A 56017-nucleotide genomic window follows, 5' to 3' on the forward strand; every position below is an offset into this window, starting at 1 on the left:
CCATGTACATATCCGGAGCATGAAGAAGGTTTCCTTTATCTGCGATTGCGATAACTGCCATTGCATTTGCAAGGCCTTTCGCAACGATGTTTGTACCTTCTAATGGGTCAACGGCGATATCTACTTCTGGACCGTTACCTGTTCCTAGTTCTTCACCAATATACAACATCGGTGCTTCATCAAGTTCTCCTTCACCAATTACAACTGTACCTGCCATGTTTACTGAATCGAACATATCACGCATAGCTGTAGTTGCTGCATCATCTGCTTCGTTTTTCTTTCCGCGGCCCATCCACTGTGCGGATGCTAAGGCTGCTGCTTCTGTTACACGGACAATTTCTAGTGCGAGTTCACGTTCCAAGGTTGCATTCCTCCAATTTCAAAAATCATACAAATATAACTATAACAAATAACGAGGAAAAGGTGAATTCGAAAAATTGTCGATTTTTTCAGAAGAAAGCGTTACAATTAAAATGTAAATGCTTTAATTTCCAGGTAGGTGACATTCATGTACTTCGTAGACAGAAAGAAAATAGAACAAATGCTAGTATGTTTAGAACGAGCAACAAATACATTTCAAGAGAAAAAGACATATGAAACCGAGTTTGAATTTTACGCATTAGAGCGCATGGCGCATCTTATTATCGATTGTATATTAGATGTAGGGAATGCGATGATTGATGGATTTATTATGCGCGATCCAGGAAGTTACGAAGATATTATTGATATTTTAATGGACGAGAGAGTTATAAGTGGAGAAGAGGGAGCGCATATTAAAGAAATTATTCTTCTTCGAAAAATGCTTACGCAAGATTATATTCAAATGAATCATGATGAATTATATAAGACGATTCAAAAACATATCGCCGTGGTAGAGAAATACCCAGCGAATATTCACAGTTATTTAGAAAAGGAATTAGGACCTGTATCTGCATTTGTACCAGAATAATTGTGCTTATAAGATCCCCGGGAATTCCTTTGGGGATCTTATATTGTATAGGAGAAAGAAAAGGGAGAAGGGTGAGCTATGGGGGAAGCACGTACTACGAGAGAAGAGATTGTACAATTACTGAAGATAAAAGGAGAGCATACTGTAGCAGAATTAGCCGAAGCTTTAGAAATTACAGAGATGGCGATTCGTCGACATTTAAGTAAACTAGAAAATGATGAGCTAATTTATTCAAAGATGGTAAGACAGCATGTCGGACGACCAACATATTTGTATGGATTAAGTCAAAAGGGAGAAGATACATTCCCGAAAGAATATAAGCAATTTGCTATTGATATGCTAGAAGATTTGGCTCGAATGGGCGATGAAAAAATGCTGCGTCACGTCTTGCAAGCGAGAACGAAACGAATGGAAGAACAGTTGCAAAAGAGGATAAGTAATCAAAGTAATTTAGCGTATAAAGTTCAAGAAGTAGCTGCTATGCAAGAGAGAAACGGTTATATGGTTCAAATAAAGCGAGATGGGGAGCATTCTTTCATATTTGAAAAGCAAAACTGTCCGTTAAAGGAAGTTGCAGAGAGATTCCCGCAAGTGTGTGAAGATGAAAAAGATATGTATAAGCGGTTATTTGCAGATGCAAATGTGAAGACGTTAGCAAACATGTGCGTGGGCGATTGTAATTGTTCGTACCAAATAAAAGAGAAAAAATGAACGTTATGGGACGCTTTAAGGTAAAGCGTTTTTTTCTTTTGAAAAAGGGGTTAATATAAGAGTGGTATGATAGATGAGAACGTTAGCATAGAAGGAGAGACAAACAGATGTATAAAGGCTATTTAATTGACTTAGACGGTACAATGTATCGCGGTGAAGAGCAAATTGAAGAAGCAAGCGACTTCGTAAAAGCGTTAGGAGAGCGCGGTATTCCATATTTATTCGTTACAAATAACTCAACTCGTAAACCAGAACAAGTTGCAGAAAAGCTTGTTCGTTTCGATATTCCAGCGAAAGCGGAGCAAGTATTCACAACGAGTATGGCTACAGCGAACTTTATTTATGAGCGCAAACAAGATGCAACTGTATATATGATTGGTGAAGAGGGCTTACATGCTGCTCTTGTGGAAAAAGGATTTGAAATTGTGGATGAAAATCCTGATTTCGTCGTTGTTGGATTAGATCGTGATATCACATATGAAAAATTAGCAAAAGCTTGCCTTGCTGTGCGTAACGGTGCAACGTTTATTTCAACAAATGGGGATATCGCAATTCCAACTGAGCGCGGATTATTACCAGGTAACGGTTCATTAACATCAGTTGTTGCAGTATCAACAGGTGTGGATCCAATCTTTATTGGTAAACCAGAATCAATCATTATGGAACAAGCGTTAAAAGTGCTTGGCATAGGAAAGGAAGAAGCTTTAATGGTTGGGGATAACTACGATACAGATATTTTAGCGGGGATAAATGCTAGTATGCATACCCTTCTTGTCCACACTGGAGTAACAACTGTGGACAAGTTAACAGAATATGAAGTACAACCGACGCAAGTTGTGCACAACTTGACGGAGTGGATTGAGAAGATGTAATGAAAGGCAGGTAACCGGAAGAGGTTGCCTGTTTTTTTATGCATAATTGCATATGTACTGTAGTTATATAAAATGTAGAATTTATATGTATTGATATAAAAAGGGAGGGAATAAGAGTGTACTGGATGTCATGCATTATGTTTGTTTTTACATTATGTGTTTTGTTCTTTGTTCTATGGAAGATATATATAATAAATGCAATGAAAAAAAGCGCGGGAAAACTTATTGCAACATATCCTCGGGTGAAACGGCGTTGGATTGCATTACTTGGACCGGCGTATTTCATCGGGCAATGTATGTATATATATGCTCAATACGTAAGTGGCGATATTGATACAGTTGAACAGTTTCTCGTTCAGTCAGGTAGTTATGCTGTAGCAAGTTGTTTTATGACTTTAATAGCTATCCATCTTATTAAAAGTGTACAAATATATGAAAAAGGTGTAATAGACGGATTGAACTTTTATTCATACGAAGAATTAAAAGGCTATAAAACATCAACATGGGAAAATCCAAAAGAAAATATATTTTTATATCGCGGGCGAGAAAAAATGAATGATAATGTGAATTTACTTATTAGACAGGAAGATATGAATGAATTAGAAAGCATTCTTCAAAGATATATTCCGAAATTGATGATGAAATAAAAACTCCGGTTGTTATAACCGGAGTTTTTTTATTAAAACGCACGATTCACAACGTCTTTAACTTCTTCAAGATATTGTTTACGCACACTGTCATCCACAGAAGGAACACTCGTATAGAATGTATGCTCAAGTGTTTCAATGCCTGTAAATTCAAAAATACCAGCATCAGTTGTTTTTTTCATTGCATCAAACATACCGCCTGCTGTGTATACTTCTTTCGAATTTCCCATCGTAGATAATAACAATCCTTTTTTACTGCTTAATAACTTTTCAATACCATTCTCACCGTAAGCATAAGCGAAGCCGTGGCTAAATACACGGTCAACGTATCCTTTTAAAATAGCAGGAAGACCCGCCCACCAAACTGGGTAAATGAATGTAATACTATCAGCCCAAGAGATATGCTTTTGTTCTTCTTTAATATCTTCTGGTGTGTTTCCTTGGGAAAATGAGATGAAATCGGAAGCACCTAATACTGGATTGAAGTTTAATTCGTATAAATCACGAACGCGTACTTCATGACCTTTTCCTTCTAATTCACTTTTTACAGTTTCTAAAATTGCATGGTTGAAGCTTTCTGTATTCGGGTGTGCATAAACGATCACATGTTTCATTGTTCTTCCTCCTAATTGTGGATATGTGAATAGTTTTTATATATTCGTGTAATTATTATGGTTACTTCCGTTGCGAGAGTCAACTTTTCTGACGTGAGAAATAAAGTGAAATTTTAATAGGTGGGGGGTGTCCATCCCGCACTGATTATTTGCTCACACTAATCGGGCACTTACTGCCGGTTAATATAAATGTTAGCATGTGACAAAAAAATACAAAATAGTAGGTATTTTGCATTTTCGAATAGAATATATAGATTGGTAAATAGAGAGAAAAGGGGATATCGGGATGAATATTATTGAAATTGAAGGGTTAGAAAAATCGTTTGATATTGGGGATAGTAAAGTAAAGATCTTAAAAGATATTAATGTTCAAATTCAAAAAGGTGACTTTGTTTGTATTATGGGGGCAAGTGGATCGGGTAAAACGACTTTACTTCAGCTGTTAGGTGGATTAGATATTCCATCGGTAGGTAGTATTCGAGTTGATGGTACGGAGATTTCAACATTAAAAGAAAAAGAGCTCGCTTTATTTAGAAGGCATAAAATCGGTTTTATTTTTCAGCAGTTTAATTTAATTTCAGTGTTTAATGCGGAGGAAAATGTAGGGTTGCCTTTACTATTAGATAATGTTTCGCAAAAGAAGGCAACGGTGACAGCAAATCGTTTATTAGAGCTCGTTGGATTGAAAGGAAAAGAAAAGCATTTACCAGCACAGTTATCAGGTGGGCAACAGCAAAGGGTTGCGATAGCAAGAGCTTTTGCAAATGAGCCGGCTATTATATTAGCAGATGAGCCAACAGGGGCGTTAGATTCAGAAAACAGCAAAAATATTATCGCGGCACTTCGCAATGCATGTGATGAATTAGGGCAAACAGCTGTCATTGTAACGCACGATCCGTTCGTAGCGGCCCATGCTGATAAAGTCGTTTTCTTATTAGATGGTGAGGTGATTCATGAGCATACTGAAAGTAAAGGGTGGAAATTTCGAAATATCCCGCAACAAGTTACTCACATTCAAGAGATTATGAATCGTCACTTTAAAGTAGGAGGTAAAGGTGATGCGATGGGTAATTAAGTATGCGATAAAATCGATGAAACAAAATTGGTTGCGGAATATGTTGATTGCCCTCGGTGCAGCTTTAGGTGTTATGTTAGCGACGATGTTATTACTAGGTAATCAATCAGTAGAGCAAAGTGTGAAGGAACAAGTAGTAAGTCGGTATGGAGATTATAATTTACAATTTGGCTATATAAAAAATGACATGTATTTAAATAATGAAAGTTTAAAAGGAATAGATGGCTTAGAAAATGCTGAAAAAATATCAAAAGCACTTATACCGTATCCTTTTCCACATTATAAAGAACTATCGGGAAAGCCATCTTATTGGGGTGTTGAGCAAGATTCTCCAGAAATGCATTCTTATAAAATATTAGAAGGACGATATCCGAAAGAAGGTGCTGAAGTAGCACTGACAAAAGGGTATACAGATCGTGAAAATATACGGGTAGGAGATACGATTAAACTGCCATTCCCGCAGCATGGTGAAAAGGCTGTGAAAGTTGTCGGTATTTTAAATCCACCGTTAATGGCGTCAATGGGGCATAGTGCTTATTTTCCAATCCATTGGCTTCAAAAAGAATTAAATTTACCAAATCAATTCAATCTTGTTCAAGTGAAAGTACAAGATGTAAATGTGAAAAAAGCAATTGCTTTTGATGTACATAAAAAGATTGAAAATATAAAGGTGGACCAACGTACTTATGTAGATAAGGCATTTGAACGCCTAAATGTAATGAAGCCATTAATTTTTAGTTTAGGTGGTATTGCCTTATTTGTTGTAGCCCTTTTAATAATGGGAAGTTTCTTCTTATCTGTCAGAAGTCGATTTAAGCAATGGGCATTATTACGTGCACTTGGTAGTAATCCAAATCAAATTATATTAGTCGTTTTATTAGAGGCTTTATGCATCGGAGCAATCGGATCACTAGCAGGAGTTATTCTTGGAGCAGGTACGCAAACAATTGCAGCATCATTCATCAACAAATGGGTGAATATTGAGGATGCAGGGAAAGAATCATTCTCGATTTCAGGCGAGATTTTACTCATTACGTTTTTACTAGGGATTGTTATGTCTATCATAGGGGCTATTATACCAGCCTTTATGGTTAGAAAGATTCCACCAGTTCAAGCGCTTAGGCCAGGTCTTCCTAGTAATGAGAAAAAAGAAAAAAGGTGGAGTGCTTTTAGCCTTAGCATTTTAATCATTGGTACTGTTATTGGACTAGCAGGTAACGTATTAGAGCAGTATATCGGTTTTAATCCAAGTGCGATAGGTGCGCTGTTATTTGCGGTCGGATTGTTATTTGCGATTCCGTTATTTATTCGGATGATAGCACCAGTGATTGCAAAACCACTTCAAATGATATTACGAATTGAAACGACGATTAGTAGTCGAAATGTAATTCGTTATCGAAATAAGGCAGCTGTATCGGTTGCTATATTAGCATTTGGTTTTATGTTAGCCCTTGTTGGAACGATGTATGTAAATTCTATGTATGAAGGTACGAAGAAAGGATTACAAAAACATTTACCAGCGGACTTAGTAATAAGAATTCCGGTAGAGTCGCAAGGAATAGAAACATTACCGTTTAGTTGGATGGAGAAGGTTAGAAAAATTGATGGTGTGGAATCAAGTGTTGGGAATGCTACTGACTTTACAGCAAAGCTTGTGAATTATGACTTTAAACAAGCGAATCAAGAATGGTATGAATTTGCGAAAAAAAACAATTTGAACTACGATTCAATGGAAGTTGTCGGTAACGATATTGTAGCGTACCAGAAAGTAACAAAGGCGAAAGTGATTGCAGGGCAAACTTTAAGTAAGCCGTTACAAGATGGTGAGGGAGTCATTACGAAGGAAGTGGCTGGAAATTTAGGACTTCAGTTGCATGATACGATTGAAGTACAAGGAAAAGGGAAAGAAAAACAAACGATTAAAGTCGTTTCGATTATTGAGCAAGGATTAAGGTTAAGAGGGTTAGATATTTTTGTAAATGAACAATGGGCTCGCGATAAGTTTCACGTACAAGGATATGAAGCGATTCAAATTATGACAAATTCTAAACAATCATTTGAAGCGATTAAGAAGCAAGTAAAAGAAATTACAAATAATAAAGAGAATGTAGAAGTTATAAACAGTTATGATTTATTGAAAGAACAAGAACAGTTATTATCGCAAATGATGATGTTAATTCGCTTGTTAGTTGTAATTGTTTTCATTATTTCTGGTATAGGGTTAATGAATGCGATTGTCTCAAGTTTACATGAAAGACGTGCTGAAATTAGTATGATTCGTGCGGTAGGAGCTATTCCGAAGCAAATGAGACGGATTGTTTTATTAGAGGGTACTTTACTTGGAGCGATAGCTGGTTGTATTGGGGTTTTAGGTGGAATTGTATTTAGTTATATTGTGTTATCAAGCTTAGAGTTAACGGTTATTATCATTCCGTATAATCAAGTTTTAATATTGGCACTAGCTAGCATTATACTCGGAGCAGGAGCAGCAATGATTGCTTCATTACAATTAAGAAAGTTTAAATTGAGTGATACTTTAAAGGAGTTATCAGCATAAAAGATTACTATATCCCGCTCATACAAAGTACAAAGAAGACGAATAAAATGATAACAATACCAATGCCAAAGTTAAATACAAGAGTACTATCCATATATGTAACCTCCTTGTTTGAAAGTAAAAAGCACTCTGGCTGGAGTGCTTTTTATTATCCGAATATGTCGCAACGAACGCCGCAACATATAGAAAGGGAATAATGCGTTTAAAGAGTTATATTAATTTATGCATTAATTTTGTAAATGAGCAGGTCCTGCTCAGGTATAGAAAAAAGACACTCTTTCGAGTGTCTTTCATGATGACAAAACGTGCCAATTGCTTGGGTTTGATAAGACGTTAATTTTCCGGTTAACAGTCTTTCTTAATCAAGAAGTGTAACAACAGCGATTCAAATAAATTGTAGCATTTTTTAAAGGGGTGTGCGTATGTAACTATGCATATTACGATTAGAGGAGAATCAAGTTTGGAAAATGAATGAGTAAATACATATAGATTAGTAGAGTATTTGATAAGGAGCGAGATGAATGGATATACATAAGTTAACAGAAGAAGAAGCGAAAGAAATAAATACGTGGAAGTATGAAAATCCCTATACGTTATATAGCTTTTCGGGAGATGCTGAAGTAATAGAAGAGTTGCTAGATGGGACGTATTACGGTTGTTGCGGAGGGAATGGAGAATTCATCGGCTATTTTTGTTTTGGAGAAAATGCACAAGTGCCAGGGGGAAGAGATGCTAATTTATATAGGGGAGAAGATGTAGTAGATATTGGGCTTGGAATGAAGCCGGAGTTAACAGGAAAAGGGATGGGGGAAATATTTTTTCAAGCGGGAATAGCATTTGCTACTGAGGAATTGAATTCGAAAATGTTTCGACTGAGTGTAGCGACATTCAATAAGAGAGCGATTAGGCTGTATAAAAACATTGGATTTCAAGTAGGACCTCTTTTTTTGAGCCGTGGAAGAGAGTTCATGCTTATGGAATATGAAAGGCCGTCAGTGTGAAACTGACGGCCTAGATACGTTACTCTGAATGCTCAGCACGGTGTGCTAAACGGCTTGAAGCAGCGGCAGCGATTCCGCCAACGATATCATCAAGGAATGTATGAACTTTTCCAGTTGATTTATCATTTAAGTATTCTAAAATACCTGGTTTTAATTTATCGATATATCCAAAGTTCGTGAAGCCAATTGACCCGTACACGTTAACGATTGAAAGTGCGATGACTTCATCAATTCCATATAGTCCTTCATCGCGTTTTACGATATCTTGTAACGGCTGACTTAACATTCCTTTTTCAGCAAGGACATCAAGTTCAATGCCTGTAATAAGAGCGTTTTGTACTTCTCGTTTTGATAGTACACGCTCAACGTTATAGCGACATTCTGACATCTCTAAATTTGCATGGTATTTCTTTTGAAGAAAATGAACAAGATCAGCAATATCGTCAATTGTTACACCGCGCTCTTGTAATAGTTGTAATGCTCTTTCTTGTAGTTGATTTGAGTCTTTCATGTTTATCACCTTTTTTTCTTTTTAGTATTTGTATACGTTTCATTGCTTTATCATGTGCATAGGAATGAAAGGCGAGCACAAGCTCATATATATAAAGAAAAACCATAGGTGGCGACTGCGATGATTCAGCATATTTATGAGCATTATCACATGCATGTTAAAGAATTAATCCCCCTTGGCCCCTATAAAAGCTTTTGGATTCGCAACAGAATTTATGTACTTGTTCCAATTGGAGAAATGGAGGAAGAAGTACTTGTAGAGATGAAAAAGCTCAGTGATTATATGAACCAGCAAGGGGATATAACTGTTTCGACTTTCGTTCCGACTATACACGGCTACTATGTAAGTGAGATAGAAGAAAAAAATTACTGCTTATTAAAAGGTATGCGTATGTTAGAGCGACATGCTACATCATTAGGAAGTGAGCTTTCTATATTCCATAAACGTGGCGCATTCTTTCCAGAAGAAGTTGAGCAATTAAGCCGCATTGGTGAATGGAAAGCATTATGGGAAAAAAGGCTCGACCAATTAGAAAGGTTTTGGCAATCGCAAGTGATGAACCATCCTTCAGACGTATTCGATCAATTGTTTATTGAATCCTTCCCATATTACTTAGGAGTTGCAGAAAATGCAATTCAATATGTTGTCGATACAGAAATGGACGATACACCACAAATAACTGACGCAGCAACAATTTGCCAAGAACGATTTACACCTTTATTATGGCAGCAAACGAAGCGTTTAAAACTTCCTTTTGATTGGGTATATGATCACCCAAGTAGAGATATAGCAGAATGTATTCGCTATATGATGATAGAAAAAAAGAAAGATTGGGAGCAAACGGTAGTTCAATTCATTACAGATTATGAACGTAATTATTCGCTCTCTTCATTTGGTTGGCGCTTATTATTCGCAAGGCTTCTGTTCCCGCTTCACTACTTTGAAACGATTGAACGATATTATCAAACAGGAAACGAAGAACAAAAAGGCATATATAGAGCCCGTTTAGAAATCATTTTACATGATGTGAAGCGCACTGAGCAATTTATGAATCATTTTTACGAGTCATTTCGTTTACCTGTTGAGAAGTTAGGCATTAGGAAATTAGATTGGCTGTCTTAAAATGAAAAAAGAGACCGGGTGAGGTCTCTTTTTTATATATCACAATTGTATGTAATACATTATGCCCCTACCTGTTGATCTGCACATATATTTAAAATGAATTGATGTCTTTCGATTTTTTCATTTACTTTACTCAATAATTCTTGCTGGATTTCTTTAAATAAAAATTGATAACTTGCATTCCATGTTGGTATAACGGATGAAAGGTCTAATAAATACTCTTTTTTCTTTTCTAGTTCTTGAATTGTTAAGAAAGTGTTCCCCATTCTTGGCATGTGTCGTCCCCCTATGTTTTTTTCTGTATATGTGTGAACGATTCTATAGTATTAATTATCGCACTTTTTGAGAAGGATTTCCAATTTTGTTTTATGATGTTAAAGGGGAAGTGTTATTTGAATAAAAAAAGAAACCCATTTGGGTCTCTTTCTAGGAAGCGATTCTGAACGAGCCACCGCCGCTTTTAGATAATGTCTAGCTCCAGCGGCTAGAACAGTCGGCCATTTCGCGCCTTCCTGTGAGGCAAAAAGCGCCTCTATGTCAGAAGCTCCATCCTCCTCACATTTTGGACGAGCCGCTTCCGCTTTTAGATGTTATCTAGCTCTGGTGGCTAGCTCTTCGTGTCTAAGAACCTTCCGCATAAGAAGGCAAAAAGCGCCTTCTATGCGAAAGAACCTTAGCCAGTCAGAGCTGAACGAGCCACCGCCGCTTTTAAATTAAAATACTTGTTCTACTTCAATAACGCCTGGTACTTCTTCAAGTAATGCGCGTTCGATACCAGCTTTTAGTGTGATTGTAGAACTTGGGCAGCTTCCGCATGCACCCATAAGGCGTAATTTTACGATACCTTCTTCAATGTCTACTAATTCAACGTCTCCGCCATCGCGAAGTAAGAATGGACGTAATTTATCTAATACCTCTAGTACTTGTTCTTGCATATGTGGGTTTTCCATTTTTATCGACTCCTTTCATCAGTTTTATTATAATCAAGATAGAGGGGAAAATCTATTTTTTCTCTTCTTGTTTTATTGTCAAAATATTATATCGTGTGTACAACGTGTTTTTTCAGTATAGGGGTATGGAATAAGTTTGTAAAATGATGTGCTTGTGTACTAAGGTATCTGAATATACTGTTAGGGCAAGAAGTGGGGGAGAAGAAATGGTTAATGTGCAAGTGTATGGGACGAAAGTGATTTGTGCGAGTTGCGTCGGAATGCCATCTTCAACAGAAACGTTTGAGTGGTTACAAGCGGCGATTGGTCGTAAATATGAAGGACAAGAAAATAAATTTAATTTCGAGTATATTGATTTTCAAGAAGAACAAGAAGATGAAGATAAAAAAGCATTCGCAGAGCGCGTAGTAGAAGAAGATTTATTTTATCCAGTCGTTCTTGTGAATGGAGAGATTGTTGGAGAAGGAAATCCTCGTTTGAAGGATGTTTACGAAGAAATCGAGAAATATTTATAAAGCAGGGAGTCTTTGCGAATTTGCAAAGGCTTTTTTTAATGGAGGGATAGATGTGGAGAATGGAATAAAACAAGTTTTACCAGAAGAAGTAAAGCAATTAATGGAGCAGTACATAGTAGAATTAAAAGGAATTTTTTCGGATGAAAAAATAGTCGGGGTATATATTTACGGATCAATCGCGTTAGGAGCATTTCATATAGAAACGAGCGATGTTGATTTTGTTACGGTAATAAGTGATTCCGTGAATGGAGCTGAAAAACAACAAATTATAGAACTGCATAAAAAAATTAGTAAAAGTACGTTAGGTAAAAGAATGGATGGTATGTATATTCCGCTTGCTGACTTAGGGAAATACAATCATGAAATGAATGAGTACGTATATTGTGCAGATGGTAAGGCTGATATTGGTCATTGGGATATTAACGCGGTAACATGGTGGACATTGAAAAATCAAGGTATTACAGTTACCGGGAAAGAAGCAGAAGACCTTCCTCTCCAAATACAATGGGACCATGTAGTAAATACAATGAAATACAACGTAGAACAGTACTGGAGTGAAAAAGCGAAGAGACCCTATTTATTTTTTATAGAAGAATGGGTGGAATCAGCAGTCGTTACGATGGGACGCATTTTATATACGTTAGATCATAAAACAATCGTTTCAAAAGATAGAGGATTGCAATATTTATTAGAACGTTCAGCGAAAGAATGGGAGCCTTTATTGAAAGAGGTAGAGCGAATGCGGCATAATCCAGAAGAAAAGAAAAAGTTCTCTCGTTGGAGACGGGCTGATATGACGAAGCAGTATTTGCTGCATTTAATTGAAGCATGTAGAGAGAAATGGTAGGGGAAAAAACAGACGATACAGTAAATTGTATCGTCTGTTTTTGCATTAAAATTGGTATATAATGGTTTAAAAGGTTTAATTATACTGGAGGAGATAGGATGAACACAGAATTAGCTACATATGAAGAAAAGAATATACAAATGAGTATGCTCGAAGTAATTAGCATTATAATAATTACTTTTGGGGTAATGCATGGAATGGGTTTTTTGAACTTTTTATATGACTCCTCATTATATCCATGGTATGTAGACCATCTTATCCCACCCTTTACGTTTTGTACGATTATTGTAATGTATGCACCAGCAAGAAAGTATTGTTCACAGCTAGTAAAATCACTACAGTTCAATAATTTTAAACATTATGTAACAATAGTAATGACGATGATCATACTGCTTATATATCTTGCGGTATTAAATTTAGTTTTACCACAGGGGCTTAGTGTGGATGAGTCAAATATAGTAATAGAGCCTACTATAAGTGAAATCATTTTATACGTAGTTGTACTCACCATTTTTGCACCGATTTGGGAAGAACTTTTATTTCGGGGGATATTTTTCACGAAATTATCTCAGCGCTTCTCTACACTTACTAGTATTGTTATAAGTGCTTTTATATTTACTTTAGGTCATCCCCTTACTTTAGGTAGTATGTTATATATTTTTGGTATAGGTGTATGTTTAGCCTACACATATAAGAAAACAAATAATTTACTCGTTCCATGGGGAATTCATTTATTAAATAATTCATTTTTTATATTAGTAAATTTTCAAATGTAAAAAGACGCCTTTTTGAAAAGGGCGTCTTTCCTATTTTGCAGTAGGTAGAAAAGGCTTTACAAGTATTATGTAGAGGAAAGATAATAGAAAAAATATGTGTATGGGGGAAGACGATGAGTAAATATAAATTACATATAGACAAAGAACAATTATGGAGAGGTTGCATCTTAAAGTCGATTGCAGATGCAATTTTTGTAGCACATGCTCCTGATTTCTCACATGAAAGTTCATGGGATGGATTTAACTATAGTATGCAAGATAGTCAAGGCGGAAGAGGGACAATTACTTTTGATTCGAAGTACACAATCGTATGTCTTCAAGATGTGAATAGTGAGAGAATTGATGAGTGGATTGATGCGGAAAATTATTTTGAAGGGGCACCTTCGGAAGTGATAGAAATTGCTAAAGAAGAAGCACTTCAATACGTATTAGAAGAAGTGGAGGGCGAAACAGTGCCGTTCATTACAGCGGCGTTTTGGATTGAGGAGAGCGGTGCGTATTCAATTGATTCATTTGAAGAGATGGAAGAGCATGGCGGATTCTTATTAGAAATCCCACTACTTGATCTGCAATCAGCAATAGAAAGATTAGAAGAAGAATATGAGCTGACAGAAGAGCAAATAGAGCTTTTACAACTCGTGTATGAGAGAAAAATCAAAAATCCAAACGAGGAAATGATGTTGTCTAAAGAAGAAGTGGCGATGATCGGAACGGATGATAGTGAAGGATTGGAAGTGAGTAAGGAGTCGTTTGAAGAAATGAATATTACTTGGGCGTTGTAGGAGGGGATATAATGTTTCCAATTGGTGAGCAGCCGAGGATTATAAAGGACTTGGAAAATGTTACTGTTAGTTTAGAAGAATTAGCGATTGAGGGGAAAACAAAAAATATAGAACGATTAGCATCTTTACAAGTTAAGAAGTTATGGGTTTTCGCAGTAAATCAAAAGCAATTTGAGCATATTCTTACGTACGCTCGTCCAAATATATTGTACGTTTACGAAATGAGGATCGAGGATTTAAGTAGCCTTCAAAAATTATCTGATTTACAACAGTTGTATATGTGCTGGAATACAAAAGCGAAGACGTTATGGGATATTGCGTATAATAAAAAACTCAAATCCTTACTAATTGATGATTTTTCTAAGCTAGAAGATTTAACTGCTTTAAGTAAGTGTCCGCAACTCAATACCTTTTACATGGGCGGTGGGATAAATACAGCAATGAAAGTACAAACTTTACAACCATTCGTTGCATTACAGCATTTAAAAAAACTTACTCTTATGAACTTAAAGGTTAAAGATGATTCGTTAGAACCTTTGATCCAATTGAAAAATTTACGAGAGTTAAGTTTATCTAATCAATTTAAGGTGGAAGAGTATGCAAAATTATCTGTAGCATTGCCATATACGAAATGTGAATTTTTCAGACCTTACGTATATATGAACGATGCAATAGAGGGAAAGAATATAATGGTGATTGGGAGAAGAAGACCAATCCTTAATTCGAAAACAGATACGGTAAAGATGCAAAAGTATGAAGATCAATTTAAAAAGTTACAAGAGGAATATAAAGAACTAGTAGAAGGTACAATGTGAAGTTACATTGCACTTTCTACTAGTTTTTTCATATACATATCAACTTCATGAAAGAAGACTGGCTCTTTCTCCTCGGTATTAAGATGAACAGCACAATGCAAATATTGCTGTAAGTAGCGATTAGCTTGTTCGTACTGTTTTAATTTGTAGAAAGAGAAACAGGTAAGAAGCAGAAACGCTTTTTCTTGTAATATTGGAACGACAGCTAGTACAGGAGTTATGGAATGTATAGTTGTTTTTATTAAATTTTTATATGAAGCCCACGTTTGAAACCAGTCGAAAATAGTAGAAAGGTAATTCGGAATGTCGATAGTTTCATGTGAAACATTATGTAATAACTGGTTCTGTTTCATATGTATAGGCTCTATCCTTGTTCGTAGAATGCAATCGAATATTGAGATGTTTTCTTTTACTTGTAATTGGTCCGTAATAAGTTGCGGGAGACCAATTGGATGAACACCTATATTTATATAGAAATCATCTCCAAACTGGCTTTTTTGTATATGAATGATCTTATAAAATCCGTTATCAGCTTTGGAAAATGTATGTCTTTTCTTCTTAAATCCAAGTGGTTTTAAAGCAGCGTGTAAATTTATCCCGCATTAACGGGCAGTAAGACTCTCACTTCAAAATTCGGCGAATGCGAGGGAGTTAGACGGGAGATCAACTGCCCGTAAAACCCCCACTGATTATTAGCCTTCACTTTATAATGAAATCTTGCACCAGTGTGTACTCCTTTAGAGATAGGTTTATTCTTCATCATAATTGTATGTAGTTAAGTTTTGTAAGAAGCTTTCAAAATTAGGTGCTAATTCAATAATTTCCTCAAACTCATTATCGATAAATATAACTGGAGGATTTTCAGCTACGTTTCGATAGTCTAGTGCAATCCACGTATGTCCGTCACCAGATAAAAGCACGATATTCTCAGGCATGTCCCATTCCTGAATTAAATAATGGCTCTCTAAAATACTAGACTCATTTTCATCAAAAGAAATGCCATATAATCCAGAAACATTAACGTGATCGTCTGCCCAAGAATTTGGCTCTGAAGTAGGGTGAGCATCTAATCGAAGAGTTCCTCCGTTTTGTTCTTTTAGAAGATTTATGTACGATTCTGGGAGCTTTACGTTTAGTACTTCTTCTGCTTTTTTTATTAGTTCGTCGTTAATAGGTGCTAATTTTAAATAGTCATCTTCTGCCCAAAGTGTAGTCTTCATATTTGGTCACCTCAAATAATAGTTTTATAAACTTTATTTTGTATATTATAGTTAATTAAAAAATTGCGCAATAGAGGGAGGAAATCTTATGATTAACCACAATAAAATTAAACAACTGTTAGCACATGTAGATCGCGCTGAGGATAATGAAATTGAGTTAGAGTGTGAATTTGAACCAATGACAATAGAATTATTTAATAGTGAAGAAATAGAAGAAGGGCAACTTGGTTATAGCTTTGATGATGAAGGGCAAAGCTTAGTTGGAAATGAAGAGGGAGATTGGAAAGACGGGTGGATTGTAATTGGGATAGATTCGTATCTCGGAGACCCGATCTTTGTAGATAGTAATAATGAGAATTGTCCGGTTTATACAGCTATGCATGGTGAGGGAGATTGGGAGCCAGAATGTATAGCTAAACGTATAGAAGATGTTATTGAGAAAGTGAAGGGTAATGTGGGATAGTTGTGTAAGTGGAAATATGTTTGAAATAGTAGAGAGCTAATTTGTGAAGTCTCTTAAGTCGAGATTTTAGGCTAGGTTATATTACAATAGTAGTTTAATAGGAGAAGGGTGTGTCAAAATGATTTTGATACATCCTTTTTTGCGAATATATAAGATGTTTAACATAGTGTATTAAATGTCTTATATATGAGTATTCTAATATATTTAATAGTAAAATGGAATATAGAATGGATAATTGTCGGAATGTATTCGATTTTTGTTCATTTTTATGAAATATAACTATTTTTTGTTAGATTCCTTCTTTTTATAGATATACAATAAAGTTATATAGAAATAAGAGAAGGATGATGTACGTGAAGGACACTGTTTTACAAGAAACAATTTCTCCGCAAGAATTACATAAAGTTGTTCAAAAGAATACAGCTTATTATGACTTTAAATGGGGCAAAGTAGAAAACCCAGCGCAAGGGAATACGTGGAATTGGGTAGCCTTTTTCTTTCCAACTTTTTGGTTAGCTTATCGTAAAATGTATAAGTTGTTTATTATACTTACATTATTATCGGTACCTAGTGTACTTGTAGCCCCTTTTATAGACATTCCGGATGGGATTTTTTTATCAATTAGTTTAGCTTTTCAATTAGTAATGATGATATTTACTGGATGGCAAGGAAACCGTTTATATTATAAGCACGCTGTTCGTATTTTACATAAAGCAGAAGATACGCTTGATCATGAGAAGGCGTATTACTTACAATCAAAGGGTGGCGCTAGTTTTGCTGGTATGATTGGTTTACAAGTTATAGTAGGGATAGTATTTGGTGTAGCCACGTTCGGACTCTCCTTGTTACCAACTGAGCCGAATATAAAAAATGTTGTTCGTTCAAGTGATGAAGGATTTGCTTTAGAGGTTATGAATGATAATCCAACTTGGAAGTTTGTAAAGAAAGAAAAGGATTATGACGTAGTAGAGTTTACTGGTTATGATTATGAAGAGAAGAAAAATATAAAAATTAAATTTGCTGTTTATTTTAGTGAAGACTATTTTGAATGGCAAGAAGTATATGAGAATAATAAGAAGTTAAGTGAAGAAGAGTTAGAAGAATATCAATTTTACATTGAAGAGAATAGTTGGAGTTTCTAGAGAGAGCTCGTTCATTTTGAAAAGAAGAATCTTGTGAGGGTTCTTCTTTTTATATATTAGAAAAGTAAATAATATTAGGAGGAAAAGAGAGTATGATGGATGTACATTTTTATGATTGGGCTAAGAAACGTCCTAAAAAACATTATAATCGATTACATGAAATGAGAATTTTTGAATTGATTTTTTCAAAGGAATTAAGTAAGTGGGATCTTGGATTAGAAAATGTAGAAAATATTGATATCTACTGTCTAGCAAATCCTAATAAAGATATTTCTTATGAACTACATGAGGTCCTAGGGGAGATTTGTATATCCGTGCCTTATGATTATATGCAATTTTTAAATTTGGAATCAGTTGAGGAGAAGTATAAGCATTTTTGTGAGTTGGTTTACCTCTATGTCGTGCCAGCTATTGAAAAGTATTCAAAAATATCATTAGAAATGATTAAAGAGTATGTGAATGAAGCGCTTCAAGAAATAGAGAAAGAGAATTACGAGATTGTGTTTTTAGTGGATAAAACACCGAAGAAGAGCCCAAGTCGAAAGAAAACGGCTATATTAAAAGGAATTCATCGTTCGGAAGGATTTCAGCTAATGTGTGAAGTGTATAACGATAAAGGGCTAAGAGTAGTAAATAAATTACTCGTAGAAGAAGTAGGGAATGCAGTAGTCTATTCTAGATTTTTAGGCAAACTAAAATGGGAAAATGAGCACTTAATAGTAGTGAAATCCAAGACAAGCAGCTGGATGGAAGAAGTACATGTCGAATAAGCTAATTAACGAAAAATGTGAACACAAAACACCATACTAATTGAAATTTTGTAAAATACAATAAAAAATGAGAATTCCAGGTAGGCTTGTCAATAACGTAAGACTATGGCACTATAAAGAAATGCTGTACAAATTTTATTTATCGAGATGTAAACATCAATTTTGATTTTTACGTATAAATAATGAACGGAGGAAATGAATTTATGGCTACTTTACCAAATTGTCCAAAATGTAATTCAGAATATACGTATGAGGATGGCGCTCTTTTCGTATGTCCAGAATGTGCCCATGAGTGGGGTCAAGAAGCGGAAGCTGAAAGTAATGCTGGTGCAAAAGTTGTAAAAGATGCGAACGGAAACGTTCTTCAAGATGGCGATGCTGTTACTGTAATTAAAGATTTAAAAGTAAAAGGAACTTCTTCAGTTGTAAAGATTGGTACGAAAGTAAAGAGTATCCGTCTAGTTGAGGGAGATCACGATATTGATTGCAAAATCGACGGTTTCGGAGCTATGAAGTTAAAATCACAGTTCGTTAAGAAAGCGTAAGATTAGCAAAGAAAAAAGACGCTCTGTAAGTAACTTGCAGAGCGTCTTTTTTATGATTGTACTTCAACTTCTTTCAACTGGCACCGCTTATTAAAGAACGTTTTATACCCAAGCTGTAAGAAGATAATAACAGAGAAAGCTGTACTTCCAGAAATGCCAAGTATAATCGCAATTTGATATTGGATAGCTGTAAATGGTGATACACCGGATAAAATTTGTCCTGTCATCATGCCTGGAAGACTTATAATTCCCATTCCGACCATAGAATTGATCGTTGGTAAAATAGCAGAGTCAAAAGCGTCGCGTATGAGCGGCGCAGCGGCTTCTTTCGGTGTTGCGCCAAGCATAAGTGCGCCTTCAATATGGTCTCTTTGTGATTTCATACTGTTTAAAAAGGTGTTTGCCCCGAGGCAAATACCTGTCATAGCGTTACCGATTAGCATGCCGGCAATAGGAACGATATATTGCGGAGCATACCAAGGATCGTGTCCGATAATGACAAAGATAAATAGTAGAAGCGGGCCAAGTGATCCAGCAATCATGGAGAGGGCGGCTACTCGTTTTAATTCTTTTGACATTGGAATATTAACTCGTTTATAAATATTGAAAATCGCAAATGTAGTAATAGAAGTAATGAGAGCTATTGTATAAAACGGATTACTATTTTCAAATATGTATGTAAGAACATATGCAACTAGTACAAGCTGAATTGTCATACGTAATGTAGCAATTGTAATTTGTTTCTCACGCGGTATTCCTTTTAATTTCACAAGCCCGATCAAAATAAGGATGAAAATATATGCAGCTGCAAGTTGCCAAATTTGTAGTTCAATAACGCCCTTCAATTGATAGCACTTCCTTTCTAGTTGCACCGTTTGTTTTACTAATTTCAATAATATCGTCTGCGATTTCTTCTGGAAGTTGTTGCGAGTGCGTGATGAAGATAACTGTTTTTTTCTTTTCTCTTGCTAGCATAGTAAATTGTTTCATAACGCGGCGTTCTGTGTCACCATCTAGTGCCGAAGTTGGTTCATCTAATAAATAGACGGGCGGATCCATTAGTATAATACGAGCGAAAGCAAGTCTTTGTTTTTCGCCACCTGATAAAGAAGAGGTGTTATCTTCTAATTTTTTATCTAGGCTAACAGTCGTTAATGCGCCTTGCAGTGCGTCGTCATTTGGAAATGGCTTTTCAGAAAATCGAAGTCCCATTAATAAATTATCTTTAATTGTTCCATCAAAAATAGGCGGAGTTTGTCCGAGCATGACAACTTCACGGCGTAATTGAATGGGAGGATAATCTAAAATAGATTTTCCGTTATACTCAATTGTGCCAGATGTTGGTGATTGTAAATCGTTTAACATGCGAAGGAATGTGCTTTTACCACTACCACTTTCACCTATAATACAAGTTGTTTTTTCTTTTTGAATCTGTAAATAAGGAATGTGTAGAATATCTTTATATGTGATGTCTTTTAATATAAACATAAATTGCTCCTTTCTGATTCTAGTTATATCGTATCAAAAAGAGAGAAAAATAGAAAAATAAAGACTCTTTAGAAGGAACATCTTTTTTCTTTGTTTTAAAACTTTGCGCGTGGCAGGAAAAGTCACTGACCGATCCTATACATAGCCAGTCCCTCTCGACCATTTAAAAAAATGCTTTTCTGTCGGTTTTTCATAGAGTGACTGAGTAGTTACAAAAAATGAATAGAAAAAGGCTGTCTACTATGTAGGCAGCCTTTAAAGTATTAACCGTTATGATATTTGTACATCCAAAGAAGACCGGATTTTAATAATCTCGGTACACGTCCCATTAATGGTTGGTTTGCTAGTAAACCAAATCCGTGTTTTTTGCCGAGAGAACCGAGAACACCTTTTAATTTAATAACAGGCAGTTCATCAGGAAGGGGTTCATTATTCCAACGTTTTAATAATATTTGGACAATTTGTTCTCCTTGACCTTCAGCAAGTTGAGCAGATGGTGCGTGTGGAAGTGCTGCACAATCTCCTACGACATAAATGTGCTCATTATTTGGAATATTGTGATATTTAGTTAAAACAACCCGTCCACTACCATCTTGTTCTACTGGAAGGTTTCGAACAACTTCATTTGCTTGAATACCAGCTGTCCAGACGATTGCATCACATTCAAGTGGTTCATCATGGTTGTATACAATGTTTGGTTCCACTTTTGTAATGTTAGAGTTTCGTATAATGGTAACTTTATGTTTTACAAACCATTCTTCTACGTATCTACTTAATTTCTCTGGATATGGGAATAAAATTCTATCTTTTCGATCAAATAAATAGATTTTTAAATCTGAACGGCTTTCGCGAAGTTCACTTGCCACTTCAACGCCGCTTAAACCAGCCCCAACGACAGCTACTGTTGCATTTGGTTCTAAGCTATTTAATTGTTCATATGTCTTACGTGTTTGTTCAATTGATTGTAGGCTATGTGTATATTCCTTTGCCCCAGGAACGTTATGATATTTATCTTCACAGCCAAGCCCGATAATTAAATCATCATATTGAATCGTTTCACCGCCATCGAGATGAATGGCTTTCGTTTCGAGGTCAATATTTGTTACTGTTCCGTATTGAATATTGAGACGTGGGTGCTCAGGAAACGGTATGCGAATATGCGTTTCTGAAATTGTACCCGCAACTAATGCATAATATTCAGTTTTAAAGCAATGATATGGTACTTTGTCGATTAATGTCACTTGTACATCATCTGGAAGTTGGTTGCTTGGAAGTAGCCGCTGTAGAATTCTCATTCCACCGTAGCCACCACCTAGTAGTACGAGGTGTTTCATGATGGATTACCCCTTTTCTGTTGAAATATCCCCTAATCATACAATTTTATATTAATAAAATATTTTGACTTTACACAATCAAATTATATCGAATTTGTGAACAAATAACAATGCATGAATGAATACTCTGTTGTACAATAAGAAGAAAAGTAAAGTAAGTGGTTTTCATTTTCTAGTTACTATTTACTATTTCATTATGAGTAGTATGTTATATAAAGAAGACCATCTATTATGAAGTGAAATAGTGAAGTAACTAAATAGTTTAGAATATATAACGAAAACAACAAGAAACAGCTTAGTTTTCTTCTTATAAATAAAGTGGAATGGTAACAAGTAGAGAGGGTTACTTATCCGTTTCGCAAATTAGGTATGCACATACCATATAAAGTAAATGGTAATTTGTTTAGAGATACAGGGGGGAGAGAGTTTTGATTAAACCATTAATCGAATTTTGTGTAGGTAACCTTGCAAGCGGTTCGCAAGCAGCTTTAGAAAAATTAGAAAAAGATCCTAATTTAGACGTAATGGAATATGGTTGTTTAGGATATTGTGGCATCTGTTTTGAAGGTCCATTTGCACTTGTAAATGGTGAAGTGGTACAAGGTGCAACAGTAGAAGAACTTGTAAATAATGTATATGATTATATGGATGAAAATCCAATGTTTTAAAGCGTTGCAAACAGGCAACGTTTTTCTTTTTTCATTTATCCCGCTATTTGCGGGCAGTAAGACTCCCACCTCAAAATTCAGCTGAAGCAAAGAAGTTAGGTTGAAGCCCTGTTGCCCGTCCCCAGACTGATTAAAGTTTCACTTTATTAGGAGTGTTTATTTCGAAAAAAAAGCCCTTTTAGAAGGGCTTTTTTCTTACACGATTTGTGTAAGAACGGCTTATTGCCAAAACACTGTCAAATATGAGAAACGGGGGACATTCATATTGTGTTCTAAAAGCATGCATTTTATACTTGAAATAATAAATTACTTTTGGAGTGAATAAAAATGAGCCAATTTTCTTTTACAAAAATGCATGGTCTTGGAAATAGTTATATATATGTAAATATGTTTGAGGAACAAATTAGAGAAGAAGATTTAGCAATTGTAGCGGAAAAGGTTTCAAATATTAATACTGGTATTGGTGCAGATGGAATGATTTTAATTTGTCCTTCTGACGTGGCACCAGTAAAAATGCGCATGTTTAATAACGATGGCTCAGAAGGAAAGAGCTGTGGAAATGGTTTACGCTGCGTAGCGAAATATGCGTATGAGCATAAACTAGTAGAAGGTAAAGTTTTCACAATTGAAACGTTAGCTGGTATTGTTACGGCAGAAGTAACGGTAGAAGATGACAAAGTTACATTAGCGAAAATCGATATGGGAGCACCTCGTTTAACACGTGAAGAGATACCGATGCTTGGTGAAGGAGAAACACCATTTATTCGTGAAAACTTCTTATACAATAATCACCGTTATGCATTTACAGCTGTTTCAATGGGGAATCCACATGCGGTTATTTTTGTTGATGATGTAGAAAAAGCGCCTCTTACAACGTTAGGACCGGTTCTTGAGACGCATGAAATGTTCCCAGAGCGAGTGAATGTTGAATTCATCGAGATTTTGAATGATGAAGAGATGAATTTCCGCGTTTGGGAACGAGGATCTGGTGTAACACAAGCTTGCGGGACAGGAGCATGCGCAGCTGTCGTTGCGGCAATTTTAAATGGGAAAATGGAACACGGTAAAGAAATTACGGTTCACTTAGCAGGCGGCGACTTAATGATCGCATGGACAGAAGAAGGAAATGTATTAATGAAAGGACCTGCGGAAATAATTTGCCGCGGAGTGTATGAGTACAAGATAGAAGCGTAAAGATGTATAATAGAATGAGAACAGAAAGGATGGTGTATTTCATGATTGAAGTAACAGAACAAGCAGCTTTTCAAATTAAAGATATGTTAAAAGATGCTGAAGATGGAGAGAAGTACGTGCGCCTTGCTGTACATGGCGGCGGATGTAGTGGTCTTTCTTACGGCTTAGGATTTGAAGTAGAACCAAAAGAAGACGACACAGTTCTTGAGTTTTTCGGTGTTGAATTTGTTATCGATAAAGAAAGTGCTCCGATTGTAAAGGGAGTGAAAGTTGACTATAAGCAATCTATGCTTGGCGGCGGATTCACAATCGACAATCCAAACGCGATCGCATCATGTGGATGCGGATCATCTTTCCGTACAGCGTCGAATGCTGGTAAGCCAGAAGATTGCTAAGTTTTTTCATCCCTTTATTCTAAGTGGAAATTGAATGGGTAGGTTGCATATAAAGACCTTCTTAGCGATGAAACCAAATCGTTAGGAAGGTCTTTTCTTTTGCGCTAAAAAGAAAAAGAGCATGACAAAGATAACGAATATATGCAAGAAGAAGGGGATGCAAGATCGACGATATTTTTGAATTCGTAGGAAGATATGTGATTAAACCTATAACTAGATTTGTAAGTTACATTGTAATAGATATCATAATAGAGTGCGTAATAGAAGGTGTAATAAGCGGTATAAGGAAATTACGTGATAAGATTCGTGACAAGTGGAAAAATTGGCGTGGAAGACGTTATTGGCGTTAATAGATTGTCATGACTAGGCTAGATGAGTGTCAATAACGTTTTCAATGAAAAAACACTGATTAAAGTTTTAATTTACTATCTTACAAAAGTGTAATGTTTATGTCATGTTTTTGAATTTCTTCTTTAAAGCGAAGGCCTTAAGATAACAATATAAGAAAAACATATGAGGTGAAGGAATTGAAAAGATATATTGCACTTTTTAGTATTTTAGTCGTATTTGCAAGCCTATTAGTTGGCTGTGATTTAAACCGTATGGGTAAAGATGAGTATTACGTTCAAATTACAGTAGATGGAAAAGAATATCATAGTAAAGCTGATAATGGTGAGACGTTTAAAGATTACGAATATAAACTAACTGGTTTTGATAAAGACGGTAAAGAGAAAGAATTAGAATTCATAGCGCAAAAAAATCTTCGTAAAGAAGCATTCCTACGTGTATATCATTCAGATAAAAAGGGTGTATCTGCTTGGGAAGAAGTGAAGAAAGACGAGCTTCCTGCGAAAGTGAAAGAAAAATTAGGTGTGAAATAAGACAGAAAAAAGGAATTGACGAACAGGGTCAATTCCTTTTTTCGTTCTCAAAATCCTCTTCTGAAATTACTTTAAATCCATGCCTTTTGAATAAAGCAGTTGTCACTCCGTAACCAGTTTGTTTATTGCCGTTAAATTCCCCTGTGTAAATAGTAGAACTACCACAAGATGGACTGCGTTCTTTTAAAATTATATATTCTGGGTTTAAAGCTTTTATTTGTTCTAATGCTTTATAAGCACCACGCACGAAAGCTTCCGTGACATCTTGTCCTTTTTTCGTCATTACTTTTGCTTTTCCATCTAAAACATCATCGCCATTACCGCCGATAATTTCAGCAGAAGGGCGTGGTGTTGGTAAACCGCCTAATACTTCGGGACAAACGAGGATGGTATCTTCCCTTTGTAATAACTCTTCTATTTTTGAAACGAGATTATCGTTACCGTCATACCGACAAGCAATACCACCTAAACAAGCACTAATTACAATCATATTTTCATCTCCAATAAAGTTAAATTTTAATCAGTGGGGGTTTTGTCCATCCCCCACTGATTATTAGCCTTCACCAATCGGGCTTTTACGGGCAGTAACCTCCTCGCATTCGCCGAATCTGGAGGTGGGAGTCTTACTGTCCGTTAATGCGGGATAAAAAATATTAAATATCACGCCAATTTCTCTTCCTATTTCTTACCTATAAGTAAGGTGATAAAAATGGGAAGCTTATATAATTTAATGAAACCATATAGTCAATTTCGAAGTAAAGAAGAGTTTAATACATATCAAAAACAAGTTTTGAAGTGCTATCGATTTCAATTGAATAAAACGGATTCTATCATTATTCATTTTTTAGGAAAGTATGCAGTGAATGAGAAACAGAAAACAGTGGGAGTTGCTTGTCCGTTAATGGAGACGATTGCTACAAATGTTGGAAAGAGTATTCGTACGGTACGCCGCTCGATTGCAAAGTTAGAGGAACTAGGGATTATAAAACGTGTTGCGACAAAAGAAAGATATAAGCGCGGGGGATATAGTGCAAACTTATATGTATTTCTTAAATCTGCAATTGACCGCATGGATGACCGTATGAAAATGTCCGCATGTGAAAGTGATGATCGTACAGATGGCTGTAGTGGAAACGAGCAAAAAAATGAGGAGGAAACAATTCTTTCTAAAAACATTCCACAAATAAAAGATAAAAGAAAAGTAACGTACGAGCTTGATGAAACGTATTGTCGTCACGATATACCGAAGCCTTTTATATATGCACTGGTGCCGATGACGAGTAATCCGAAGAAGATTAATATATTTTGGAGTAAGGTGGAACTTGCTTATAAAAAGAGCGGATTACTAGAGCAAGGTGCTTTATTAGAGGGGATATTAGCTGATGAAGAAGCGTATGGAAATTTAATTTGGCGGGTGAAAAGTGTTGTGAGAGCGTATAAGTACGGAGAAATTCGTAAAGATGTTGGAGCACTATTGTATAGTACGATGCGAGATTTATTTTTAGAAATTGGATTAGAGTGGGGAGCGGCATTAAGGAGAAGTAAGGGAATACCGTTATTCGATCCATTTAAAAAAGAGCCATGCGTATAATACATGACTCCAAGTAGCTAATCGAACTTTCTTACAACTGGAACACGAATTGCTACAAATAGTACAAAGACGATAACAGCGATTGCACCGCTTTTCATAACCGTTACAATTGGAATGCCTATCCCAAGTGCAAGCGATGTAAATGCGTAAGAGAGCGGAATGAATCCCATCGATGAAAGCATGAGTAAGCTCATAACGCGTCCCATCATCTCTTCTTTTACTGTTGATTGAATCATTGCCATAAGTGGAACGATAGCCATCGCAATTGTAATACCGTAAAACATTCCAGCTAATAACGCTTGCCAAAGTACGGTGCTAAAGTTGATGGCTAGGAAGAATACACCAGACAGTAGCATCATGATAATACAAAATAGACCGCGTCTGCGGTTAATGTTTTTTAATCCGACAATGACAGCTCCTATCGCCATCCCGCCGCCAACAGACGCTTCTAAGTAACTAAACTGAAGTGAATCACCGTGCAGGACGTTTTTGACGAAGAGCGGGAAGCCTACTTGCATTGGGCCGATTAAAAATAAATTTAAAAAGGCGCTACATATAAGGAAAGTTGAAAGAAATGGTGATTCTTTTACATATGAAATTCCCTCTTTAATAGAAGTAAACATGCCTTTATCTGTTTCATTTTTTTCGGGTACTGTAAATTGTATTTTTTGAACGAGTATCGCTGCGATAATGAGTAGCAGGATTGTAATTGAAAAGATTGTTTCATAGTTCGTAAATTTAATGAGAATACCGCCAAGTACAGGGCCCAAGATGACGGATCCTTGGTTTGTCATTTGAGTAAGTGAATTTGCTTGTGTTAAACGGCTTTTTTCTACAAGTTCAGGCAGAATAGATCCATCTGCTGACCAGAAGAAAGCGTCAGCAAGTCCGAAGAACAAAGCAAACAAAGCAAATGTATATAGTGTTACATCACCGACGATGAACCAGGTGAGAATGGTTGCGACAAGAATAGCGCGAATAATATTAGAGTAAAACATAATATTTTTTTTCGGGAATTTATCAGCTAATGCTCCGCCGATAATCATAAAGATGAGTCTTGGAACACTAAGAGCCACGAAAACAATACCGAGTGAAGCCTCAAGGTTTAATGTTTTTGCTATGTACCATGTTTGTGAAAAAGTAAAAAAGGCTAAAGCAAAACTTGAAAAGAGAGTAGCTGCCCAAAGAAAAAGGAAGTTCGTATTTTTTAATAACGGTTTTCCGCTTCCTTCTAAAGCAGATTTATTTTGTTGTAGTTCCTCCATATTGCTTCCTTTCTATGTACCAAATTTAGACTAAAAAACCTATTAACAATCGTTTTATACAGTTTCTAATATTTCTATACTGCACTTTCTCATTGTAGACAATAATAATGAATTTGCACAGTGGCTATTTAACGACAAAAAAGAAGATACCAAAGGGTATCTTCTTTTTTGTCATTCACGCTAAGGCAATATAAATATCCACTTGTACGTTATTTGGATCTACTGCATTTTCGTCATAAAGCTCAAAGTCTGTTGTAAAAGCACGTTTGTTTTCTTTCGACCATTGCCAAATATATTCCCAAGCTTCACAAACGACTTCAGACACAAGACCTTTTCTCGTTGTAAATACCGCATACGTTGCGGCAGGTATTGTTAAGGCTGTCATATTTTCAGGAACGTCTTCTAATGAAGAAACAGGCATGCCAATAGTAAATTGATATGTACCAGTTTCATCCGATTCGTAGTTTGAGTAGAAAGCGAATGTTTCTTTTGTTTGTTGATTTGGAATTTGATGCATGATTTGTTCTTGGAAGTAGCGATTCCAAAGCATCGGAATCTTTCCTTCAGTTGATGCTTCTTTTTCGTTTGTAGTTGTAATAGAAACACCGATTGCTTGGAAAGCTTCTTTTTTTACGATAATAGGTTCTTTCATTAATAAAACCTCCCTTTATTAAATGAAACGTACGTTCTGTTTTATTGTAACATATTTTGGAAGGGAATAGTGTCTTTTATCAAATTGCGATGTATTTTAGTTAGGAAAAAGAGAGAGTATCAAAAGAACTCCCTTCATGTAAAAGGAGCTCTTTTCATTTCTATATTAAAACATACTTGAGCTATGCATTGGTTGAAGTTTTGCGTTTGGATCGAAGTAAGCTTTTGCATTGTTTACTGCTGTCGGTGCTTCACCAAAGCCGCAAGCAATGAGTTTTACTTTTCCTTCATATGTACAAATGTCACCAGCAGCGTAAATGCCAGGAATATTTGTTTCCATTTTTGAGTTCACGAGGATGCTGTTTTTTTGAATATCTAAGCCCCAATTTTTAATTGGACCAAGTGAAGAAACGAAGCCGTAGTTTACGATTACGTCATCAACATCGATGATAATTTTTTCTTCTGTTTTTACGTGCTGAAGAACAACTTGTTCAATAGTATCATCACCGATAAGTTCAACTGGAACGTAAGGTGTGCTTACTTCTGCACGGGAATTCATTAAGCTTTCTACGCTATGTTCATGTGCACGGAATTTATCGCGGCGATGAGCAATTGTAACTTTGTCCGCAATCGGTTCTAACATCATTGTCCAATCTACTGCTGAGTCACCACCGCCGAATACAACGACGCGTCTTCCAGCAAATTTATTCATATCATCAACGAAATAATGTAAGTTTTTCTTTTCATATTTTGCTGTGCCTTCTAATTCTAAGCGGCGTGGTTGGAAAGCACCATTACCAGCAGTAATAATGACAGATTTAGAGTAGTGAGTTTGTTTATTTGTAACAAGCTTAAATATACCGTCAGCTTGTTTTTCAAGAGTATCAACAGCTTCTTCTAAGCAAACGGTTGGATCGAACTTTTTCATTTGTTCTTTTAAGTTATCAACTAACTCTTGTGCGCGCACTTTTGGGAATCCAGCTACATCATAAATATATTTTTCGGGATATAGCGCGGATAATTGCCCTCCAAGTTGAGGTAAGCTTTCAATAATTTTTACACTTGCTTGTCTCATTCCGCCATAAAATGCGGTGAATAGTCCTGTTGGGCCACCACCAATAATCGTTATGTCGTAAACTTTTTGATTTTCTGTCATTTTCATTCCCCCTATAGATGATGGAATTTTAATATTGATTTCATATATTGTTCATATGTACATGAAAATCCTGCAAATGGTGACACTTTCAAATAAATGATAGCATATTTCAGTTAATAATACTTCTGAAAACGACTGAATAATAAGTAAGTTTGCGCATAGATGTTTTAGAATTGTATAAAATATAGCGAAAGGAAAATACATGAAAAAAAGGCTAAAAAACCCTTGAAAACGCTATGTTATTTTAAAATATTGATAATTCTCTAGGTGCTTGAATTATGGAATGAAACCGACTAATATAGGGAAGTATTATGTTAAATTTCTATGACAAATTTCGTACGATTTTTTGACTGCGTTTTGTTATGATATAGAATGTGATAAATTCCACATTCTTGACAAATAGAGTTTTTAGTACTTGGTATTATTTTTTATTACTATTATATAAAGAAAAGGGTTGTGATTTAGTGAAGACTCCAAAAATCGTAGTTTTAGGTGCAGGTTATGGCGGGATGATTACGACTGTTCGTCTGCAAAAAACATTATCTGTAAGTGAAGCTGAAATTACGTTAGTAAACAACAACAGCTATCACTACCAAGCAACTTGGTTACATGAGAGTGCAGCTGGTACATTACAAGATGATAAAATCTGTCTAGATATTCAAGACGTTATCGATACAAATAAAGTGAACTTTGTACAAGATACAGTAGTAGAGATTAAAGCTGCTGAAAAACGTATTATCTTAAAAGATGGTGAATTAGAGTATGATTACTTAGTAATCGGTCTTGGTTTCGAATCAGAAACGTTCGGAATTAAAGGATTAAAAGAGCATGCATTCTCAATCACTAACATTAATGCAACTCGTCAAATTCGTGAGCATATGGAAGAAAAATTCGCTCAATATGCGACTGAAAAACGTGATGAGTTAGTAACAATCGTTGTTGGTGGCGCTGGATTTACTGGTATCGAGTACGTAGGTGAGCTTGCAAACCGTATTCCTGAACTTTGCAAAGAGTACGATGTTCCACGTGAAAAAGCACGTATCATCTGTGTAGAAGCTGCTCCAACAGCACTTCCTGGTTTCGATCCAGCATTAGTAGAGTACGCTGTAAAACAACTTGAGAAAAAAGGTGTAGAATTCCGCATCGGTACAGCAATTAAGGAAGCAACTGAAGAAGGTATTATCGTTGCCAACGGTGATGATGCTGAACTTCTTAAATCTGAAACTGTAGTTTGGGCTGCAGGTGTTCGTGGTAATGGTATTGTGGAAGAGTCTGGATTTGAAGCAATGCGCGGACGTATTAAAGTGGATGAGTACATGCACGCTCCGGGTCATGAAGATGTATTCATGGTTGGTGATGCAGCGTTAATCATCAACGAAGAAATTAACCGTCCATACCCACCAACAGCACAGATTGCAATTCAAGAAGGTTATAATATTGCACACAATTTAACTGTGTTAGTTCGTGGCAAAGGTGAAATGAAAAAGTTCGCATTTGATAATAAAGGATCTGTATGTTCATTAGGTCATGACGATGCAATGGGCGTTGTTATGGGTAAAAAGTTAACAGGTTGGAAAGCTTCATTCATGAAGAAAGTAATCGATAACCGTTACTTATTCTTACTAGGCGGACCTTTATTAGTTCTTAAAAAAGGTAAATTGAAGTTCTTTTAATATATAGTAGAAAAAGCAGAAACAGCTATGAGCTGTTTCTGCTTTTTTCGTATTGAAAATATAGTATAATATATAAAAAAGAAAGAATATTCTGTTCGTTTTGATGGAGGAGGTTATATCATGGGGAAGCGAGGGAAAGTGTGGTTAGCTGTCAGTGGCTTAGTAGCTACAGAAGATGGGAGATGGCTATTCGTTAAGAAAAAATACGGTGGATTGAAAGGGCAATGGTCTTTACCTGCTGGTTTTGTTAATGAAGGTGAGACTGTTGATGAAGCTGTGAAACGTGAAATTTTGGAAGAGACAGGCATTGTTGCTCATGTAAAGGGTATTATTGGTATTCGCTCAGGTGTTATTCATAATGAAATTAGTGATAATATGATTATTTTTCTTCTAGAGCCAGAGGGAGAAGACGTTATCGTACAGGAGAAAGAATTGTCGGAAGTAGCTTTTTTACATCCGGAAAATATTGCAGATGATCAAAATACTTCTGTACTCATCAAATATTTATTAGAAGGAAGAGCAGAGTCGCATTTTGAAATGGACAAAACATTAAATCCAGGAGAGCAATTTGGTTATACGGCTTATCATGTGTTTACGGCTTATGCGAAGGAGAGGGAGAAGAAGTGAGTATACCGGTACTACTTATTTCAATGATGTTGTTCTTTATTTTATTTTTTGGAATTGGATTTTTACTCAACATGATTTTGCGAGCTACGTGGGTAATGGTTATTGTATATCCGATTATTTGTATGCTTATTATTAATAAAGCGAGTGTATGGGACTATTTTTCAAAGCCAAAAGAAACATTTTCTTCATTTGGGACAAGTGTATCGCATTTAGGACACGCAGATGTGTTTATTCTATCTACTGGATTAGTAGGTGCTGCTTTAGCAGGAATTATAATTAAAAAACTTCGGAAAAGTGGATATCAAATGTTTTAATCTCCAATCAATTTGGAGATTATTTTTTTGCATATTCCTTCATCGTATAGGGAATGATTAACGATGAAGGAGTGTGGAATATAAAAATGTTAAAACGATATTGTATTCGCATTATGATGACTTGTTTACTTGCATTCGCATTATGCGTAACATGGCAGGCTTTCACAGGAGTTTCTTTAGTAGAGATTATAAAATCATATGAAGGAACAAGTGTAAAAGAAGTACATGCAGCAGAAATTGAGAAAAAAATTGCTCCGAGTAAAGAAGTGATAAATGCTTTAGAACAGGCAAATGACTGGTCTAAATATCGTGTTATAGAAATGACTGCAACTGGTTATACATCAGGTATAGAGTCAACTGGAAAGAGGCCGGGGCATCCAGAGTATGGCATTACATATTCAGGTGTTAAAGCAAAAAGGGATTTATATTCCACAATCGCTGCCGATTTACGCGTATTCCCGCTTGGGACAATTCTATTCGTGCCAGGTTACGGATATGGTGTTGTAGCTGATAAGGGCGGTGCTATAAAAGGAAATCGTCTCGATTTATATTATGATACGGTGAAAGATGTTTATAGCCAATGGGGTAAGAAAAAAGTAAATGTGTATATAGTGAAAATAGGAAATGGCAAGTTTTCGGAAGAAGAGTTAACGATGTTAAATCAAGACGAAACGATGCAAGTGTTTCGTGGACAATATTTAAAACAAAGATAGTCTAGTGGCAATAACGCTAGACTTTTTTCTTGTCTTATTTCACCATAGAAGATATTGGAGATAGCATCTTTATCCTGCTATTTGCGGCCGGTAAAACTCCCACCTCAAAATTCAGCTGGGGCAAAGAAGTTAGGGGGGAGCCCTGCTGCCCGTAAACGCCCGATTGGTGCGGGCTGATTAAAGTTTCACTTTATATGAAATGACAGAATTTAGAATTGTCGCATTTTATCGAAAATAAAGTTATAATGGACGTAGAGAAATTTAGGGGGTCTGAACATGTTTCAAGTACAAAAAGAATTAGTAAGTCATGAAGCGGTAATTGTTGCCTTATTTGAAGAAGATAAAACGAGTAGCTTTGTACAAGAACTGGATAAAGAGTTTGAAGGACAATTACAAGTTTTATTAGAAGAAAAAGAACTTTCAACTAAGAAGAAAGCCATTTCAAAAGTACATAGCTTAGGAAAAACAAATGTTAAACGTTATTATTTTGTTGGTTTAGGTAAGAAAGAGTCATATACAACGGAAACGTTACGTGCTGCTCTTGGTAAGGCGTTTAAAGCGTTACAAGCAGCAAAAGTACAAGATGCAGCAATCTTGCTTGATTCTTTCGTAACAGAGAAATTAGATGCGATTGATGTAGCTCATATTGCAGCAGAAGTACAAGGTCTTGGTACATATGAGTTACAAACGTATAAATCAGATAAAAAGGATCGTGTGGAACTAGAGAAGTTCACGGCTATTACAGCGGAAGATGCACAAGAAATTGAAGCTGCATTAACGGTAGGATACGTACATGGACGTGCAACGAATTCAGCTCGTACGCTTGTAAATATGCCGCCAAACGTATTAACAGCGACAAAGCTTGCTGAGTATGCAGTTGAATTAGCAGAAAAATACGATATGGATTATAAGGTTCTTGAGAAAGAAGAGATGGAAGAGCTTGGTATGGGTGCATTACTTGCAGTAAACCAAGGATCTACTGAACCGCCAAAAATGATCGCTCTTATTTATAAAGGAAAAGAAGAGTGGAAAGATGTAATTGGATTTGTTGGAAAAGGGATTACATATGATACAGGCGGTTATTCTTTAAAACCACGTGAAGGCATGGTTGGTATGAAAGGTGATATGGGCGGAGCTGCAGCTGTTCTTGGCGCGATGGAGATCATCGGTGAACTTCGCCCAGAGCAAAATGTAATTGCTGTTATTCCATCAACTGACAATGTTGTAAGTGGTACAGCATTTAAGCCAGATGATGTTATTACATCTATGAGCGGAAAAACAATTGAAGTATTAAATACAGATGCAGAAGGTCGCCTAGCGTTAGCTGACGGTATTACGTATGCGAAGAAACTTGGCGCAAATTACTTAGTTGATGTTGCAACATTAACAGGCGGTGTAATTGTTGCACTTGGAAATCATACAACAGGCGCGATGACAAATAATGAAGAATTGTTTGAACAAGTGTTAGAGGCTTCTATGGAAACGGATGAGCCAATTTGGCAATTGCCGATTTTTGAACGTGATAAAGAACGTGTCAAAAACAGTAAATTTGCTGATTTAAATAACTCACCAGGCCGTGAAGGACATGCGGTTATGGCTGGGGCATTCCTTGGTGAATTTGCAGAAGAAACACCATGGGTACACTTAGATATCGCTGGAACATCTGAAACATCAGGAGCACATGATTTAGGACCATCTGGAGCAACAGGTGCAATGGTGCGTACACTTGCAACACTTGTTGAGCGTTTCGGAGAAGAATAATTTTTGAAGAAAAGGCTGTCTCAAATTTTTGGGATAGCCTTTTCTTATTGATATGGTATGACTATTGTCAGTTTTTGTCGGTAAGTCGATATATTTGGAGTTACGGTTAATATAATTTCATTTACTATTTTACCGTTCCAAAAAGTGCTACATAGCTAAAGATTCGTCCTATAAAGAAATCGTATATAACGTCCCACCTAAAGCGAATGAAGTACGCCCTGTTTCCTCAGAGACAACTAATATAAGTGCATCAATTTTCTCGGATAAGCCAATTGCAGCCCTATGACGTGTTCCTAGCTCAGGATTGATTTCCATGCTTTTTGTTAATGGGAGAATATTAGCTGCTGAGACAATATGATTATTTTTAATGAGAACGGCTCCGTCATGAAGAGGGTTCCCTGGATAAAAAATCGATTCAAGTAGTGGCGCGGTTAAGTGTGCGTTTAATGTCGTTCCAGTTTGAATGAAAGAATCAAGAGCGTCACTTCGTTCCACAATAATAAGAGCACCGTGTTTTCGAGCGCTTAAATGTTGGACAGCTGTAGTGATGAAATGTGAACCTTCCGTATAAGGTGATAAATATGCTTGAATATAATATGTAGCTGCTAACGTCTGTACATTTGTTAACATATGATGAATATCTTCCATTTTACATAAAATACATTCATCTTCTTTATCGATTGCATGCTTCATGTTTGATAATTCTTTTTCAGCAATTTCAATCATCTGCTTTGTTTTTATTTTGAGCTCTTCTGACAAGCCCCATTCTTGCATAATCCTCATTCCCTTTGGTGGAGTATTTAACCATAGTGTATACAAATATTTATAGTAAAATCCTGCTAGATTTTAAAAAATATTGAGATTCAGGTTGTTTTTTTCATATAATGAAGGTACGACAAGCGAGAGGAGATGGAAGTATGAATTGGAAACAAGAATTTAGTCGCTGGCTTTCATATGCAGAATTAGACGCAGAATTAAAAGAACAGCTAGAAAACATGAAGCAAGATGAGAAGAAAATCGAGGATAGCTTTTATAAAAATTTAGAGTTCGGCACAGGTGGTATGCGTGGTGAACTTGGTGCTGGTACGAACCGTTTAAATGTATATACAGTTCGTAAAGCAACAAAAGGATTAGCTATGTTTATTGAAAAATTAGGTGAAGAAGCGAAAAAACGCGGTGTTGTTGTCGCGTATGATTCTCGTCATAAATCACCTGAATTCGCAATGGAAGTAGCTGCTACTCTTGGTGCACACGGTATTACAACATATGTATTTGAAAGCTTACGTCCAACACCAGTGCTTTCTTTCGCAGTTCGTCATTTACATACAGCAAGTGGAATCGTTCTTACGGCAAGCCATAATCCGCCCGAATATAACGGTTATAAAGTATATGGTGAAGATGGTGGCCAGTTGCCTCCAAAGGAAGCTGATGAGTTAATTAGCTACGTAAATGCAGTAGAGAATGAATTAACAGTTGAAGTTGCTGATGTGGAGCAATTAAAAGCTGACGGTTTATTACATATAATTGGACAAGAAGTAGATGATGCGTATGCAGCAGAATTGAACAATGTCATTATTAATAAAGAGATGGTGAAAGAAGTAGGAAAAGATTTAAAAATCGTCTTTACACCATTGCATGGAACATCAAATATTTCGGTACGCCGTGGTTTAGAAGAAGTTGGATTTACAGATGTAACTGTTGTAAAAGAGCAAGAGTTACCAGATCCAAACTTCTCTACAGTAAAATCACCAAACCCAGAAGAGCATGCAGCGTTTGAGTATGCAATTCGCGACGGTGAAAAAGTAGGCGCAGACGTGTTAATCGCAACAGATCCTGATGCAGACCGTCTAGGTGTAGCAGTTCGCAATCACGATGGTGAGTTCCAAGTATTAACTGGTAACCAAACAGGTGCGTTAATGCTTGATTACTTATTATCACAAAAGAAGGAAAACGGAACGCTTCCAGAAAACGGTGTTGTTTTAAAAACAATCGTAACGTCTGAAATTGGCCGTACAATCGCAAAAGCATACGGTTTAGATACAGTTGATACGTTAACTGGATTTAAATTTATCGGTGAAAAAATTAAACAGTATGAAGAAAGCGGACAATATGAATTCCAATTCGGTTATGAGGAAAGCTACGGTTATTTAATCCGTCCATTCTGCCGTGATAAAGATGCGGTGCAATCAGTTCTATTTGCATGTGAAGTAGCTGCATACTACAAATCACAAGGTAAAACGTTATACAATGGTCTGCTAGAAGTATTTAAGAAGTATGGGTTCTTCCGTGAGGACCTTGTATCGTTAACGTTAAAAGGAAAAGATGGTGCCGAACAGATTCAAAAGATGATGGCAACATTCCGTGAGAATCCTCCGAAAGAAGTAGCTGGTTTAACAGTCGTTGCAGTTGAGGATTATAAAGAAAGCATCATTACAACGTTACAAGATGGAAATAAGGAAGAGATTCACTTACCGAAATCAAATGTGTTAAAATATCAATTAGAAGATGGTTCTTGGTTCTGCTTACGTCCATCTGGAACAGAGCCGAAAATTAAATTCTACTTTGGTGTACAAGATGATTCCTTACAAAATAGTGAACAAAAGTTACTTACTATTAAAGAAGATATTATGAATCGTTTATAATAGAATAGAGTGCTACTGATAGGAAAAGGGGAGAACAGCCTCCTCTTTTCTTGTAGTTTTGTTTGATGTAGAGGATTATTACGAGCGAGTGTTATAAATTTGCACTTTACTAAGAGAATTAGAATGAAAAGCGAGGGTATTTGTCATGAAAAAAGTGAGAAAAGCAATTATTCCGGCAGCGGGATTAGGAACACGCTTTTTACCAGCAACGAAAGCAATGCCAAAAGAAATGCTTCCAATTGTAGATAAACCAACAATTCAATACATCGTAGAAGAAGCAGTAAAATCAGGCATCGAAGATATTATTATCGTTACTGGTAAAGGAAAGCGCTCTATCGAAGATCATTTTGATAACGCATTTGAATTAGAGCAAAACTTATTAGAGAAGAAAAAGTATGAGTTACTTGAAAAAGTACAAGCTTCTTCTAAAATGGTAGATATCCATTACATTCGTCAAAAAGAACCAAAAGGATTAGGACATGCTGTTTGGTGCGCACGTAAATTCATTGGTGATGAGCCGTTTGCAGTATTATTAGGCGATGATATCGTTCAAGCTGAAAAACCATGTTTACGTCAATTAATGGACGAGTATGACAAAACACTTTCTTCTGTTATTGGTGTACAAACTGTTCCAGAAGCAGAAACACATCGCTACGGAATTATTGATCCGTTAGAGCAAGAGGGACGTCGTTATCAAGTTCGTCAATTCGTTGAAAAACCAACGCAAGGTACTGCGCCTTCAAACTTAGCGATTATGGGACGTTACATTTTAACTCCTGAAATCTTTATGTTCTTGGAACAGCAACAAGCTGGAGCGGGCGGCGAAATTCAGTTAACGGATGCAATTCAAAGCTTAAATGAAATTCAACGTGTATTTGCTTACGACTTCGAAGGAAAGCGTTATGACGTTGGTGAAAAATTGGGATTTGTTCAAACAACAATTGAAATGGCATTGCAACACCCAGAATTACGTGATGATATGCTAGTAATGATGAAGAAAATTTTAGACGAGCAAATGAAGCAAGAGTCTTAATATAATAAACAAGGAGCTGTTCCTATAGGAACAGCTCCTTGTTTATTATGAAATCGTCGAATGAGAATGCTGATAAGCGGAACGACGAACAGCATAGTATATGCGAGGTGCGATAATAGCGCCGATAATTGTAAACGCAATATCCTTTACTGCGAACCACATCATAATCATCCAGGCAGCTTTATAACTCATATTACCACCCATGAAAATATTGACTGCCCCGTACATATAAGTAGTACCGATAATATACGTTAAAATGATTCCGACGAAAGAAGAAATTGCAAAGGTGCTGAATGTTGGTCGTTCTTTTTGTTCTACTAGTTTTCCTGATACGTAAGCAACGATAATAAATGCGATAATAAAACCACCAGTAGGATCTAAAAGTGCTCCAAATCCAGCTTTGAAGTTAGCGAAGATTGGCGCACCTGCTACTCCAACAAGCATGTAAACAGTCATTGATAATGCACCAAGTCTACTCCCAAGAAGAAGACCTCCTAAAATTGCGAAAAATGGTTGCATAGATAATGGAATGCCCGCTATTTGTAAGAATGGTGCCCACGATACAATATTTGCACCAATAGCCATAAGAGCGACGAACATGGCAGCTAATGCTAAATCTAAAACATGAAGCTTCTTCATAATGTTAACCTCCAGTTGTGTTTAGGTTAACATTATCGTAGCGAAAATATTTACTTGTTGTCAATCAAAATATTTTGATAAGAAGGCTTTAAATAGTCTCTAAGCAATGTGTATGGAATACGAAACTGCGGAATTCCGCTTGAATAAGGAGCAATTTCATATAAAGAGAAATAAATTACAAGATTATCCGGTTCTAAAAAGTAGTGAAACTTTTTAGTGCTCGTTACTTTTTCGACTGCATCAGGAAAATAAATGCTTTCATTTTGTTTAATTTGTCTTACAATCTCTGTGCGAATTATTTCTTTATATTTATCCTCTTGTTGAAATAAATCGTCTAAGTGTAATAATTTTTTTTCGTTTAAATCAAATGTATTTGCCTTCCACGTATACAGTCCGTGCGCTCCGCCTGTATATTGATAGTAATTCACATATAGGCTGAGGAAAGGTGGTTTGTTTAAAGCTACTTTATAGTCAACATTTGCAACGTATGGATGAAAAGGTGTGCTAGATCCTTCTGTTTCCTCATAATATTTCTTCGCTTCTTTTTCTAATTTACTTTTAAATTTAGTAGTAGAGTTTTTGTAATAGGAATTCAGCTTATTTTGAAATTTTGAATCAGAAAAGTTGTGAAAGGAAGGCCTATTAATTTGATATTCTATATAAGGTTTCTTACCTTTTTGTGTTACAGTCTTAACATTGATTGTCAGGTTGGATGCTTTGGCTGCTATTGCACAATTTGGTACAATAGTCAGCAAGGAGAACATAAGCAATAGTATACAAAATTTCTGTTTCATTTAGGTGAAACCTCCTTATATAAGTGTTATAGGTAGTTTGAAATTAAACAGGTAAAATTATACATTTGATCTAAAGTGAGAGAGGTTGAAAACGATATGTCAAAAACTTTAATGGATTCGCTTGGAATTGAGTTGTTAGAAATGACAGAGGATAAAGTAGTTGCTACAATGCCTGTTGATGAACGCACGCATCAGCCGTTTGGATTTTTACATGGCGGTGCATCTGTTGCATTAGCAGAAACTGTGGCAAGTGTTGGTTCATACAATTTAATTGATCAAGAAAAATGTATTTGTTTCGGATTAGAAATTAATGCAAATCATATTCGCTCAAAGCAAGATGGAATTGTAACAGCAATTGGAACACCGATACATAGAGGACAATCGACAATGGTTTGGGATATTCGCATCATTGATGAAAATGATGATTTACTATGCATATCAAGATGTACAGTAGCAATTAAAGAAAAACGTGAAAAATAGAAAAGAGGCGGCTCTTATGAGCTGCCTCTTTTTTATAATTAGAACTGGATTTTTTTCTCTAAGAAACCTTTTAGTTCGCTAATTGGCATACGAACTTGTTCCATTGTGTCACGGTCACGTACTGTAACAGCTTTGTCTTCAACAGAGTCGAAGTCGTATGTGATACAGAATGGAGTACCGATTTCGTCTTGACGACGGTAACGTTTACCGATAGAACCAGTTTCATCAAAGTCTACCATGAAGTCTTTAGCTAGTTCTGCGAATACTTCAGTAGCACCTTCAGATAGCTTTTTAGATAATGGTAAGATAGCTGCTTTATATGGTGCTAAAGCAGGGTGGAAACGAAGAACTGTACGAGAATCGTTTTCTAATTGCTCTTCTTCATATGCATCACATAAGAATGCTAATGTTACACGGTCTGCACCTAGAGATGGCTCGATGCAGTAAGGCACGTAACGCTCATTCGTTTGTGGATCGATATAGTTAAAGTCTTCGTTAGAGTGTTCCATATGACGTTTTAAATCGAAGTCTGTACGAGATGCAACGCCCCATAGTTCGCCCCAACCGAATGGGAATCTGAATTCAATATCAGTTGTTGCGTTACTGTAGTGAGATAATTCGTCTTCACCGTGGTCACGAAGACGCATGCTTTCTTCAGTCATACCAAGTGAAAGTAACCAGTTTTTACAAGTTTCACGCCAGAATGCGAACCACTCTAAATCTTCACCAGGCTTACAGAAGAATTCAAGTTCCATTTGTTCGAATTCACGTGTACGGAATGTGAAGTTACCAGGTGTGATTTCGTTACGGAAACTTTTACCGATTTGGCCGATACCAAATGGAAGTTTTTTACGCATAGAGCGTTGTACGTTTTTAAAGTTTACGAAAATACCTTGTGCTGTTTCAGGACGAAGGAAGATTTCGTTTGTGCTAGACTCTGTAACACCTTGGAATGTTTTGAACATTAAGTTGAACTGACGGATTTCCGTGAATTCTTGGCTACCGCAATCTGGGCATTTTACTTCATGTTCTTTCATTAAGTCAGCCATTTGGTCGAAAGTAAGACCGTCAACGACCATTTCGATACCTTTTACGTCTAATGCATCTTCAATTAATTTGTCAGCACGGTGACGAGCTTTACATTTTTTACAGTCGATCATTGGATCATTAAAGTTACCAACGTGACCAGAAGCGATCCAAGTTTTTGGGTTCATTAAAATAGCAGCATCTAAACCAACGTTGTGTGGAGATTCTTGAATGAATTTTTTCCACCAAGCTTTTTTGACGTTATTTTTTAATTCGATTCCAAGTGGACCGTAATCCCATGTGTTTGCAAGACCACCGTAAATTTCAGAACCAGGGAAAACGAAACCGCGATGTTTCGCTAAGTTTACAACTTGTTCCATTGAATACATAATAAAATCCTCCTTTTGAAAGTTAACGTATTTGCGATGACGTGATGGGTACTTTGGAAACGAGCAATATATGCTTTAAAAAACATAAAAAAACGCTCATCCCAAGGCTTAATCGCCTAGGGACGAGCGTTTGCCCGCGGTTCCACCCTAGTTGATACACAAAATGTGCATCCACTTTATCACGTATTGCTCGAGACTGCCGTTTCCTCGCAGCTTCAGGCTTTCACTATCCCTGAATCGCTTTTTATGCAAGTACTTATAAGTCCGTCATCGCTACTTATATTAATAATAATGAACATATTTTAACACGTTCTTTTTTAAATCTCAATAGAGGAACGTGCCCACCTAGGATAGAGTTTCGCCTATTTTTTCGTTATTTATTCCGTAATTTTGCTTAATGTGCTTAATTGCTTCGCGTTTACTAAGCGAGGCAAGTTCGTTGTTTTGAACGTATTCCCATACTACATCTGGTTTTGTTTTTGCATATTCGCGAAGGACCCAGCCGATTGCTTTTTGAATGAAAAATTCTTTTGAGGAATGTAGTTGTCCGATAATCCAGAAAAGGAGTTCTTCATCCATTTTTTGTTTATATTTTAGCTGGAATAAAATAGCGGCACGTTGTAACCATATGTTTTCTGATGCAATCCACTTTGGAATATATGCAGAAATTAATTCTGGATGTTTTAAAAAGATAGCACCTAAAAATGTAGGGACGATGCTATCAACAGAATCCCACCAAGATTTTGTGACAATAAGTTCTTCTAAAAATGGGATGTGAGTTTCGTTTATGTGTTTTTTATATTTTTGCATGATATCGAGTGCGGCAGCTTGAAATTCACGTTCTGGTAGGTCCCAAAGTTCACGCACGATAATTTGGAAGTCCTTTTTATCTGGGAGAGTATGTATTTGAATGACGTCTTTCAATAACTGTCTTCTCTCAGGAGTTTGAATACCGAGAAACGGGAAGTGATTTTTCATATAACGTGCCATCGGTTCTGCTTTTTCGGGATTTTGATGAGCTGTAAAATGCTCTTGTAATGCCTTTACAAATGGATGCATAGGTATGTACTCCTCTCTTATTATCTTTCTCTTCTTATTATACAAAGAGTTTGGTTAAATTTTAAAACATAACTTGCACTGTAATGAAATATGTTGAGAAGAGAGAGGAGAGGATAAGATGGAAGATCAAGGCGTACTAGCAGGTTTCTTTGCTCTTAGTTTTGCGTTTATGCTTGTTATAATAATTTGGGCAATTATTTCGTATTTGTTAACGGCTTTTGCACTTTATACGATGGCGAAAAATGATGGTGCAACTGATGGTGTTCTTGCTTTTATTCCGTTTATAAATAGTAAGATATGGGGTGATTTAGCGAAAGATAAATTACCAGATTTCTTGAAAGAAGAAGCAGGGTGGAAAGTATTTGGCATATATGTTGGATGCTTCATCTTTAATTTCGTACCAATTCTATATATATTAGCAACAGCTGTATCACTTGTACTGTCTATTTATCTTATCTATGCTATTTTGGATAGATACGGAACGAATTCCATACTATTTACGATCATTCATACAATCACATTTTCGGTTTTCTTGCCGATTCATTTGTTCATTATTCGGAATGAGCCGGTTAGGTATAACGAGTAAATATATTGTGGGGGCTGTTTCGAAGATGTTTTGGAACAGCTTTTTGTTGGTTAATTGATATTTCATGTAGAATCGTTGATATAAATTTGACCAAGAAAACAGGCTGTGGAGAAAGTCTTCCCCATAGCTTGTTTTTTTAGCTTTCGGCAAGCCGAACATAGCAAAAACATAGTTAAGTTGCTCGACTTGAATCAGGAATTACACCCGCCGAAGTGCCAAATCTCCACCATACGATGAGTTAACATTAAGAACCAAAAATAAGGTTTTTTGTTAAAAATATAAAAAAGTAACGTTTTAATATATTTATAATATTTTCTTGTAATAACGTAAAATCATGCAAATTCAATGAATCTGAAAGATATAGTGCAGCTGTTGCGTATTCTAATACTTACCCAAGGGGTACAATTTATTACAGTGGTGGTTCTTTCACTATTAATCCTTAAATGAACTAGGAGTGATGAAAATGATTTATGGACAAGTTAATCATACAGTCATTAATCCTATATGGGTTGTTGGTTCTATAGTTCTGGTTATAGCGTTATTTTTTGCCATTAGAAGTTTGATTCGATTTTTAAAGAAATAAAGAACTGTTCTAAACTCTAAAAGAGTCCAATTGAAGGACTCTTTTTTATTTGACAGTTTTCCACCCTAAACATTTCTTGTCCTTTGGTTAATAAGAAGTAGTGCTTGATTCAATTGTTGTTGTGAAACAAGGATCAAACCTGTTTTTTTTGGATAAAATTCACGCAATAGACCATTTGCGTTTTCGTTACTTCTACGTTGTCAGGAAGGATAGGGATTGGCAAAGAACACTGCTATTTTCAGGTTGTTTTCTACTTGTTGATAACACGAAAATTCTTTTCCTCTATCAACATTAGTTATTTTGAACATACAATTTGCGCATGTGATACGGATAAATATAAACCAGATTCTAGAAAAAGGGCTGCCACATAGGACAGCCCTTTTTTCTACTACATAAGGTAGCGTAAATAAATGTAAATATGAGAAATGATTAATGAAACGATCATAATTGGGAAGCCGACTTTAAGGAATTCCATGTAGCTGAATTTATGTCCTTCACGACTTGCGATACCAGCTACGATTACGTTAGCAGAAGCACCGATTAATGTTCCGTTTCCACCTAAGCAAGCACCTAATGCTAATGCCCACCATAGTACGTCGACTTGTGCGTCAGAAGGTGATAAACCTAGCCCAACTGCCATATCGTTAATAAGTGGAATCATTGTTGCAACGAATGGAATGTTATCGATTGTTGCAGAGGCGATACCAGATACCCATAGAATAAGGATAGATGCCTGAGAAATATCTCCGCCTGTTATTCCAATTACCTTTTGAGCTAACATTTTGATAAGCCCGATATCAATAAGTCCTCCAACGAGTACGAATAGTCCCGCGAAGAAGAAGATTGTTACCCACTCTACACTTGCGAATACCTCTTCAATTTCATGCTCTTTCACACCGATTAGCATAAGTACAGTAGCGCCAGTTAAGGCGATGATAGCTGCATCAATATGGAAAATGGAATGAGTCATGAAACCTAAAATAGTAAGGCCAAGTACTGTTAAAGATTTCTTCATTAATACGGGGTCTTTAATGTATTGTTTTTCATCTAAGCTCATTAATTTTTTAATTTGTACAGGATCAGCAATTAATTGCTTACGGTACATGAAGTAAAGAATTGTTGCCGTAACAGCAATAATGATGATCACGATAGGTGCTAAGTTGAATAAGAAAGCATTGAAATCTAAATGCTTATTTGCAGAACCAATCATAATATTTGGCGGATCACCAATTAATGTTGCTGTTCCTCCGATATTTGAAAAAATAATTTCAGAAAGTAAATATGGAACAGGATTTACTTGCAAGATGCGCGTAATAGATAAAGTAACTGGAACAACAAGAAGTACTGTTGTAACGTTATCTAAAAATGCGGAACCGAGCGCGGTAAGTAAGGAAAGTGAAATTAAAATTTTAATTGGATTTCCTTGTGCTCCTTTTGCGGCTTTAATGGCAACGTATTGGAAGACACCTGACTTACTTGTAATGTTTACGAGTATCATCATACCGATGAGTAATGTAATTGTTCCCCATTCAATATGTTTCGTAAAGGCATTGTGTAAGTCAACGACCCCTGCAATTACCATGAACGCTGCACCAAGAAGTGCGATGACAGCACGGTTAATTTTTTCAGAAATAATAATGGCATATGTAATTAAAAAGACTGCGATAGCGAAATAATACTGCCAGTTTGCGAGTTCTTGCGTTGTTTCGTGCAAAACTCTCATCTCCTTTCATTCACTTTTCTTAGTGTGTCAAAAAATTAACTAGATGAAACACACATAACGTCATTATAAAGTAGAAAAATGGCGGATGTAAATGAAAGGGTTTATTTTGTCATATTTTCTGCATAGGTCATTTTTTCTTATTTTTAAAAATATTTGTGGGCATCTGACATATATATAAGATACATCCAATCTGAATATTTGAAATCGAATCAGCATTCGAGCTTGTTCGTGTAGGAGTGTCAAATAGAAAGGAATGACAAATATGATAAGGAAGGGATCGTATGGATGAACAACGATTTTTGTTTTTAGACTTTGAGTTTACGATGCCCCAGCATAGAAAAAAGCCAAAAGGTTTTTTCCCAGAAATTATTGAGGTCGGACTCGTTTCAGTTGTTGGTTGTAAGGTGGAAGATACGTATTCATCGCATATTAGACCGAAAACATTTCCGTCTTTAACGGATCGATGTAAAAAATTTTTAGGAATTAAACAGGAAGTAGTGGACAAAGGAATTTCTTTTCATGAACTTGTTGAGAAACTTGCAGAATATGAGAAGAGTGGTAAACCGACAATTGTAACGTGGGGAAATATGGATATGAAAGTCTTAAAGCATAACTGTGAAATGGCGGGAGTAGAATTTCCATTCTTTGGACAGTGTCGTGATTTATCGCTTGAGTATAAGAAGTTTTTTGGAGAGAGAAATCAAACAGGGCTGTGGAAAGCAATTGAGGCGTATGGAAAAGCAGGAACAGGAAAGCATCATTGTGCGCTTGATGATGCGATGACGACATATAATATTTTTAAGTTAGTAGAAAAAGATAAAGAGTATTTAGTCAAACCAGCACCTCCGACATTAGGGGAACTTGTTGATTTTTCGAAAGTGTTAAAGAAAGTGAGTACACAGTAACGACCAAATTGCAAAATACGTAATTTGGTCGTTTTGTTTTTTAAAGTTTGTAATCTTGCTTCAATTGCTGAAGTGTTTCTAGACTACGCCCCGCAAAAGGTGAATCATCTTCAGAAAATGAATTCATTTGAGTTTCTAATGCTAATTTTAGTGACTCTGTATAATCCGGAATTTCCCCTTCATATTTCTTCACCATTTGCTCTGGAATGTTCGTCTGTTCACGAAAAGCTAAAGCACGTCTTTCATGGAAGAATGGTACGTCAGCTTGTTTTACATTATGTAAATCACCTTGCACTGGATGTTTTAAAACAGCTAGTACTTTTACGACGTAACTGCCAGGACGGCTATTTGTAATTTCGCCGATGTATTTTCCAGTTTTATAAATACCAGTAACGATTTCACCAATTTCAAATGTTTCTCTCATATTTTTCACCTCAAGTTTATAGTAAGGAAAGTGCGCGAAGGAGTCAAAGAAATCATTTGCTTTCGGAATGCCCTCTTGAGAATATGCCAGGCTTCAACTATAATTTAAAATAATATAACAGAAAATTCTGATGTTGATTATTCCTATAAATTCCCTGATAAGGAGGGTTCTATATGATGCCTTTATATTTTCCTGAAGATAAAACGGAGTATATTATTCCAGGTATTGTTTGCGTTCTATTTATCATCGGTGCGGTTGCTACGTGGCGTATGTTTATTCGTGTATCAAAACGAGAAGCAGAGCGATTACAGAAAGTAGAAGAAAAGCTTTTAGCTGAAAAGAAACGGTAATTCATTTTTGTATGTTTCCCTCTATGCTCGGACAATCTAAGGGCAGAAAGCATTTTGGAGGGAATTGAATGAAAAGACGGCTTTTTTTCAGTTGTTGTTTATTATTTCTAATGGCGGGTTGTGACCAAGGGAAGCCGAAAGAAATTGATGTGAAATTACATAATGCTTCAGGTGATGAAGTTGGGACTGCAAAAGTAGCTCAGCAAACAAGTGGAGTGAAAATTACGATTAAAGCGGAAGGTTTTACACCAGGACCACACGGTATACATGTACACGAAATTGGAGAATGTAAAGCGCCTAGTTTCGAATCATCTGGGAATCATTTTAATCCAGATAATAAAAAACATGGGCTCTTGAATCCGAAAGGTGCGGAAAATGGTGATTTACCGAATGTAGTGGCGGATGGTTCTGGAAAGATTAAAGCAGAAATCGATGCTCCGCATATAACGCTTGAAGAAGGAAAAACGACGATTCATAGAAAAGATGGAGCGTCTATTATTATTACAGAAAACGCTGATGATGGTATGACGCAACCAACTGGTAAATCTGGTGGCCGAATTGCTTGCGGTGTTATCGTGAAAAAAGCGTCGGATCTGAAGAAAAAATAGAAGCTACCGTGAATGATAGCTTTTGTTGTAAAACCGCATGATAGTAAGTGGAATTATATCGATTTACCGAAAAAAGGAGGCTATCCCAAAATCATTTTGGGATAGCCTCCTTTTTTGTTATGAGAATGTATGGTGTAGTCTGTTTAAAATTTCTTCTAAAACAGATCTAGGACAGCCAATGTTAATTCGGATATGGGCTTCCCCGCCCATTCCGTATTTCTCACCGGGCTCAATGATGATTTTACCTTTCTCTTCAAGCAATGCTGTTCGTTCATCTTGAGAAAGATCCAAGTGGGAACAATCAATCCACAGTAAAAAACTACCTTCTGGTTTAATTACAGAAAGAGCTGGTATGTGATTTTGAATATACTCACAAGCAAATTGAGCGTTATCTTCAACATACAATCGAATTTCATTTAGCCAATCATTACATTCTGTATAGGCACTTTGCATTGCTGTATAAGCAAATGTATTTAATCCGTGGAATCCTTGTCTGTATTGGATAGACATAAAGGCATTACGGAGATTTTCATTCGGAATAATAATGATCGATGCTTGTAATCCAGCGATATTAAATGTTTTGCTCGGAGCCATACAAGTAATAGTGCGTGCTGCTAATTCTTCAGATAAAGAAGCAAACGGTGTATGAGTATGGCCTCTATAAATAATATCGGCGTGAATTTCATCCGCGACAACGGTTACATTATATTGCGTACATAACGTACCGAGTTTTGTTAGCTCCTCTTTCGTCCAAACGCGCCCGATAGGATTGTGAGGGCTGCAAAGAAGCATTAGTTTTACACCTTGTTTAAATTGAGTTTCTAGATGCTCGAAGTCTATCTTATATATGCCATTTTGTTTAAATAAGGGACTCTCACATAATTGTCTATTATTTGTTTTGACCATTTCAAAAAATGGTGGATAAATAGGAGGTTGTACTAGTACGGCTTCTCCTTCTTTCGTTATAGCTTGTATGCTCGTACTAAGAGCTGGAACGATACCTGCGCTAAATACAATCCATTCTTTTTGTATTTCCCAATTGTATTGGCTTTTCGTCCAATTACAAATGATATCCCCAATATTTTCAGGAGGAAGTGTATAGCCGAAAATAGGATGTTCTGTGCGTTTTTGTAATGCAGTTTGAATTGGTTTTGGTACTTCAAAATCCATATCGGCAATCCAAGCGTGGATGAGCTCTTCATTTTTATATGTATCCCATTTTGTACTATGCGTTCCGCGACGATTTACCGTTTTATGAAATAGTTGCATATGTTTGCTCCTTTCTTCTGTCAAACTGTTAAGTTATGAAAATTCTCACTCTTCTTATAGAATAGCTGATGTGATACGATAAAGAAAAGCATTAAAAAGTGAAAAGGCGGGAAGCAGATGGGTGCATATGACAAAATGATTGAGGTTGTGAAAAATTGGGATCCGTTTCAAATGGGACCGGAGTTTTATGAAACAGAAGCGAGCGATGTTGTAAACGTCGTAAGTGTGTTTGATGATCCGAAATACATCGCAAAGAAGATTCAACATATATACTTTATGTCTTTTGAAGAAGTACCTGCACTTGAAAAATGCGAAAAATTAGCAGTAGAGTTACTCGTACTAAAAGAAGGCGGAAGTTGTTCGTTATAGGCTGTCGGAATTTACGACAGCCTTTTTGTTTATTTTCATTTGTGCTGATTGATTAAAGCTTCACTTTATCCCGCTATTTGCGGGCAGTAAGACTCCCGCCTCAAAATTAGGTTGAAGCAAAGAGGTTAGGCGAGAAATCAGACTGCCCGTAAAAAACCCCACGGATTAAAGCTTCACTTTATTGCGTCGCAAACGTAATAATTTCTTCATAAACATGATCGGGCTTTTCTTCAGGTAGTAAGTGCCCTGTATTTTCGTAAGAAATGAAAGTTGAATTTGGCAGGTCTTTATGGAGACGGTGTCCTACATGTACAGGGACGACGCGATCTTTTTCACCCCAAATGAGTAATACTGGGGTTTCGATTTTTTGTAATTCAGTTGAAGATAAGTCACCTTCACGGTCTCTTATCATTCGAGTTAAAGCAGGGAATATACGATCATCATAAAAAGGAGCAGCGTAGCCTTCCATCATTTCATTGTCAATTAATGAATGGTCATGAACGACATTCATTAAGTTATGGACGATGCCCCTTCGAATAATCCAGTTCTTCACGTATAAGTGGAAGAATGGTAAATAAGAGGAGTACAGTAAAGGTAAGTTTGCGCGTGCTAAATAACTAGAGCTACATAGTAAAATCGTCTTTGAAATTAATTCAGGGCGTAAACGGTTTACAAAGAGTGAAATTTGTCCGCCCATAGAATGGCCAACTAATACAATATTCGCGAGAGATAAATGTTCGATTAAATCGATAATAATAGCTGCTAAATTGTGATAAGAATATTTAAAGAGATGAGATTTATCACTTTTTCCGAATGGTGGTAAATCAAGGGCAATTACTGTACCTTCCTTTGTTAGTAAAGGAATGAGTCGTCGATAGCTAAATGAGGAAGAGAGGAAGCCGTGAACGAGTACGAAAGTAGGTCGTTCTTTTTTAGTATTATGTTCATACAATTCGTAATGAATAGTAGTCCCGCGAGTGGAAAAAGTGAAGTAAGGGCATTTGCATTCATGGTTCATTTTTTGTCACTCCATTGATTTTTGTTCATATCATCTCCCGGCAAGAAACAAAATATGTTAACAAAAAAAGGCAAGATGACGATGTCATCTTGCCTTTCGTTTATTCATTATTATCTGCGAACAATATTAGGCGGTGTTTCTCCTTGTAACCCTGCAACTAAATTTTCAGCAGCTGTCATTGCCATTTGCTGCCTAGTTTTTAATGTTGCAGACCCAATGTGCGGTAAAGTCACAACATTTTGTAATGATAAGAGCGGATTATCTTTTTGAATCGGCTCTTGTGTAAAAGTATCGATGCCCGCTGCAAAGATTTTCTTTTCTGTTAATGCATGGATTAACGCTTCTTCATCTACTGTTTTTCCGCGAGAAGCATTAATGAAGATTGCAGTTTCTTTCATTAATGAAAATTCTTTTTCTCCAATAAGATGATATGTTTCATCTGTTAGTGGAGTAAGAAGGACAATAAAGTCAGATTGTTTTAGTAGCGTCTGTAAATCACAATATGTAGCATCGGATTTTTGCTCTGCTTCTTCTTTACGGCGACGGTTATAATAAAGAACATTCATATCAAATCCGAATTTCGCTCGTTTTGCGACAGCTTCACCAATGCGTCCCATTCCGATAATACCGATTGTACTATGGTGTACATCTAGTCCGAAGTGTTCTTTTCCAATTTCAGCGTTCCATTCACCATTTTTCACGTAGGAGTCGAGTTCACAAACACGGCGACCGGCAGATAACATAAGAGCGAAAACAAGGTCGGCTACTGTATCATCTAGTACGTATGGTGTATTCGTTCCGATGACATTTCGCTTTTCCATCGCTTGTAAATCAAAATTATCGTAACCGACAGAAATGTTGCTTACTACTTTTAAGTTAGGAGCCGCTTCTAATAATTCTTCATTAATAGCAGATCCAAAATTTAATAAACCATCTTTATCTTGTATTTTCTCTAATAGAACATCACGAGGTACCTTCTCATCTTGATCCCATTTTTCGAAATCACAGTGTTCTGATAAATAGTTTTCTACAAATGTTGGAACTGGTTCGGCAATATATACTTTTGGTTTCACGGTTCCATCCCCTTTCGCTTTATCACGCATTTTTCCGCTGATTAAAGGTTCACTTTACCCCGCATTAACGAGCAGTAAGACTCCCACCTAAAAAGACGGTTGAGGCAAAGAAGTGAGGTGGGAGATCAACTGCTCGTAAAAGCCCGATTGGTTCAACTAATAATCCATGGGGTGAACCTTTCCATGGATTAAAGTTTCACTTTATTTTGACATAATTCTCTAAAAAAATCTTCTTTTCAAACTGGAAAGGGTATTTGTATAATTTAGACACAACAGAAAAGGAAGGATGATTTATATGGTGACAGAGAAAGAATTGGAATTATTAGCTTGTCTTGAAAAGAATAGTCGTTTATCTGTAGATACATTAGCGAAGTTGTTAAATATAGAAGTAGAAGAAGCGAAAAAAATGGTTACGAAATTAGAAAGTGAAAAGATTATCGTGGACTATGTAACACATATCGATTGGACAAAAGTGAAAGAACATACTGGTTTAACGGCGATGATTGATGTGAAAGTTACACCGAAGCGTGGTGTCGGTTTTGATGCAGTAGCTGAACAAATTTATCGTTATTCAGAAGTGAAATCTGCGTATTTAATGTCAGGGACATACGATCTTTCTATTACATTAGAAGGAAAGACGATGGGAGAAGTAGCGATGTTTGTTTCTGAGAAATTAGCAACAATTGAATCTGTCGTTTCTACAACAACGCATTTCATTTTGAAGAAGTATAAACATGAGGGAATTATTTACGAAAAAAACGATGATGATAAGCGCATTGTGGTGACACCATGAAGCAATTTGAACTATCTAGAACGGCAGAATCTTTACAACCATCTGGTATTCGAAAGTTTTTCGATTTAGCAGCAAATATGAAAGGTGTTATTTCTCTTGGAGTAGGAGAGCCGGACTTTGTTACACCTTGGAATGTAAGGCAAGCATGTATTCGTTCTTTAGAACAAGGGTATACGTCATATACAGCAAATGCAGGATTATTGGAGCTCCGTCAAGAAATAGCAAAGTATCTAGAAAAACAATTTGCAGTATCTTATGATCCAAACGATGAAATCATCGTTACAGTTGGAGCGAGTCAGGCGTTAGATGTAGCGATGCGTGCCATTATAAATCCTGATGATGAAGTACTCATTATTGAACCAAGTTTCGTTTCTTATGCACCGCTTGTGATATTAGCTGGAGGAGTTCCGGTTCCTGTGGCAACGACTTTAGAAAACGAGTTTAAAGTACAACCAGAACAAATTGAAGCAGCTATTACAGCGAAAACAAAGGCAATTTTGCTTTGTTCACCAAATAATCCAACAGGTGCAATGTTAAACAAACCCGAGCTTGAAGAAATAGCAGTGATTGTTGAGAAGTACAATTTAATCGTATTATCTGATGAAATCTATGCAGAGCTCGTATACGACGAAGTATATACAAGTTTCGCGAGTATTAAAAATATGCGTGACCATACGATTTTAATTTCAGGGTTTTCAAAAGGGTTTGCCATGACGGGATGGCGTCTTGGGATGATTGCAGCCCCTGTTCAATTTTCAGAATTAATGCTCAAAATCCACCAGTATTCAATGATGTGTGCACCAACGATGTCTCAATTTGCAGCGCTTGAAGCATTACGCGGAGGAAATGATGAAGTAATTCGAATGAGAGATAGCTATAAAAAACGTCGTAACTTTATGACGACATCTTTCAATGAAATGGGCTTAACATGTCATGTGCCAGGCGGGGCATTTTATGTTTTCCCTTCTATAGCTTCAACCGGACTATCTTCAGCAGAATTTGCAGAACAATTATTATTAGAAGAAAAAGTGGCTGTTGTTCCTGGAAATGTGTTTGGCGGGAGTGGTGAAGGATTTATTCGTTGTTCATATGCAACATCGCTTGAGCAACTTATGGAAGCAATGAAGAGAATGGAACGGTTCATAGAGAATAAAAAAAGGACAAAACACAATACGTTTTGTCCATAAAAGGGGGGGAATACTAGAAAGCCATGTGTTAGTATTCTATCCTAATATTGGAGAATTATACGTATTACAGGAAATTTTTTCGTGAATTTTGAATGAGTTCTATCAAAGTGGTATAATTTACTAATATAAGGTGGGAGCATCCTCGGTGTTTTACTTAGGATAATTACCACTAATCGGATATTTAACAATAAATACATCTGCTTTGCTATTTACAATTGTAGAGAAAATGGTAAACGTATGGGAGTGTTTCACATGTCAGAACAATATACAACGGGAGTGGTTGTAACAGGGAAAGTAACTGGAATTCAAGATTACGGTGCATTTGTAGCTTTGGATGCAGAAACACAAGGACTTGTGCATATATCTGAAATCACAAATGGGTATGTAAAAGACATTCATGACTTTTTAAAGGTCGGAGATACAGTAGAAGTAAAAGTACTTTCAATTGATGAAGAACACAGAAAAATGAGTTTATCGTTAAAAGCGGCGAAAAGAAAGCAAGGACGAATTCTAATACCGAATCCATCAGAGAACGGATTTAATACACTGCGAGAAAAGCTAGCGGAATGGATTGAAGAGTCGGAGGTAATAAAGTAAAAGAGGAACGCATATGAGCGTTCCTCTTTTACTGTGACTTATGATATATATATTTGCAAATATGATTGCATGCAATCATATTCGTATGTCGGAGGCGAAAAAGACATACTGACTATTGAATTTCATGTGTTTCTGGGTGAGTACCAAGATTCTCGGATGGTTTAAATAGTAAGCCGAGATTGATAAGCCCAGAAATACCAACGATGCCGTAAATAATACGTGCAAGAGCTGATTTCTGTCCCCCGAAAATAGCCGCTACTAAGTCAAACTGGAAGAACCCGATCAGTCCCCAGTTAACAGCGCCGATTACAGTGAAGACTAATGCGATACGTTGCAAGGTACTCATGAAAAGTCCCCCCCTTAATGTGAAGCGTGAGCAAGCAAGGAGTTAATAAGAAAATTTAACTCCTTTATAGAATGGTATAGTTTTGTTGTTTTTATACATGAAAAATGTACGAAAAACGATGTATATACATCTATACCGAAAAATTCGAATTTTTATGCAAAAAATGAACTTTTTCTAAAAAATAAATAATGGTTACGTTTACAATTGTTGAATCGCTTGATTTACAACTTTAGTTTCGCTAAAGTGAATACAGAAATACATATACATAATTGGAGGGAAAAAGATGAGTACACATGTAACGTTCGACTATTCTAAAGCGTTATCCTTCATCGGTGAAAATGAACTAACTTATTTACGTGATGCAGTAAAAGTAACACATCATGCAATCCACGAAAAAACTGGAGCTGGGAACGATTTCCTTGGGTGGGTAGAGCTTCCGCTTCAATATGACAAAGAAGAATTCGCTCGCATTCAAAAATGCGCAGAAAAAATTAAAAATGACTCTGACATTTTACTTGTTGTAGGTATTGGTGGTTCTTACCTAGGAGCACGCGCAGCAATTGAAATGTTAAACCATTCTTTCTATAACACGCTTTCTAAAGAACAACGTAAAACTCCACAAGTGCTATTTGTTGGACAAAACATTAGCTCCACTTACATGAAAGATTTAATGGACGTACTAGAAGGTAAAGACTTTTCTATTAACGTTATTTCCAAATCAGGTACAACAACAGAGCCTGCAATCGCATTCCGTATTTTCCGTAAATTATTAGAAGAAAAGTATGGAAAAGAAGAAGCACGCAAACGTATTTATGCGACTACAGATAAAGCGCGCGGTGCTTTAAAAACATTATCTGATAATGAAGGCTACGAAACGTTCGTTATTCCAGATGATGTTGGCGGTCGTTTCTCTGTATTAACACCAGTAGGTTTATTGCCAATCGCTGTAAGTGGCCTAAACATTGAAGAGATGATGAAAGGTGCAGCTGCTGGTCATAATGATTTCGCGAAATCAGAACTTGAAGAAAACCCAGCTTACCAATACGCAGTAGTTCGTAATGCTCTATATAATAAAGGGAAAACAATTGAAATGCTTGTTAACTATGAGCCAGCACTTCACTACTTCTCTGAGTGGTGGAAACAGTTATTTGGTGAAAGTGAAGGAAAAGATCAAAAAGGTATTTTCCCATCTTCAGCAAACTTCTCAACTGACTTACACTCATTAGGTCAATACATTCAAGAAGGTCGTCGTGACCTATTCGAAACAGTTCTTAAAGTAGGTAAATCTACACACGAACTAAAAATCGAATTAGACGACAACGATTTAGATGGATTAAACTACCTTGCTGGTGAAACGATAGACTTCGTAAACACAAAAGCATACGAAGGTACATTACTTGCACATAGCGATGGCGGAGTACCAAACTTAATCGTAAACATCCCTGAATTAAATGAGTACACATTCGGTTACCTTGTATACTTCTTCGAAAAAGCATGTGCGATGAGCGGCTACCTATTAGGCGTAAATC

At 36.4% G+C, this 56017-nt stretch carries 65 protein-coding genes and 1 pseudogene (2 of these 66 cut by a window edge); 40 read left to right on the forward strand and 26 right to left on the reverse strand.

Going from position 1 to position 56017, the window contains the following annotated elements; all coding sequences use genetic code 11:
* Positions 1 to 361: the 5' end (the start) of a class II fructose-bisphosphatase gene (gene glpX, locus MR066_RS16405; RefSeq protein WP_002015911.1), read on the reverse strand. It extends 611 nt beyond the left edge of the window; 361 of the gene's 972 nt are visible here — the first part of the coding sequence; it begins with the start codon at positions 359 to 361; the stop codon falls past the left edge of the window.
* Positions 362 to 508: 147 nt separating this feature from the next.
* Between glpX and MR066_RS16410 the strand changes: the two genes are divergently transcribed.
* From MR066_RS16410 to MR066_RS16425, 4 genes are all read left to right on the forward strand, one after another.
* Positions 509 to 949 (forward strand): DUF86 domain-containing protein, encoded by a 441-nt coding sequence (locus MR066_RS16410; RefSeq protein ID WP_002015910.1) that lies wholly within the window; start codon positions 509 to 511, stop codon positions 947 to 949.
* A gap of 78 nt (positions 950 to 1027) precedes the next feature.
* Positions 1028 to 1660 (forward strand): helix-turn-helix transcriptional regulator, encoded by a 633-nt coding sequence (locus MR066_RS16415; protein ID WP_242247749.1) that lies wholly within the window; start codon positions 1028 to 1030, stop codon positions 1658 to 1660.
* Between the two features lie 107 nt (positions 1661 to 1767).
* Positions 1768 to 2532 (forward strand): TIGR01457 family HAD-type hydrolase, encoded by a 765-nt coding sequence (locus MR066_RS16420; RefSeq protein ID WP_061673662.1) that lies wholly within the window; start codon positions 1768 to 1770, stop codon positions 2530 to 2532.
* Positions 2533 to 2648: 116 nt separating this feature from the next.
* A complete protein-coding gene (locus MR066_RS16425) occupies positions 2649 to 3179 on the forward strand; it encodes an iron ABC transporter substrate-binding protein (protein ID WP_242247750.1) in 531 nt (176 codons plus the stop codon).
* A gap of 32 nt (positions 3180 to 3211) precedes the next feature.
* Here the strand turns inward: MR066_RS16425 and MR066_RS16430 are convergent, their stop codons facing one another.
* Positions 3212 to 3793 (reverse strand): NAD(P)H-dependent oxidoreductase, encoded by a 582-nt coding sequence (locus tag MR066_RS16430; RefSeq protein WP_002129727.1) that lies wholly within the window; start codon positions 3791 to 3793, stop codon positions 3212 to 3214.
* Between the two features lie 286 nt (positions 3794 to 4079).
* Between MR066_RS16430 and MR066_RS16435 the strand changes: the two genes are divergently transcribed.
* The 3 genes from MR066_RS16435 to MR066_RS16445 all read left to right on the forward strand — a co-directional run bounded on the left by MR066_RS16435 (position 4080) and on the right by MR066_RS16445 (position 8426).
* Complete coding sequence (locus MR066_RS16435; protein WP_242247752.1) at positions 4080 to 4868, forward strand: ABC transporter ATP-binding protein; 789 nt, start codon at positions 4080 to 4082, stop codon at positions 4866 to 4868.
* Positions 4852 to 7425: an FtsX-like permease family protein gene (locus MR066_RS16440; protein ID WP_242247754.1), complete on the forward strand. Its 2574-nt coding sequence runs from the start codon at positions 4852 to 4854 to the stop codon at positions 7423 to 7425. The genes MR066_RS16435 and MR066_RS16440 overlap by 17 nt, the downstream gene beginning before the upstream one ends.
* 521 nt (positions 7426 to 7946) lie before the next feature.
* Positions 7947 to 8426, forward strand: a complete 480-nt coding sequence (locus MR066_RS16445) for a GNAT family N-acetyltransferase (protein WP_242247755.1) — start codon at positions 7947 to 7949, stop codon at positions 8424 to 8426.
* Between the two features lie 19 nt (positions 8427 to 8445).
* On the opposite strand, the gene MR066_RS16450 is transcribed toward MR066_RS16445, so the two are convergent.
* Positions 8446 to 8937, reverse strand: a complete 492-nt coding sequence (locus MR066_RS16450) for a phosphatidylglycerophosphatase A family protein (RefSeq protein WP_002015902.1) — start codon at positions 8935 to 8937, stop codon at positions 8446 to 8448.
* Positions 8938 to 9057: 120 nt separating this feature from the next.
* Here MR066_RS16450 and yutH point away from each other — a divergent pair, with 120 nt between their 5' ends.
* On the forward strand, positions 9058 to 10059 hold the full coding sequence (gene yutH / locus MR066_RS16455; RefSeq protein ID WP_061673656.1) for a spore coat putative kinase YutH: 1002 nt from the start codon (positions 9058 to 9060) through the stop codon (positions 10057 to 10059).
* A gap of 59 nt (positions 10060 to 10118) precedes the next feature.
* Here the strand turns inward: yutH and MR066_RS16460 are convergent, their stop codons facing one another.
* Both MR066_RS16460 and MR066_RS16465 read right to left on the reverse strand, forming a co-directional pair.
* Positions 10119 to 10334, reverse strand: coding sequence for a hypothetical protein (locus tag MR066_RS16460; protein WP_001137788.1), 216 nt, complete (start codon positions 10332 to 10334; stop codon positions 10119 to 10121).
* 438 nt (positions 10335 to 10772) lie between these two features.
* The gene (locus MR066_RS16465) at positions 10773 to 11009 is read right to left on the reverse strand and encodes a NifU family protein (RefSeq protein ID WP_000431159.1); all 237 of its coding nucleotides are present in this window, start codon (positions 11007 to 11009) and stop codon (positions 10773 to 10775) included.
* A 206-nt stretch (positions 11010 to 11215) separates the two neighbouring features.
* Here MR066_RS16465 and MR066_RS16470 point away from each other — a divergent pair, with 206 nt between their 5' ends.
* From MR066_RS16470 to MR066_RS16490, 5 genes are all read left to right on the forward strand, one after another.
* Complete coding sequence (locus MR066_RS16470) at positions 11216 to 11524, forward strand: YuzD family protein (protein WP_000248590.1); 309 nt, start codon at positions 11216 to 11218, stop codon at positions 11522 to 11524.
* Positions 11525 to 11576: 52 nt separating this feature from the next.
* Positions 11577 to 12371 carry an aminoglycoside adenylyltransferase domain-containing protein gene (locus tag MR066_RS16475; protein WP_201053285.1) on the forward strand — a complete coding sequence of 265 codons (795 nt, stop codon included), beginning with the start codon at positions 11577 to 11579 and terminating at the stop codon, positions 12369 to 12371.
* 98 nt (positions 12372 to 12469) lie between these two features.
* Entirely contained in the window at positions 12470 to 13147 is a 678-nt protein-coding gene (locus MR066_RS16480; protein WP_151305059.1) for a CPBP family intramembrane glutamic endopeptidase, read from the forward strand.
* A gap of 113 nt (positions 13148 to 13260) precedes the next feature.
* Positions 13261 to 13929 carry a hypothetical protein gene (locus MR066_RS16485; RefSeq protein ID WP_242247757.1) on the forward strand — a complete coding sequence of 223 codons (669 nt, stop codon included), beginning with the start codon at positions 13261 to 13263 and terminating at the stop codon, positions 13927 to 13929.
* A gap of 11 nt (positions 13930 to 13940) precedes the next feature.
* The gene (locus MR066_RS16490; RefSeq protein WP_242247759.1) at positions 13941 to 14744 is read left to right on the forward strand and encodes a leucine-rich repeat domain-containing protein; all 804 of its coding nucleotides are present in this window, start codon (positions 13941 to 13943) and stop codon (positions 14742 to 14744) included.
* A 2-nt stretch (positions 14745 to 14746) separates the two neighbouring features.
* On the opposite strand, the gene MR066_RS16495 is transcribed toward MR066_RS16490, so the two are convergent.
* Complete coding sequence (locus tag MR066_RS16495; protein ID WP_201053686.1) at positions 14747 to 15340, reverse strand: DUF4304 domain-containing protein; 594 nt, start codon at positions 15338 to 15340, stop codon at positions 14747 to 14749.
* A 153-nt stretch (positions 15341 to 15493) separates the two neighbouring features.
* Entirely contained in the window at positions 15494 to 15964 is a 471-nt protein-coding gene (locus MR066_RS16500) for an SMI1/KNR4 family protein (protein WP_113709191.1), read from the reverse strand.
* A gap of 88 nt (positions 15965 to 16052) precedes the next feature.
* Between MR066_RS16500 and MR066_RS16505 the strand changes: the two genes are divergently transcribed.
* The 4 genes from MR066_RS16505 (at position 16053) to phnA (ending at position 18884) form a co-directional block, all read left to right on the forward strand.
* Entirely contained in the window at positions 16053 to 16427 is a 375-nt protein-coding gene (locus MR066_RS16505) for a hypothetical protein (protein WP_061673650.1), read from the forward strand.
* A 347-nt stretch (positions 16428 to 16774) separates the two neighbouring features.
* Positions 16775 to 17569, forward strand: coding sequence for a DUF2628 domain-containing protein (locus MR066_RS16510; RefSeq protein ID WP_242247761.1), 795 nt, complete (start codon positions 16775 to 16777; stop codon positions 17567 to 17569).
* A gap of 92 nt (positions 17570 to 17661) precedes the next feature.
* The gene (locus MR066_RS16515) at positions 17662 to 18339 is read left to right on the forward strand and encodes a hypothetical protein (protein WP_063218119.1); all 678 of its coding nucleotides are present in this window, start codon (positions 17662 to 17664) and stop codon (positions 18337 to 18339) included.
* A 203-nt stretch (positions 18340 to 18542) separates the two neighbouring features.
* Entirely contained in the window at positions 18543 to 18884 is a 342-nt protein-coding gene (gene phnA, locus MR066_RS16520; protein WP_242247763.1) for an alkylphosphonate utilization operon protein PhnA, read from the forward strand.
* Between the two features lie 50 nt (positions 18885 to 18934).
* Here the strand turns inward: phnA and MR066_RS16525 are convergent, their stop codons facing one another.
* From MR066_RS16525 to MR066_RS16535, 3 genes are all read right to left on the reverse strand, one after another.
* The gene (locus MR066_RS16525) at positions 18935 to 19729 is read right to left on the reverse strand and encodes an ABC transporter permease (protein WP_063218120.1); all 795 of its coding nucleotides are present in this window, start codon (positions 19727 to 19729) and stop codon (positions 18935 to 18937) included.
* Positions 19713 to 20372, reverse strand: a complete 660-nt coding sequence (locus MR066_RS16530) for an ABC transporter ATP-binding protein (RefSeq protein ID WP_242247765.1) — start codon at positions 20370 to 20372, stop codon at positions 19713 to 19715. The genes MR066_RS16525 and MR066_RS16530 overlap by 17 nt, the downstream gene beginning before the upstream one ends.
* A gap of 263 nt (positions 20373 to 20635) precedes the next feature.
* Positions 20636 to 21706 carry an NAD(P)/FAD-dependent oxidoreductase gene (locus tag MR066_RS16535; RefSeq protein WP_242247767.1) on the reverse strand — a complete coding sequence of 357 codons (1071 nt, stop codon included), beginning with the start codon at positions 21704 to 21706 and terminating at the stop codon, positions 20636 to 20638.
* Between the two features lie 428 nt (positions 21707 to 22134).
* Between MR066_RS16535 and MR066_RS16540 the strand changes: the two genes are divergently transcribed.
* The 5 genes from MR066_RS16540 to MR066_RS16560 all read left to right on the forward strand — a co-directional run bounded on the left by MR066_RS16540 (position 22135) and on the right by MR066_RS16560 (position 24844).
* A complete protein-coding gene (locus MR066_RS16540; protein ID WP_002015892.1) occupies positions 22135 to 22374 on the forward strand; it encodes a YuzB family protein in 240 nt (79 codons plus the stop codon).
* 327 nt (positions 22375 to 22701) lie between these two features.
* Positions 22702 to 23568 (forward strand): diaminopimelate epimerase, encoded by an 867-nt coding sequence (gene dapF / locus MR066_RS16545; protein ID WP_002015893.1) that lies wholly within the window; start codon positions 22702 to 22704, stop codon positions 23566 to 23568.
* 41 nt (positions 23569 to 23609) lie between these two features.
* Positions 23610 to 23963 carry a HesB/IscA family protein gene (locus MR066_RS16550; RefSeq protein WP_002034566.1) on the forward strand — a complete coding sequence of 118 codons (354 nt, stop codon included), beginning with the start codon at positions 23610 to 23612 and terminating at the stop codon, positions 23961 to 23963.
* Between the two features lie 164 nt (positions 23964 to 24127).
* Positions 24128 to 24313, forward strand: coding sequence for a hypothetical protein (locus MR066_RS16555; protein WP_242247796.1), 186 nt, complete (start codon positions 24128 to 24130; stop codon positions 24311 to 24313).
* A gap of 177 nt (positions 24314 to 24490) precedes the next feature.
* Positions 24491 to 24844, forward strand: a complete 354-nt coding sequence (locus MR066_RS16560) for a YxeA family protein (RefSeq protein ID WP_016102206.1) — start codon at positions 24491 to 24493, stop codon at positions 24842 to 24844.
* A gap of 28 nt (positions 24845 to 24872) precedes the next feature.
* Here MR066_RS16560 and MR066_RS16565 read toward each other — a convergent pair whose 3' ends face one another.
* Positions 24873 to 25334 carry a 2-thiouracil desulfurase family protein gene (locus MR066_RS16565; RefSeq protein WP_242247768.1) on the reverse strand — a complete coding sequence of 154 codons (462 nt, stop codon included), beginning with the start codon at positions 25332 to 25334 and terminating at the stop codon, positions 24873 to 24875.
* Between the two features lie 219 nt (positions 25335 to 25553).
* On the opposite strand from MR066_RS16565, the gene MR066_RS16570 reads away from it, so the two are divergent.
* Positions 25554 to 26435: a helix-turn-helix domain-containing protein gene (locus MR066_RS16570; protein WP_242247769.1), complete on the forward strand. Its 882-nt coding sequence runs from the start codon at positions 25554 to 25556 to the stop codon at positions 26433 to 26435.
* Positions 26436 to 26452: 17 nt separating this feature from the next.
* Here the strand turns inward: MR066_RS16570 and MR066_RS16575 are convergent, their stop codons facing one another.
* The 3 genes from MR066_RS16575 to MR066_RS16585 form a co-directional block, all read right to left on the reverse strand.
* Positions 26453 to 27700, reverse strand: a complete 1248-nt coding sequence (locus MR066_RS16575) for an MFS transporter (RefSeq protein WP_002034542.1) — start codon at positions 27698 to 27700, stop codon at positions 26453 to 26455.
* 175 nt (positions 27701 to 27875) lie between these two features.
* On the reverse strand, positions 27876 to 28352 hold the full coding sequence (locus MR066_RS16580; protein WP_242247774.1) for a GyrI-like domain-containing protein: 477 nt from the start codon (positions 28350 to 28352) through the stop codon (positions 27876 to 27878).
* 165 nt (positions 28353 to 28517) lie between these two features.
* On the reverse strand, positions 28518 to 29507 hold the full coding sequence (locus tag MR066_RS16585) for an NAD(P)/FAD-dependent oxidoreductase (RefSeq protein WP_012261913.1): 990 nt from the start codon (positions 29505 to 29507) through the stop codon (positions 28518 to 28520).
* Positions 29508 to 29971: 464 nt separating this feature from the next.
* Between MR066_RS16585 and MR066_RS16590 the strand changes: the two genes are divergently transcribed.
* The 5 genes from MR066_RS16590 to pepA all read left to right on the forward strand — a co-directional run bounded on the left by MR066_RS16590 (position 29972) and on the right by pepA (position 34595).
* The gene (locus tag MR066_RS16590; protein WP_002067919.1) at positions 29972 to 31180 is read left to right on the forward strand and encodes an NAD(P)/FAD-dependent oxidoreductase; all 1209 of its coding nucleotides are present in this window, start codon (positions 29972 to 29974) and stop codon (positions 31178 to 31180) included.
* Positions 31181 to 31300: 120 nt separating this feature from the next.
* Positions 31301 to 31807 carry an NUDIX hydrolase gene (locus MR066_RS16595; protein WP_002015875.1) on the forward strand — a complete coding sequence of 169 codons (507 nt, stop codon included), beginning with the start codon at positions 31301 to 31303 and terminating at the stop codon, positions 31805 to 31807.
* The gene (locus MR066_RS16600; RefSeq protein WP_002089308.1) at positions 31804 to 32121 is read left to right on the forward strand and encodes a YuiB family protein; all 318 of its coding nucleotides are present in this window, start codon (positions 31804 to 31806) and stop codon (positions 32119 to 32121) included. The genes MR066_RS16595 and MR066_RS16600 overlap by 4 nt, the downstream gene beginning before the upstream one ends.
* An 86-nt stretch (positions 32122 to 32207) precedes the next feature.
* On the forward strand, positions 32208 to 32834 hold the full coding sequence (locus MR066_RS16605) for a 3D domain-containing protein (protein WP_033709844.1): 627 nt from the start codon (positions 32208 to 32210) through the stop codon (positions 32832 to 32834).
* 276 nt (positions 32835 to 33110) lie between these two features.
* Positions 33111 to 34595 carry a cytosol aminopeptidase gene (gene pepA, locus MR066_RS16610; protein ID WP_242247775.1) on the forward strand — a complete coding sequence of 495 codons (1485 nt, stop codon included), beginning with the start codon at positions 33111 to 33113 and terminating at the stop codon, positions 34593 to 34595.
* A gap of 168 nt (positions 34596 to 34763) precedes the next feature.
* Here pepA and cdaS read toward each other — a convergent pair whose 3' ends face one another.
* Positions 34764 to 35369: a sporulation-specific diadenylate cyclase CdaS gene (gene cdaS, locus MR066_RS16615; protein ID WP_242247798.1), complete on the reverse strand. Its 606-nt coding sequence runs from the start codon at positions 35367 to 35369 to the stop codon at positions 34764 to 34766.
* A 143-nt stretch (positions 35370 to 35512) separates the two neighbouring features.
* Between cdaS and MR066_RS16620 the strand changes: the two genes are divergently transcribed.
* Positions 35513 to 37237 (forward strand): phospho-sugar mutase, encoded by a 1725-nt coding sequence (locus tag MR066_RS16620; RefSeq protein WP_242247776.1) that lies wholly within the window; start codon positions 35513 to 35515, stop codon positions 37235 to 37237.
* A 145-nt stretch (positions 37238 to 37382) separates the two neighbouring features.
* Positions 37383 to 38270: a UTP--glucose-1-phosphate uridylyltransferase GalU gene (gene galU, locus MR066_RS16625; RefSeq protein ID WP_002191055.1), complete on the forward strand. Its 888-nt coding sequence runs from the start codon at positions 37383 to 37385 to the stop codon at positions 38268 to 38270.
* A 45-nt stretch (positions 38271 to 38315) separates the two neighbouring features.
* Here galU and MR066_RS16630 read toward each other — a convergent pair whose 3' ends face one another.
* Both MR066_RS16630 and MR066_RS16635 read right to left on the reverse strand, forming a co-directional pair.
* Positions 38316 to 38909, reverse strand: a complete 594-nt coding sequence (locus tag MR066_RS16630) for a biotin transporter BioY (RefSeq protein WP_016120984.1) — start codon at positions 38907 to 38909, stop codon at positions 38316 to 38318.
* Between the two features lie 50 nt (positions 38910 to 38959).
* A complete protein-coding gene (locus MR066_RS16635) occupies positions 38960 to 39703 on the reverse strand; it encodes a DUF3298 and DUF4163 domain-containing protein (RefSeq protein ID WP_002129698.1) in 744 nt (247 codons plus the stop codon).
* A gap of 96 nt (positions 39704 to 39799) precedes the next feature.
* On the opposite strand from MR066_RS16635, the gene MR066_RS16640 reads away from it, so the two are divergent.
* Positions 39800 to 40183 carry a hotdog fold thioesterase gene (locus MR066_RS16640; RefSeq protein WP_002145111.1) on the forward strand — a complete coding sequence of 128 codons (384 nt, stop codon included), beginning with the start codon at positions 39800 to 39802 and terminating at the stop codon, positions 40181 to 40183.
* Positions 40184 to 40221: 38 nt separating this feature from the next.
* On the opposite strand, the gene MR066_RS16645 is transcribed toward MR066_RS16640, so the two are convergent.
* Together MR066_RS16645 and MR066_RS16650 are read right to left on the reverse strand one after the other, a co-directional pair.
* On the reverse strand, positions 40222 to 41598 hold the full coding sequence (locus MR066_RS16645; RefSeq protein ID WP_002034552.1) for a glycine--tRNA ligase: 1377 nt from the start codon (positions 41596 to 41598) through the stop codon (positions 40222 to 40224).
* Positions 41599 to 41943: 345 nt separating this feature from the next.
* On the reverse strand, positions 41944 to 42657 hold the full coding sequence (locus tag MR066_RS16650; RefSeq protein WP_002034554.1) for a DNA alkylation repair protein: 714 nt from the start codon (positions 42655 to 42657) through the stop codon (positions 41944 to 41946).
* A gap of 118 nt (positions 42658 to 42775) precedes the next feature.
* Between MR066_RS16650 and MR066_RS16655 the strand changes: the two genes are divergently transcribed.
* Positions 42776 to 43243 (forward strand): hypothetical protein, encoded by a 468-nt coding sequence (locus MR066_RS16655; protein ID WP_002034556.1) that lies wholly within the window; start codon positions 42776 to 42778, stop codon positions 43241 to 43243.
* A 628-nt stretch (positions 43244 to 43871) separates the two neighbouring features.
* Here MR066_RS16655 and MR066_RS16660 read toward each other — a convergent pair.
* Positions 43872 to 44128, reverse strand: a pseudogene (locus MR066_RS16660) (IS30 family transposase); the annotation flags it as partial.
* A gap of 86 nt (positions 44129 to 44214) precedes the next feature.
* The gene (locus MR066_RS16665; protein ID WP_002139350.1) at positions 44215 to 45540 is read right to left on the reverse strand and encodes an ArsB/NhaD family transporter; all 1326 of its coding nucleotides are present in this window, start codon (positions 45538 to 45540) and stop codon (positions 44215 to 44217) included.
* 290 nt (positions 45541 to 45830) lie between these two features.
* Between MR066_RS16665 and kapD the strand changes: the two genes are divergently transcribed.
* Complete coding sequence (gene kapD, locus MR066_RS16670; RefSeq protein ID WP_002034559.1) at positions 45831 to 46454, forward strand: 3'-5' exonuclease KapD; 624 nt, start codon at positions 45831 to 45833, stop codon at positions 46452 to 46454.
* A gap of 40 nt (positions 46455 to 46494) precedes the next feature.
* On the opposite strand, the gene kapB is transcribed toward kapD, so the two are convergent.
* On the reverse strand, positions 46495 to 46878 hold the full coding sequence (gene kapB, locus MR066_RS16675) for a kinase-associated lipoprotein KapB (RefSeq protein WP_001209324.1): 384 nt from the start codon (positions 46876 to 46878) through the stop codon (positions 46495 to 46497).
* 173 nt (positions 46879 to 47051) lie between these two features.
* On the opposite strand from kapB, the gene MR066_RS16680 reads away from it, so the two are divergent.
* Both MR066_RS16680 and MR066_RS16685 read left to right on the forward strand, forming a co-directional pair.
* Positions 47052 to 47228 (forward strand): hypothetical protein, encoded by a 177-nt coding sequence (locus MR066_RS16680; RefSeq protein ID WP_000982764.1) that lies wholly within the window; start codon positions 47052 to 47054, stop codon positions 47226 to 47228.
* A 68-nt stretch (positions 47229 to 47296) separates the two neighbouring features.
* Positions 47297 to 47836 (forward strand): superoxide dismutase family protein, encoded by a 540-nt coding sequence (locus tag MR066_RS16685; protein WP_002089287.1) that lies wholly within the window; start codon positions 47297 to 47299, stop codon positions 47834 to 47836.
* A gap of 117 nt (positions 47837 to 47953) precedes the next feature.
* Here MR066_RS16685 and MR066_RS16690 read toward each other — a convergent pair whose 3' ends face one another.
* A complete protein-coding gene (locus MR066_RS16690; RefSeq protein WP_063218138.1) occupies positions 47954 to 49105 on the reverse strand; it encodes a MalY/PatB family protein in 1152 nt (383 codons plus the stop codon).
* 117 nt (positions 49106 to 49222) lie between these two features.
* Between MR066_RS16690 and MR066_RS16695 the strand changes: the two genes are divergently transcribed.
* Positions 49223 to 49474 (forward strand): YugE family protein, encoded by a 252-nt coding sequence (locus MR066_RS16695; protein WP_002015854.1) that lies wholly within the window; start codon positions 49223 to 49225, stop codon positions 49472 to 49474.
* Positions 49475 to 49652: 178 nt separating this feature from the next.
* On the opposite strand, the gene MR066_RS16700 is transcribed toward MR066_RS16695, so the two are convergent.
* Positions 49653 to 50492, reverse strand: coding sequence for an alpha/beta fold hydrolase (locus MR066_RS16700; protein ID WP_002089283.1), 840 nt, complete (start codon positions 50490 to 50492; stop codon positions 49653 to 49655).
* A 110-nt stretch (positions 50493 to 50602) separates the two neighbouring features.
* Positions 50603 to 51595 (reverse strand): 2-hydroxyacid dehydrogenase, encoded by a 993-nt coding sequence (locus MR066_RS16705; protein ID WP_242247778.1) that lies wholly within the window; start codon positions 51593 to 51595, stop codon positions 50603 to 50605.
* A gap of 265 nt (positions 51596 to 51860) precedes the next feature.
* Between MR066_RS16705 and MR066_RS16710 the strand changes: the two genes are divergently transcribed.
* The 3 genes from MR066_RS16710 (at position 51861) to yugI (ending at position 54142) form a co-directional block, all read left to right on the forward strand.
* The gene (locus MR066_RS16710; RefSeq protein WP_113938635.1) at positions 51861 to 52358 is read left to right on the forward strand and encodes an Lrp/AsnC family transcriptional regulator; all 498 of its coding nucleotides are present in this window, start codon (positions 51861 to 51863) and stop codon (positions 52356 to 52358) included.
* The gene (locus tag MR066_RS16715) at positions 52355 to 53545 is read left to right on the forward strand and encodes an aminotransferase (RefSeq protein ID WP_242247780.1); all 1191 of its coding nucleotides are present in this window, start codon (positions 52355 to 52357) and stop codon (positions 53543 to 53545) included. Before MR066_RS16710 ends, MR066_RS16715 begins: the two co-directional genes overlap by 4 nt.
* Before the next feature lie 252 nt (positions 53546 to 53797).
* Complete coding sequence (gene yugI, locus MR066_RS16720) at positions 53798 to 54142, forward strand: S1 domain-containing post-transcriptional regulator GSP13 (RefSeq protein WP_002015848.1); 345 nt, start codon at positions 53798 to 53800, stop codon at positions 54140 to 54142.
* Between the two features lie 112 nt (positions 54143 to 54254).
* On the opposite strand, the gene MR066_RS16725 is transcribed toward yugI, so the two are convergent.
* Complete coding sequence (locus tag MR066_RS16725; protein ID WP_002089278.1) at positions 54255 to 54488, reverse strand: DUF378 domain-containing protein; 234 nt, start codon at positions 54486 to 54488, stop codon at positions 54255 to 54257.
* 283 nt (positions 54489 to 54771) lie between these two features.
* On the opposite strand from MR066_RS16725, the gene MR066_RS16730 reads away from it, so the two are divergent.
* Positions 54772 to 56017 carry the 5' portion of a glucose-6-phosphate isomerase gene (locus MR066_RS16730; protein ID WP_002015845.1) on the forward strand. It continues 107 nt past the right edge of the window, so 1246 of the gene's 1353 nt are visible here — the first part of the coding sequence; its start codon is at positions 54772 to 54774; its stop codon lies off the right edge, out of view.

The organism is Bacillus cereus group sp. BfR-BA-01523, assembly GCF_022662615.1.
In the GTDB taxonomy this organism is placed as follows: Bacteria; Bacillota; Bacilli; order Bacillales; family Bacillaceae_G; genus Bacillus_A; species Bacillus_A mycoides.

What these genes read in the sequence shown, in the direction of transcription:
- MR066_RS16410 (WP_002015910.1), top strand. Translation starts at nt 509, where the DNA reads ATGTACTTCGTAGACAGAAAGAAAATAGAACAAATGCTAGTATGTTTA.
- MR066_RS16415 (WP_242247749.1), top strand. Translation starts at nt 1,028, where the DNA reads ATGGGGGAAGCACGTACTACGAGAGAAGAGATTGTACAATTACTGAAG.
- MR066_RS16420 (WP_061673662.1), top strand. Translation starts at nt 1,768, where the DNA reads ATGTATAAAGGCTATTTAATTGACTTAGACGGTACAATGTATCGCGGT.
- MR066_RS16430 (WP_002129727.1), bottom strand. Translation starts at nt 3,793, where the DNA reads ATGAAACATGTGATCGTTTATGCACACCCGAATACAGAAAGCTTCAAC.
- MR066_RS16435 (WP_242247752.1), top strand. Translation starts at nt 4,080, where the DNA reads ATGAATATTATTGAAATTGAAGGGTTAGAAAAATCGTTTGATATTGGG.
- MR066_RS16440 (WP_242247754.1), top strand. Translation starts at nt 4,852, where the DNA reads ATGCGATGGGTAATTAAGTATGCGATAAAATCGATGAAACAAAATTGG.
- MR066_RS16445 (WP_242247755.1), top strand. Translation starts at nt 7,947, where the DNA reads ATGGATATACATAAGTTAACAGAAGAAGAAGCGAAAGAAATAAATACG.
- MR066_RS16450 (WP_002015902.1), bottom strand. Translation starts at nt 8,937, where the DNA reads ATGAAAGACTCAAATCAACTACAAGAAAGAGCATTACAACTATTACAA.
- yutH (WP_061673656.1), top strand. Translation starts at nt 9,058, where the DNA reads ATGATTCAGCATATTTATGAGCATTATCACATGCATGTTAAAGAATTA.
- MR066_RS16460 (WP_001137788.1), bottom strand. Translation starts at nt 10,334, where the DNA reads ATGCCAAGAATGGGGAACACTTTCTTAACAATTCAAGAACTAGAAAAG.
- MR066_RS16465 (WP_000431159.1), bottom strand. Translation starts at nt 11,009, where the DNA reads ATGGAAAACCCACATATGCAAGAACAAGTACTAGAGGTATTAGATAAA.
- MR066_RS16470 (WP_000248590.1), top strand. Translation starts at nt 11,216, where the DNA reads ATGGTTAATGTGCAAGTGTATGGGACGAAAGTGATTTGTGCGAGTTGC.
- MR066_RS16480 (WP_151305059.1), top strand. Translation starts at nt 12,470, where the DNA reads ATGAACACAGAATTAGCTACATATGAAGAAAAGAATATACAAATGAGT.
- MR066_RS16485 (WP_242247757.1), top strand. Translation starts at nt 13,261, where the DNA reads ATGAGTAAATATAAATTACATATAGACAAAGAACAATTATGGAGAGGT.
- MR066_RS16490 (WP_242247759.1), top strand. Translation starts at nt 13,941, where the DNA reads ATGTTTCCAATTGGTGAGCAGCCGAGGATTATAAAGGACTTGGAAAAT.
- MR066_RS16500 (WP_113709191.1), bottom strand. Translation starts at nt 15,964, where the DNA reads ATGAAGACTACACTTTGGGCAGAAGATGACTATTTAAAATTAGCACCT.
- MR066_RS16505 (WP_061673650.1), top strand. Translation starts at nt 16,053, where the DNA reads ATGATTAACCACAATAAAATTAAACAACTGTTAGCACATGTAGATCGC.
- MR066_RS16510 (WP_242247761.1), top strand. Translation starts at nt 16,775, where the DNA reads ATGTACGTGAAGGACACTGTTTTACAAGAAACAATTTCTCCGCAAGAA.
- MR066_RS16515 (WP_063218119.1), top strand. Translation starts at nt 17,662, where the DNA reads ATGATGGATGTACATTTTTATGATTGGGCTAAGAAACGTCCTAAAAAA.
- phnA (WP_242247763.1), top strand. Translation starts at nt 18,543, where the DNA reads ATGGCTACTTTACCAAATTGTCCAAAATGTAATTCAGAATATACGTAT.
- MR066_RS16530 (WP_242247765.1), bottom strand. Translation starts at nt 20,372, where the DNA reads ATGTTTATATTAAAAGACATCACATATAAAGATATTCTACACATTCCT.
- MR066_RS16535 (WP_242247767.1), bottom strand. Translation starts at nt 21,706, where the DNA reads ATGAAACACCTCGTACTACTAGGTGGTGGCTACGGTGGAATGAGAATT.
- dapF (WP_002015893.1), top strand. Translation starts at nt 22,702, where the DNA reads ATGAGCCAATTTTCTTTTACAAAAATGCATGGTCTTGGAAATAGTTAT.
- MR066_RS16550 (WP_002034566.1), top strand. Translation starts at nt 23,610, where the DNA reads ATGATTGAAGTAACAGAACAAGCAGCTTTTCAAATTAAAGATATGTTA.
- MR066_RS16565 (WP_242247768.1), bottom strand. Translation starts at nt 25,334, where the DNA reads ATGATTGTAATTAGTGCTTGTTTAGGTGGTATTGCTTGTCGGTATGAC.
- MR066_RS16570 (WP_242247769.1), top strand. Translation starts at nt 25,554, where the DNA reads ATGGGAAGCTTATATAATTTAATGAAACCATATAGTCAATTTCGAAGT.
- MR066_RS16575 (WP_002034542.1), bottom strand. Translation starts at nt 27,700, where the DNA reads ATGGAGGAACTACAACAAAATAAATCTGCTTTAGAAGGAAGCGGAAAA.
- MR066_RS16580 (WP_242247774.1), bottom strand. Translation starts at nt 28,352, where the DNA reads ATGAAAGAACCTATTATCGTAAAAAAAGAAGCTTTCCAAGCAATCGGT.
- MR066_RS16585 (WP_012261913.1), bottom strand. Translation starts at nt 29,507, where the DNA reads ATGACAGAAAATCAAAAAGTTTACGACATAACGATTATTGGTGGTGGC.
- MR066_RS16595 (WP_002015875.1), top strand. Translation starts at nt 31,301, where the DNA reads ATGGGGAAGCGAGGGAAAGTGTGGTTAGCTGTCAGTGGCTTAGTAGCT.
- MR066_RS16605 (WP_033709844.1), top strand. Translation starts at nt 32,208, where the DNA reads ATGTTAAAACGATATTGTATTCGCATTATGATGACTTGTTTACTTGCA.
- pepA (WP_242247775.1), top strand. Translation starts at nt 33,111, where the DNA reads ATGTTTCAAGTACAAAAAGAATTAGTAAGTCATGAAGCGGTAATTGTT.
- cdaS (WP_242247798.1), bottom strand. Translation starts at nt 35,369, where the DNA reads ATGCAAGAATGGGGCTTGTCAGAAGAGCTCAAAATAAAAACAAAGCAG.
- MR066_RS16620 (WP_242247776.1), top strand. Translation starts at nt 35,513, where the DNA reads ATGAATTGGAAACAAGAATTTAGTCGCTGGCTTTCATATGCAGAATTA.
- galU (WP_002191055.1), top strand. Translation starts at nt 37,383, where the DNA reads ATGAAAAAAGTGAGAAAAGCAATTATTCCGGCAGCGGGATTAGGAACA.
- MR066_RS16630 (WP_016120984.1), bottom strand. Translation starts at nt 38,909, where the DNA reads ATGAAGAAGCTTCATGTTTTAGATTTAGCATTAGCTGCCATGTTCGTC.
- MR066_RS16635 (WP_002129698.1), bottom strand. Translation starts at nt 39,703, where the DNA reads ATGAAACAGAAATTTTGTATACTATTGCTTATGTTCTCCTTGCTGACT.
- MR066_RS16640 (WP_002145111.1), top strand. Translation starts at nt 39,800, where the DNA reads ATGTCAAAAACTTTAATGGATTCGCTTGGAATTGAGTTGTTAGAAATG.
- MR066_RS16645 (WP_002034552.1), bottom strand. Translation starts at nt 41,598, where the DNA reads ATGTATTCAATGGAACAAGTTGTAAACTTAGCGAAACATCGCGGTTTC.
- MR066_RS16650 (WP_002034554.1), bottom strand. Translation starts at nt 42,657, where the DNA reads ATGCATCCATTTGTAAAGGCATTACAAGAGCATTTTACAGCTCATCAA.
- MR066_RS16655 (WP_002034556.1), top strand. Translation starts at nt 42,776, where the DNA reads ATGGAAGATCAAGGCGTACTAGCAGGTTTCTTTGCTCTTAGTTTTGCG.
- kapD (WP_002034559.1), top strand. Translation starts at nt 45,831, where the DNA reads ATGGATGAACAACGATTTTTGTTTTTAGACTTTGAGTTTACGATGCCC.
- kapB (WP_001209324.1), bottom strand. Translation starts at nt 46,878, where the DNA reads ATGAGAGAAACATTTGAAATTGGTGAAATCGTTACTGGTATTTATAAA.
- MR066_RS16680 (WP_000982764.1), top strand. Translation starts at nt 47,052, where the DNA reads ATGATGCCTTTATATTTTCCTGAAGATAAAACGGAGTATATTATTCCA.
- MR066_RS16685 (WP_002089287.1), top strand. Translation starts at nt 47,297, where the DNA reads ATGAAAAGACGGCTTTTTTTCAGTTGTTGTTTATTATTTCTAATGGCG.
- MR066_RS16690 (WP_063218138.1), bottom strand. Translation starts at nt 49,105, where the DNA reads ATGCAACTATTTCATAAAACGGTAAATCGTCGCGGAACGCATAGTACA.
- MR066_RS16695 (WP_002015854.1), top strand. Translation starts at nt 49,223, where the DNA reads ATGGGTGCATATGACAAAATGATTGAGGTTGTGAAAAATTGGGATCCG.
- MR066_RS16700 (WP_002089283.1), bottom strand. Translation starts at nt 50,492, where the DNA reads ATGAACCATGAATGCAAATGCCCTTACTTCACTTTTTCCACTCGCGGG.
- MR066_RS16705 (WP_242247778.1), bottom strand. Translation starts at nt 51,595, where the DNA reads ATGCGTGATAAAGCGAAAGGGGATGGAACCGTGAAACCAAAAGTATAT.
- MR066_RS16710 (WP_113938635.1), top strand. Translation starts at nt 51,861, where the DNA reads ATGGTGACAGAGAAAGAATTGGAATTATTAGCTTGTCTTGAAAAGAAT.
- MR066_RS16715 (WP_242247780.1), top strand. Translation starts at nt 52,355, where the DNA reads ATGAAGCAATTTGAACTATCTAGAACGGCAGAATCTTTACAACCATCT.
- yugI (WP_002015848.1), top strand. Translation starts at nt 53,798, where the DNA reads ATGTCAGAACAATATACAACGGGAGTGGTTGTAACAGGGAAAGTAACT.
- MR066_RS16725 (WP_002089278.1), bottom strand. Translation starts at nt 54,488, where the DNA reads ATGAGTACCTTGCAACGTATCGCATTAGTCTTCACTGTAATCGGCGCT.